Below are 54,247 nucleotides of genomic sequence, written 5' to 3'. Positions count from 1 at the left end.
GCCCAGTCGGGGGCCGAGCTCATGATGGTCAGCAGGACGATGCCGGCGACGATGCTCTGCCACAGGTAGAGGCCGAAGCGGGCGAGCAGCCGGTGGGCGATCGCGTAGAGGGCGCGGGAGAGCAGGGCAGTTGCGGTGAACACCGCGGCCAGCGCCAGGTGCCGGTGGTGGTGGAAGAACTTGGAGTACAGGACCCAGGTAGAAGCCGAAGAAGACGAGGACGAACGCGGTACAGGTCGCGAGGATCGCGGCGGGCGGCCGGTAGTCGGCGCGCCCGTCCCAGGTCCGGGGCGGGTCGAGGCGCCGCAGGAGCGCGGGTATCTGACGGCGCTCTGGGGGCCGGGCGCTGCCCGCGGGGTGGTTCACGTGCTCGTCCTGCCGTTCGTTCTTCGCGTGACCGCCGGTAAGGCGGCCTGGCTCGTGGTGGTGTTCAGCTGGCTCGTGAGTCTGCCGTACGGCCTCGACTCGTCGGGAGCGGCATCGCCGCGCGGCCGCGGCAGGCGAGTCGGCGGTGCCATCGGCCGCCGGCCAGGAGGGCGTCGGCGCAGGCCCGTTCCAGAGCGGTGAGGAAGGCCTCGGGGTGCTGGGTGGGCAGCCGGTGGCCGCCGCCGGGGATGACGTGGAGGGGTGCCATGCGCAAGTGCGCCAAGCTCGCCCTGCTGTCAGTGCGCGGCCTTCGGCCGCCCCTCCGCCTGCGGTTGCCGTGCCGGCGGCAACGGCAGGCGACACACGGCGCGCAACCGGTCCGTTCGGATCCGCGCGGTGATCTGGGCCTGGTGATAGCGGCTGGATGATGCTGACCAGAGTTCCGGCACCTTTGAGGTGCTGTCCCTCTGGCCGCCGAGTAGGTGGTCACGGCTGACGTCGCTTGGCCAGTGTCCTGCACTGGTCCCGGCAGATACCGGATGATGTTGACCAATACTTCCGGGGCTCCGGTGAATCGGGAAGGGGCAGTCGATGACGCAGGCCCGTGTGGCGAGCGAGCGGGTGACAGGACGGGTGTGGACCGTGCGCCTGGATGCTGCAGGGCGCAGCGTGCCGACGGTGAAGGTCAGCTGCAGCCGGGCTGCCTGCACACCTCAACGCCTGGGCTCCACCGCTCAGGGACGGGCCTTCGCCGTTGCCCATCTGAAGGCTCACCTGCGGGCGGCCGGGGGACCGCGGCCTGATGCGTCGTGTGCGTGCCGCGCGGAAGGGTGTCAGGCGCATGGCGAGAAGGCCGGTCATGGACCCGCCGGAGGGGCCTTGCGATGCGGAGGCGCCGTGGTGCTGGCCGTGGTCACTGATCCGACCGGGCGCTGGTGGAGGGCATGGGAGTGCTGTTCCCGCTGCGCGGCGGCCCACCCCGCAGCCCGCGTGGTGGCCACCGCTTCCGCCGTAGCCGTATCACCCGCCTCCGGCGTGAGCGAAACGCCCAGGCGTGCTGCCGGGAGTGATGCAGGAGCGCCGGTCTTCTCCGCTGCTTCTCCATCCGCCCCGAGGAGCACGGCGAGCAGCCGGGAGGGGCTGCCTGCGCCGCGATCGGCTGCGGCCGCGCCGAGGTCGCGTCGGGCCAAGCGGTGGGGGAAGATCGCTCAACGCCTGGTGCCGCATGATCTTCAGCCGGTAGTGCTGCGCGACGAGCTCATCGAGCTCGGTGACGCTTTTCGGGCCTACCAGAAGTCCAGCGAGCCGGACCTGGAGCTCCTGGCCAGCCTGCACGGCCGCAAAGCGCGCGCCTTCGCCGCCTGGGCGGACGTGACGGGTGACGGGAGCTTGCGTGCCGAGGCGCGGCGTGCCGAGCAGGCGGCGGCCAACGTCCGTCTTCAGCATGAGCAGCGCACCGGCCGGGACGCCGAGGGCGCCGTCGCACGTGTGCTGACGGGGCCGAACCAGTGGGAGCATGCGCGTGGCGTGCTTGCCTATGTCCGCGATCACGCGCCGGTTCCGGGGCCGGAGGGGCGTCTGCTGACGCTGCTGCTGACATTGCGCACCGCGAGCAGGGGCAGCGGCAACGTCACCGCCCTGGATGTGAACGGGTTGCCGCTGGGCGATGTCGAACAGCTCCTCCAGGGGATGGTCAACGCGGGCTGGCTGCGACTGCCCGGGACCGCGGCCGATCTGCTGGTCTCCACCTCCGAGAACCCCACTCACATCATCGTGCCCTCGCTCCTCCCTCATGACGGCGACCGCGGGCCGTTCGATTTTGGGAAGTCGATGCGGGCCAAGCTGTCGGGGTGGGCGCAGAAGGCTGTGGGCGAGCGCAAGCTGCGCAAGAAGAAGACGCCGGCCGCCGTGAGGCTGCTCGCTCTTGCCTGTGCCGCGCACAGCAGCGCCGATGGGCGGCTGGGGCCCTTCGGTCGGGGCCTTGCAGTCGAGGCGCTGGCCGCGCTGTGTGCTGTCGATTCCACCGAACTCGGTGGGTTGGCCGAGCAGTTGGTTGCTGCCGAGTGGCTCACAGACGTATCGGTGACCAGCACGCACGTCACGGGTCGGCTGTGCGAGCGTGTCCTCGAGCTCAGCTGCCCGGTACCGGCCCGATGAGTGCCCCGTACTCGTCGGTTGAGGCCGCTGGAGTCGTACGCCTTCACAAGCTCACCAGGCTGGGCTTGAGTCCGACCGAACTGCGCAGGGTTGTGCGGCCGTAGTCTCAGCGGGCGGGAACGAGCTGGTCGGCCGGCGCGATGCCGTCCCAGAATCCCGCGCGTAGGTGCACCCGGTGTTCTTCGCTGATCTCCTCGTTGCCGATCATGCCGAAGCGGGCGGCGTAGCGCAGGAGCTCGCCGTCGAGGGAACGGGGGATGCGGGGGTTGGCCTCGGCGAGTCTGGCGATGATCTCTGTGGCTTGGTCGTGCGGCAGGCGCTGGGTCCAGCGGGTGGCGAAGGTTCGGCCCACCTCTCTGGGTTCACCGGTGACCTGGGTCATGTCGTGCTCGCGGTCCACCCACTCCTGTTCGGGGGTGGTGAGATCGCGCAGGAGCGGGAGCCCGTCGTCGGGGTCGACCCATCCGGTGTCCGATGACCAGCGCAAGGTTGCGGCCGGTGCGGGGCGCTGGGCCAGGGCGCTCGGGGTGGGGATCCGGGGACGAGTCAGGAGGGGACGCTCGGGCTCACCGCCCGGCTCGGCATGCTCGAGCGCGGGCTGGGCTGGAGCCTCTGCCCCCTGCTCCGCCGTGGGCGGTTCGACGGCCTTGATGGCCTGCGTCAGCCAGGCGCGGTCCAGCAGGTGCCGCTCGTCTGCCTCCGCCACCAGGTCCTCGGACTGGTTGTACTCGCCGTCGGCGGCCTGTACGGCCCACAGGTGGATGGCCACGCCGTGGTCCTTGGCCGCCATCACTCCGGGCAGCAGGTCTCCGTCGCCGGTGATCAGCACGATGTCGCTGCAGGCGTGGTTGCGGGCGAGCTCGGTCAGCTGGGCGTGCATGGCCGCATCCACGCCCTTCTGCTGGGGCCTTCCGTCGGCCCGGGTCAGCAGGCCCAGGCGCACGGTGACCCGGGGCATCACCCGAAGGCGCCGGTGCTCGGGCTGGGGCACCCGCTCAGGAGCGCCGTCGAACCAGTAGATACGCAGGAGCGGCTGCCCGGTATCGGCCTCGGCGCGCTGGCGTATCTGTTGGATCAGCTGTCCGTGGTCGACAGTCAGCCGGGACCGTGTCGCCTCACCCGTCAGCAAAGTCGCAGCTGCGCCCAGGAGATATCCGGCGTCCACCAGGACGATGCATCGGTCCATGTGCCCCCCTCGACCGTGAGCAGTCCCTACTCAGTCGGTAGTCCATCACATGCCGCTCTCGCGGACTTGTCGTTCGCGCAGTTCCCGGGGGAGCTTCCTCTCCCTAGGGTTCCTAGGTGGCGGGGGTGCTCGCTTCCGGCCCGGCCGGTGCGGAGATTCCCCATACCGAGCGTGTCGCTGCGGTGAGAGCCGGCGGCAGCGGCTCGCGCTGGGGCGGGTCCGGTATCTCGTTCAGGCGGTAGACCTGCCATCGCCATCCGCTGGTCTCACTGTGCTCGGCGGTGACGACTCGGTCGTATCCGTCCCCGCATGCGCGGTTGGCCGTCTCCACGGCCTGGGCCAGGGCGATCAGGAACTGCGGTGGGAGGTCGTCTGGCCGTACCGGAGGGCTGAGTGGGTTCCAGACGGTGTCGATTCCGTTGACCAGCATGGCGGAGGGGCCCATCTGGACGATCTCGTGGGCCTCTGCCGCGCGGAGCAGACGCGCGGCGCCATCCTTGTACCCCTGGGTGAAGATCCAGACGGTGCCGTGCGTCACGGGTTCTCCTCCTGGTGGTCCTGGTAGCCGGTGCGGGCCCCGGGTCTGCGAGGCGCGGCCCAACGATCGCGCAGGGCCTGCACAGGCAGCAGGTTCGCTCCCGCCGGGCGGGCCGCCGTCCATCCGGTCTCCCGCCGGGCGGGCGGAATCGCCTGGCGGCGCCCGTCGTGCTGTGCGATGCCCGTCGGCTGTCGTTGTCGGTGGCTGTGTCCCTGGGTGTCCCTGTGGGCGGTGCAGGCCTCACTACGGACGCAGCGCGCTGTGGCTACCGGTGGTTGTGTCCCTGTGTGCCCCTCCGTCTGCTGCACGCTGGACTCGCTCCACGATGCCGTTGCCCGCGTGGCTCGGGGCTTTGCGCGAGGTCGGCCCTGCTTAGGTCGGCCTGCCTCTGCCGGGCTGGGCGTACTGGTGGGCTCGAAGGTGTTGCTGGTGAGAAACGGCTCGGCCGGGGTCCCGGGCGGGCGGGCCGGCGGAGGTGCGGTCGGGGGCGGCGTCGGCTTGAGACGGACGAGAACGCCGAGCGGGCCGAGGCGGCGCTACCGGACTGGCGGGCCGTCTTCGCGGCCGGTCGGGGAGCCGGTGACAGTCACGGACGCGGCGAACCGGTCTGCCGACTTGGTCGTGCAGTTCATAGGGCTCGCGCTGGCGCTGGGTGAGGTCAGCCCGTGGCGGCTGCGGCCGGTGTATCTCGGAACTCAAGAGGCCTGCGGGCTACGGTGGTTGCCCTCTATTCGAGGCGCAAAGTCCGGAATGTTGCCGGGAAATGTGTCCCTGGGTGTCCCTGTGTCCCTGAGGCGGCGCGGGGCCGGCATTCAGCTCGCCTTAGCCTGGGCGCGGCCGGAGGCTGTCCAGGAGTCGGTGGTGGCTTCGAATTCCGCTGCGGCCTGGGATCTCGCACTCTTCCTCGGACCACTGGGCCCAGTAGGCGCGTTCGCGGTCTTCCTCGGCCGCGGCCTGGGCGGCGGCATCGGCCATGCACGGCGGGCAGTTGTGCAGGTGGCGGAGGTCGGACCGGGAGGCGTTGGCCATCGTCCTCAGCACCGGGTTGGTGATCACCCCGATGCGGTCGCCATCGATCCAGGCGACCTGTTCTGGGAAGTAGTCGGGGGGCAGTGGGCTCTGTCTCCGACCTGGAAGTGGCCAGGCCTCTCCCAGTGCGCAGGCGCAGACGGCGCTGGAGCCGCCGACTGCCGCGGCGTCGCCCGGCGGCGGAGCAGGCGGAAGATGTTCACGGGGTCTCCAGGAAGGGGGCGGGGTGGGCTGGTCCGTGTCTGGCGTCCCGTCGCGCGGTGCTGGCCGGCCCGTGGGGCGGGCGACAGCCGGTGGGAGTTGTCCGTCGGGCACACCGGGCGGGGATGGATGCCCGTGGGGCGGGAGCGGGCGGTGCCGGCCGCGGCCGCCGCCCTACGGTCGCGGCCATGTCAGACGACGAACTGAGCACCAGCGCCCTTCACCAGCGGATCATCGACACCGGCCACTTCGGCCGTGGGGACGTGGTCCATGCCATCGGCTCGCTGCTCGAGGCCCAGCACATCGGCCGTCCGCTGATGCTGTACCGAGTCACGGGGCGGATGGGGTGGCATCTCAGCGGGGAGCAGGCCCATGTGCTGGAGGCGGAGCAGCGGCCGGGCCGGGCCGAGGTGCGCGCTCCGGCCCGGTACCTGATCCATCTGGAGAACTGCCCGCCGTGCGCGAAGTTCGAGGGCCAGCTGCGGGAGGAGATCACCTCTGCCGACTTCGGGGATGCCGAACCGCACGAGGTGATGTTGATCGCGCGGACGGAAGACGGGCAGCTCGTGCACATCCTGGATGTGCTGCGGTTGCAGGAGGAACAGGGCGGCGCCTGAGCCGCCGGGCGGCGCGGGCCGGGCGATGCCGGCCCGCGCTCGGGTCATGCGGCGGGGGTCTGCTCCAGGCCCCCGGTCGCGGGGCCGCCGAGGAACTGCTGCGTCAGCTCCTCCATGGTGACCTCGGTGGCCTGGAACGGGGCCGGGGCCGTCTCGCCCTTGCCCAGACGTACGACGAGGCCGAACTTCTTGACCTTGGCGTTCTCGGCGAGTTCGGCCAGGTTGACGGTGACCTCGGTCAGCTCGCCGTTCTTCAGGGCGAAGTCGGCGGTGGCCTTCTCGTCGGGCACGTCCTTGAGGTCCTTGGCCGAGGGCAGCACGGCGCCCGGGGGGAGGCCCTTGGCGAACGGGCGGATTTCGTCGACGAGCTCGGTGAGCACCGTCTTCAGCGAGGCGGTGGCGGTGATGTGGTCGGCGCCGCCCCGCTCGCCGGCGTCCTTCAGGTCGACCTCGCGGGTCAGCACGGTACGCAGCGCCTCGGTGAGCTTGCGCTGGGTGCTGGCGTCGGGGCTGGGGGCGCCGCTGGCACTGGCGCCCGTGCTGTCCTTGAGGTGGGCCGTGGAGATCTTGATCCACTGTCCGCTGAGGAGGGGCTTAAGGGCGGTGGCGGTCTCGGGCAGGTCCTCGGCGGCCGGCAGGGGGGTGCCGGTCTTTGCGGCGATCGCCTTCACATCGGCGCGCAGGTAGGCGTAGTCGCCGGCGATGCGGTACTCAATCAGGTCCGAATCGGCGCTGGAGAACTTCACGGCCATGCCGATGAGGTCCTTCTCCCCGGAGTCCTTCAGCGGCTTCTTCGACTGGACGGACAGCGAGACGCGGGCGTCGGCGAGCAGTTGGGCGGCCTCGGTGGGCATCGGGTTGCCGGGGTCGTCCTTGGCATCCAGGGCCTTGAGCGTGGCGGCGTCGGTGTCGAGGTCGAGCTCGATGGAGAGCGAGCGCTGCTCACCGAGCTTGCCGAAGGCCCGGTCGATCTTCTGTGCCGCTGAGAGCTCCTCGGCGGTCCCGCAAGCTGCGGCGCCGGCCAGGACAGCGCCGACCAGAGCTGTGGCGGTGAGGGTCTTGCGTATGGCGGGAATGACGGTCTCCTCCGGGATACGGCCCAGCGCCGATCATGTGCCGGCGGCCTCGGCGTCCACCGTGCCTACTGCCATCCGGGCGCAGCCAGGCCTCACCGCGGTGAACCCGGCGGTCTCCCGCCGCGCGGGCTGCCGAGGGCGCCCTTTCCCGCCGGGCGGGCGCATTGGAGGCGTTGGTGTCCCGCTGGTGCGGCCTCGACGGCGGGCGTTCTCCCACATCCCAGTCGCTTCGGTCGCTGCCGGCCACGGCTTGGCGGGAGCGTGAGCGGGGTCAGGCCGAACGGAGCGGGATGACGATGCGCTCCCCCGTGGCCTTCTGGCCCAGGCGGAAGATGGGGCTGTTGGAGATGCGATCAACTTCCTCGAGCCAGCCGTCCTTGGCGAGTTCGCCCCGCACCCGGCTGAAGAGGGTCGGCGTCATGCCGAGCTCGCCGGCCAAGTTGGTGGCGGTCTGCTTGACGGCGCCGCTGAATTCCTTGGGCATGACGGCGTAGAGCTGCATGATGAGCCGCTGGTTGGGCTTGAGGCCCTTGGTGCGCCGCAGGACTTCGAGGGCTACCGGGTCACCGCTGGTCATCAATCCCCCTTACAGACGTGGGCCGCTGCCATTCCCGGAGCCCTGGAATGTCCGGCGGGTTGTAGGCCCGGATTGCCTCACGCTGCTGCGCGGAGGTCAGTTGGCTGGCGAAATACGGGCTGACCTTGTAGAACCGCTGACGTCCGAACTCGTCCGCGAGAAAGAGGAGGCGTCGGCTGGTCAGCTTGCGGACGATGCGGCCCAGGGCGTCGGGGGACGTGCCCGTCCGATCGGCGATGTACGCAGTGGTCTTCATGACCGCCTCCCCCGGGCGGGGTGTGGCCCCGACGAACCACATGAAGATGCGGAACTCGCGGTCGGTCAGTCCTCCGTCCTCCTTGGGGACGGCTGCCAGTGCTTCCAGGCGTTCATTGTCGACCGTGCTGTAGCCGCCGATGTAGCCGAAGCGCGTGCGCGGTTCCGAGCCGTGGGCACTGCTCTCCCCCGGTTGCTGCGCAGAGCGCGCCATCCGTTTCTCCGGTCGTCGTGCGACATGAACTATGAGTACATGGACACCCTAACCCGCGTCCGGATCCCTGAACTACCACAACATGTACTCATGGTTCATCTTGTCCGCTCCTGGGAGCCGGATATCCAGACTCCAGGAGCGGCATAACACGACCTCAGGAGCGGCATAACACGGTTGCGGAAGCGGCATATCCGATCTTGGGAGCGGCATCGATCCGCGAAACCCGCAGGTCAAACGGGGTTGCGAGCAGGTTCTCTCTACATGCTGTACCGGAGCTGGAGGGCCGTGGGCGCTGATCGGTCAATCCGGTCAGCATTTCCATCACGCGTCCCGGCGCGTCGCGCGTGTCGACCGCCTACCCCAGCCCTGTGATGCCTCAGCCGACGAACGTCAGCCCCGGTGCTGCCGCAGGGGCGCGGCGGCGTGCGGAGGTACGGAGCCGGGCGGCCGGCCACGGCCGAACGGCGGCCCCCTTCCCGGCACCAGCCACGCTTCCATGTCTTTGTCCGTCACGGCCTGTGCCACCCGGGACGCAGCACCGCTGGTGCCGTCCACGGGCCGCACCCGACCGAGGTGCCGCACGCGAAGCCTGCTCAGCCACCTCGCCCTGCCCACCGGCGCCGGCCCCGGCAAGACGCGCGAGTCCCGGGTCGGAGGTTTCAGCACAGGAGGTGCCGGCCGTAGGGGATGAGGACAGGGTCGAGGGGGCCGTCGCAGCCTTCACACCGCGGCGTGGGCAGCTTGGGCGCCTTGGGAGTGGGGACTGTGCCCGCTGTGGGCCTCGGACTGCGCTGGGGTACCGGCTGGCCCGGGAGACGTGGTGCCAGACGGCGGCGGGATCGGCCTTGGCGGGCGAAGCGCTCAAGAGCAGCACGGCCTGCTTCGTTGGCGCGCTGCCGGGCGAACTCCCGAACCTTGCGGTGGTCCTCGCGTAGCTTCTCTCGCAGCGCGAGAGGCAGCAAAGCCCCGTGCGCGTCAAGGCCGAGGTCGTTCAGAGGAAAGCTGGTTCTCTCGGTGGTGTCCAGGGCGCAGGGCGGGTGGTGCGGAGCGAATACGGCGAGGTCAGGCACCTGCCACCACTGGTAAGGGCGGACATGGGGGCGGGCGACGAGGGTGGTGACCTGGTGGGCGGCGGGGTCCAGGAACCAGACGGGCAGCCCTTCGGCGAGAACTGCGTGCGGCACCTGCAGGCCGGGCCGCCAGAACCAGACATCGCGGATGTTCTGAGCAGCGTAGTCGTGGTGTCGTGCCTGGAACCGGAGATCGGTGAGCAGATCCTTCTGCACTTCGAGGGCCAGGCGGGTGCCGTGCGTGAGGGTGACCAGGACGTCGGCGCGCCGTTCGCGCTGCGGTGTCCACTGCTCGATGTGGACGGCCGCGACGCCGGGCTGCGTGCGGGCCCACTGTGCCATGGTGTGCTTGGAGTTCAGGTGCCAAACGCTCTCGGGATGGTGACCCGCAGGGGGTGCCTGCCCGGGTGGGTGGGCGAAGTGTGTGCGTATCTCTCCTCCGAGGCGGCCCCGGACGACGAGCGGCACCCGAGTGCCCGGGGGCGCGTCGATACCGTGGAAGCAGTAGCAGCAGATGAGGGTGCCGTCGCCGTGTGGGTAGCCGCGGGCGCGCCAGTACTGCGCTGGCTGCTCTGAGACGTGGACCTCGCGGTTGGTGCGCAGGTCGAAGCCGACCACCAGCAGATCCGTGTTGCCGTCCACCCGCCCTCCCCGTGGGATGCCCGAAGTCTTTGCCGAGCATGAGAGGTCTGGACACGACGCCGCTGTGGCCTCCCGTCTCGTGGTCGGCTATCTGCCGTCCTTCCTGCCCAGCGGGCTGTCCCGGGCTGGCGGGCCCGGGCAGCGGGCCGCGCCCGCGCAGCAGCGCCCTGCCATGGCAGCGTGCCTCCATGTCAGAGGATCTCCAGGCCCGCGAAGAGGAGCTTGTCCGGCTCCTGGCGGCCACGCGCCGTGCGGTGGCCGACGGCGCTGAGCAGAAAGAAATCCAGGCGTTGCGGGGCGAGGCCGAGCGGGCCTTCAGCCAGTGGAGGATCGAGACGTCCCTCGCGTTGCACAGGGCTGTTGAGCGACCGGTGCCCTTCACTGAACGGACCGTCGAGTCCAGCCAGCCGGCCCCGCGCACGGCGCGGGAGAAGGCCCATGTCGCCCTGCTCGTTCTCGGCACTCCGGCCGGCCCTACCTTGCTCTCGCAGGTCTACGGGGCGTTCCATGATGACGCCCTGGCCGTGAGCGCTCTGCGGTCGCTGCGCGAGGGCGAGCGCAACTCCCACCAGGTCTCGCAACGGCCGTACTTCGTGTGTCCCGTGCTAAACAGCGACCTGCAGGCCGCGAAGGGGTACTACGCCTTGAGCACTTGGCCGTTGGAGCAGCGGATCATGACCCCTCACAGTGCGCAGCTGTGGCAGTTGCAAGCAGTAGCGCACCTCGCGGCCAGGGTGCAGTCGGACCTCGATTCAGGTCAGGGTGTCCCGCAGGCCGCGCTGCAACTGCTCCACACGACGGCGGCCTCCGCCGGGCTGTACAGCGGCAGGCCTGAGACGATTGAAGCCCAGGCGCACCGGCGCATGGCGCCACTGCTCGCCGAGCACCAGGCCTACAGCACCGAGGTGGCGGGGCGGGCCGAGGCCCTGCCCGACGCGGGTCAGCTCTTCGGCAAGGGGGCGGTGCGTCTGAACCATGCCCAGACCGCAGCCCTGTGGGGGCTGGCCCGCGAATCGGCTGACCGCGTGAAAGCGATGGAAGCTGCCCGGCCGACACCGGCCGCCGCAACGCCGTCCCCCGCAACCAGTCCCGCCGTCCCGACACAAGCCTCCGCCCACCACAGCGCGGATCCTTCCCCCCAGCGCGAACGAGCGGCCACTGCCACCAGGTAACCGACAGCCCGCAGAGACGTGGCCGTGCCTACCGGTTCCAGTCAGGCAGCCGTCACGGCCGGAGCGCGCAGAGCCTGGCGGAGTTCGCCCGCCAACTGGGCGGCAGCGGCAATCCCCGCGCGTCCCGGGGTGTCCCGAACGGCCCGGATGAAGGCCGAGCCCACGATCGCCGCGTCCGCGAACTGTCGGATGTGAGCGGCTTGTTCGGGCCGGGAGACACCGATCCCGGCGCCAACCGGCAGGCTGGTCAGTGCCCGCAGCCGGCGCACGAAGGGGAGCAGCGACACGCTCAAGGTGCCGGTCGTACCAGTGACCCCGGCAGTGGCCGGGGCGTAGAGCATGCCGCCCCCAGCCGCCGCGATGCGACGCAGTCGCTCGTCGCTGGCCGTGGGGGCGACGACGAAGACCGTGTGCAGTCCGACCCGTCTCGCTTCGGCGAGCCAGGGGGCGGCCTCGTCGATGTTCAGGTCGGGCAGGATCACCCCGGCCGCCCCGGCTGCCGCGAGTTCTTCTGCCGTACGCCGCAGGCCGTAGCGGTACAGAGGCTGGTAGTAGCCCATCACCAGCACGTGCGTGACGGACGCGAGGGAGCGCACGGTCTCCATGAGATAGCGGACGGTAAATCCGGCGGCCAGTGCCTGGGCTCCGGCCTGCTGAATGACGGGGCCGTCCATCATCGGTTCGGTGTACGGCCAGCCCACTTCCAGGATGTCGGCGCTGGCGGCGAGTTGGTGCAGCAGGTCCAGGCTGGTCGCAGGGTCGGGGTATCCGGCGGGAAGGTAGGCGGCCAGCAGCGGGCTGCGAGCGCTGAAGGTTGCATCGAGGGCGTGGGCCGCCCCGCCATGCTCGCCGCGATGGCCGAGGGGCGCCGGGCCGCCCGCCGCCGGCGCTCCTGCGGTGACGGGGACGGGAGCGAGCGGCTGGTAGGCGGTCATCAGGCGGCAGCCGCCTGCTCGTCGGCCTGGTCGCCGGGGCGAGCCGGGTCGATGGTGGCATGAACGGCGCCGAGCGCCCGGTCCAGGTACCTGCGGCACAGAGCTGGCGTGTCGGCCGTCACCACCAGGTGGGCGAGGCGCGCGGTGTGGCCATCGGCGGGTGGGGCGAGGCGGGTGCCGGGCTGCTGCTCAAGCACGGCCCGGTCGCACCAGGTGCGGGCGGCCAGGGAGCGATCCACGGTCAACGACCGCAGTTCTCCGGCCGTATGCGGGTGGACGAAGCCGATCGCGGCTGCGCGCAGGTGGCTGGGGCGCAGGTCGGGCAGGAGGCCCATGGCCAGGTCGGCGGCGGCTGCCACCAGGTCGATGCCGGTGGCGAGGCGGACCAGGTGCGGGATCAGGTCGTCGGCCAGGCACGGCGTGACGGCGGTGACCTGCGGCCCGGTGGAGGTCAGCCGTACCGTGACGTGGGAGACGCCGTGGGTGATGTCGAGCACCTCGAGGGCCTCGACGGCGGTCTGCTCGGCCGCGTCCGTGACCGGTGAGCGCAAGGCGGGTGCGACGAGACGGTCGGTCGCCTCAAATGCCTCGCCGCGCTGGGTGTGGGTGATCGCGGCCACGACGTGGCGGCCGGGGATGGAGACTACTTCGACGCCGACCTCGGGCCCGTCCTGGTACTCCTCGGCGAGTAGGCCCGCGCTCGCGGTGCCGTGCCGGGCGGCGGCCTGCGCGGTGAACATATAGGCGGCATTGAGCTGTTCGCTCCCGTCCACCCGGGCTGCACCCGCGGTGCCCGCGATGACGGGCTTGAGGACGAGGGGGTAGCCCAGGTGCTCGGCGGCGATGCGGAGCTGGCCGACGTCGCCGACCGGGACCCAGCGGGGCGCGGCCACCCCGTGTGCGTCGAGCACGGCATGGGCCGCCTGCTGGTGACGGCTGGCGCGTACGGCCGCCGGGTTCAGTCCCGCAGTACCGAGCATCTGGGCGATGGCCGCGGCGGGGGCGGTGGCGGCCGGGATCCAGGTGAGCACTCCCCCGATGTCGTGGGCGGTCGCGAGGCTGGTGGCGGCGGCGTGCAGCGCGGCCGCGTCGCCGAGGTCGGTTACCTGGTGGTCAGTCAGGAAGGGCTGCTGCCAGGTCGGGGCGGTGTCATCCAGGAGGAGGATGCGATAGCGGGCGGCCAGGGACTCGAGGGCGTCCTGCTGGTAGTGCCTCTGCCCTGTGCCGATCAGGAGCAGGGCGGGGGCGCCCTCAGGGGTGGCCTCTCGTGCGGTCATGTCCACTTCCTCTGGGTCAGGGGCGGCTGAAGGCGTCCAGGGCGGTGTCCAGTTCCCGCAGGCTGCTGATGACCCGGGGGTGGGGGGCGGTGAGGTAGACGGCCGTGGTCAGCGGGACGGGGGTGAAGCCCATCCGTCGCTTGAACTGGTAGTGGCCGCGTCCGGCGTCCAGGACGCGGGCGCCGGTGGCGGCGGCGTGGCGGATGCTCTCGGCCAGCAGCCACCCCAGGGTGTGGTCACCGTGTCGGCTGTGCGCGACGGTCTCGGCCCACAGATAGAGGGTGGTCCCGTGGCGGAAGCCCAGGAAGGCCCCGGCGAGGGTGCCGTCGGTCTCCTCTGCCAGCAGGGCGAGGGCGCCGGGGATGCGGGGCAGGACGGTGAGCATCGGCAGGTTGTAGAAGGCGGGGCGGCCCTGCCTGCGGGCCTCGTCCTGGTGCAGGGCGTGGACGGCGGGCAGGACCGGCGGCAGAGCGGCACCGGTCACGGCGCGCAGGCGCAGCCCGGCAGCGGCGCCGTCGCGGTGCTGTCGCTGGAATTCCGAACGTGCCTGGCTGCTGGGGATGCGGGCGGTGAACTCCGCGAGGCCGGCGCCGACCGGGGTTCGGTGGGCGTAGAAGAGGCGGGCCTGGGCGTCGGGGGGCCTGATCCGGGTCCACTGCGCCAGCTCGATGGGCGCCAGGTTGGGCACCAGGAGGGCCTGGGCGTCGCATTCCTCGGCGAGTTGGCGGCCCCGGTCGACGGCCTCGGCCAGGACCAGGGCGGAGGCGCCGGGCAGCCCGCCGTACTGGCTGTAGAGGCTGGGCGCGTACACCACGGGACCGGAGAAGACGGGGTTGCGGCGGTGGGTGTCGCTCTCCAGGGCCTTCCACAGCGGGCTGGTGTCGGAGAGTTGGTAGGAGAGCCGGTGGCTGTGCTGGCCGTCGGTGAGCAGCAAGTGCCGGTGCGCCAGGGCCGATTCGACCTGCGGGCTCTGCCAGGCCGCGGCCCACTGCCGGGTGTGGAAGGGGGTCGCAGCGGGCCGGTCCTCGGGCAGCGAGGCGATGGTGCGGTGCCAGCGGGCGCGGACGGCGGAAGACAGTGAGGTGACGGTCATCGGGGCTCTCTCGGGCGATGGGCATGAGGCGGTGGACGGAGCAGGTGCCCGTCTCCTCCGTCCACTCGCCTGCGCGCCTCGGGTCAGGGCGGGGCGCGCAGTCAGTCTGGGCACCGGGTGCAGGCGGGGGCGAGGCATCTCTCCGCGGGAGGCTGTCTGCTCCCGCCTGGCGGTCGACTTGTCTGGCTGCGTCCCGCAGGGCGGGCCGCCATCGCCGGTTGTGCCGGAGGCAGCCGGTCACGGTTCAGCCTGCTGTGCCGTGGCCTGGGGTGGTCTGGTGTGCTGGCGCAGACTCGGCCCTGGACGGCATCTATCCGGTCCGGCTGCTCAGGCGGCGGGCCGTGCGGCAGCAATATGCAGTGCCGGATGGTCCTCCAGGCGTGCGCGCAGCTGACGGCCGCTGTGCCAGGCGAATTTTCTGACTGCCCCCCAAACGATCATGGTCATGGGAACGGGTCATCTGTTCCTCGTGCTGGCGGTAGTGGTAGGTCACCACGGGCAGCAGGGCCCCGGCGCTGAGCGCGGTCAGGGACAGTTCTCGAGACGGGGTCAGCAGGGCAGTCTCCAGGAGTGGTCGGGGCGCGCCGGGACGGGTGGACCAGTCGCCGATGAGGGCGGAGGGACGTAGGGCGATCACCCGCAGGTGGGCGGGGAGTTGGTCTACGAACGCGGCGAGCTGCTCCTCGGTGACTTCCGGTGGACAGTCGAGAGCTGCGGCAGCCAGGTGGTGCGGGGCCATGTCCTCCTCGTCGGCCGGGCCGCACCAGCGCAGGGCGAGCATCTCGCCCGCGTCGCGGGTGCGGCGCGGCAGGCCGGGTCCGGGGTCGTGCCAGCCGTCGGGGCGAGCACAAGGACCGGGAAGATCGCCCCGAGTCCGTAGTAGGCAGCCTGGACCGGCCTGTGCAGGAGGGGCATGAGGGGATGGTTCTTTCGCATTGGTACCCGGCCGGGCACAAGCCGTGCGGCGCTGGGCAGGTACGGGTAGACGCCGGGCGACCGACCTGGCATGGGGCTTGAGCGGCTGGGGCGGCAGCCAGGCGGAGATGCAGCACCGGCAGCCGCCCGAGGAGTCACACTGCAGAGGGAGTGAACTGCGCGGTTGCCTGCGGCAGCCGACTGGCCAGCTCGGCGGCGTCCCCCTCGAAGTGCAGCGTGCTCATCCCCAGCCGCGCTGCTGCCTCGATGTTGTCGGCCCGGTCGTCGACGAACAGTGTCTGGCGGGGGGTGGGCCATCCAGCCGCCATAAAGGCGGCTTCGTACGCTCTGGTGTCGGGCTTGTTCACCCCGATCCGGGCGGAGTACACCGTGCGGGACATCAAGGTGGCGCACCACGCGGCTTCGTCGAGGGCCGAGGCCAGCGGGAGCGGCGCGTTGGACAGCAGCACCATGGGGACCCCGGCTGCGTGCGCGTGGTGCAGGACCTCAAGGACCGCCGGGTCGGTGCGGGTCCACATCTGAGTGTCGGCCCTGCGCAGAGCGGCCAGGAGCTCGCTGCCGGGGCCTGCTTCCTGCCCGCCGCGCACGAGGTCCTGCCAGAACGCGTGGTCGCTGATCTCGCCGGCGTCGTAGGCGGGACGTCTGCCCCAGAAGGCCCGCATGAAGATCTCGATGCGCGCGGCGGGCCATCCGGCCGTGACCGCCAGACGCGACCACATCTCGGGCGTGGGCTGCCGGCCGATGACCCCGTTGTAGTCGATGATCACCGCCTCCAGTTGGTCGACGGGAAGGGGCTGGGATGCGGTGATGGGTGTGCTGGCCATCAGGACTCCAGTGCTCGGCGGGCGGTGACTGCGACTACGGCAGCCAGGGCGACGGGAAGAACGAGAGCTGCGGGAAGCGTGAGGAACGAGGCGAGCCCGCCGATCGCGGCGGGGCCGGCCAGCAGACCGATGTAACCGGTCGCAGCGACGGTGCCCACAGCTCGCGGGCCACCGCGTCCAGCAGCCGAAATCAGGGACGGGACGGCCGTGGACAGGCCCAGGCCGAGTGCCATCCACCCGGCCAATGCCGCGGGAGCAGAGTCCGCGATCAGCCCTGCGCCCAGACCGGCGGAGGCGAGAAGAGCGCCTGCGCGTACGACGGCGACCGCGCCGAAGCGTGCGGTGACCCGGTCGCCGAGCAATCGGCCCGCGGCCATGGCGGCGCTGTAGAGGGCGTAGGCGGATGCCGCCACGCTTTCGGACGCGCCCAGGTGGCGCAGGTGGACGGCGGCCCAGTCTGTGGCAGCCCCTTCTGCGAGCAGGCAGGCTGCGGCGAGCGATCCCAGCAGCCACATTGTCGAGCGGCCAAGTCCCTTGGGTTCGGGGGACTTGCCGGCGTGCTCTGCGCTGGAGGGGCCCTGATCGAGCGCCTGAATGTGCCGCACCTTCGGCCCCGCTGCTGCGGCCGCCAGGGCGACTCCCGCTCCAACGGCGGCAAATACGACCTGGTGGGGCACCCACGTGGTGACCGCGGCAAGGCCGGCACCGGCCAGCGCGCCCAGGCTGTAAGCGGCGTGGAGCCCGGACATAATGCTGCGGCCGTACCCGCGCTGGCACTGCACTGCTGCTGCGTTGACGCCGACGTCGAGAAGGCCGTGTGCCAGTCCGAAGGCCACTGCGACGACGCTGAGACTCGTCAGTGTGCGGCACTGTCCCAGGGCTGCGAGGGACAGCCCGAAGACGATGGCGGGCCCCACGAGCAGCCGGGCGGGGCCGTGCCGCTGAGCCAGGCGGCCGCCGATCTGCAGGCCGACGACCATGCCGGCCGCTGCGGCCAGCAGCACCACCGCCAGTCGGCCGGGGCCGAGGTGGGACGCGGCCTGAACGGCAGGCATCCGCGCCCCCCATACCGCCATGACCACACCCAGAGCGGCGAAGAAGCCGATGAGCAGGCGCCGTGCGGCTCGCGGCGGAGTCGCAGCATCGACCGCGATCGTCGAGGTCATCGTCCTGCCGCCGTCGCGGGTGCGGCGGAGCCGGGTGTCCGCAGGCCGTACTCCGGTGCGGCGGTGGCATGGAACAGCACCGCGGAGATGGCTCTGGGCGCGGTCAGGGGGGTGTCGGGTGTCATCGTGACCTTCACTCGCCAAGGGATGTCTGGTCTTCGGGCCGTGGCTGGACCGCCGGGGAGCGCAGGCGGGCAGGGGCCGGGGAAACAGCCATCAGCGTTGTCACCGACGCGGTGCTCCAGCAATGTCCGTCGGGCAGGGGCCTCTCGTGCTCCCGCCCGGCGGGCTACTAAGTGCTCAATGGGCCCATGAGACGGGCGTCTTGCGGATGCTCTCCCAGATGGCACGCTGGCGGGCCACCTGGGGGCGCTGGTGGCGCAGGGCAGGAGGCCGGGTTACAGGATGAGGATCTGGGCGCCCTCGGGTGCGGTGCGCCGGAGAGTGAAGTACTCCTCGGGCGAGCCGAGCAGCACCGGGACGGTGCTCAGCGCGCTGTTCCAGTCGATCTTGTGGGGCAGGGGGCGCACCACGGCGGTGACCTCGGGCAGTGTGCGGCTGGGCGGGCGGCGGCTGGGGGTGACCACGAGACCGCCGGCCATCCAGTCGGCGCTCGCCGTCTCGATGTGGCAGACCTCTCCGGTGTTCTGGTGGCCCCAGTGACGGGCGGCCTCGAGCAGCCGTCCCAGAGGGGCGGCGGGCCGTCCGTCCGGGCTAGGGAGGTAAGGGGTCGAGGCGCGGGCGGCCTCAGTGATGGCGCCGTCGGTGGCGGCCAGTGTCCGCAGGTGTTCCGCCTCGGCGCGCACGTCCTGGCCGCGGGCCCAGCCGGTGAATCGGCGGCCCGGCAGCTCGGCCTGGACGGTGGCGTGGACCAGGCGCCGGGTCAGCAGGTCCTCCAGCAGGGCGGGCACCGGGACCGGTTGGGGCGGCGCCCAGGTGCGGTGGACGCCATGATCCCAGGCCGGTCCGCAGGGGCACGCCTCGCGTGTCAGCGCCTGCACGGCGGCGGGTGCGGTCCACGGGGCGCCAGGATGGGCGGGGGGCGCAACGCGTACGGCGGGCACCGTCGTCAGCCACGGCGGATCGTGCGCGTCCGGAGTGAACCACACGATGTTCAGGCCGCGTTGGTGTGCGTGCGCGGTCCGCTCGCGGATCTCCTGGCTGCGGGCCGCGAGCGGGGGGATCTGCAGGACGGTGCGGCGCCCGCCCGGGGAGGTCACCAGGACGTCTGCGGCCCAGCTCATCCCGGGAAGGGGGGCGTCGAGCTCGGCTCGGTGTCCGGTGTCGCGGGCAGCGTCGGCAAGGGATTCGGCCAGGGTGTGGTGATGGTGTGCGAGGGCGGGGGCAGTCATCGAGATCGTCTCCGATCAGTGGGCGCCGGTGACCGTGTAGGCGAAGCCAAGGACCCGGGCGCTGCCCTGGGCCAGCAGGTACGCGGCGGCCTGCCCGTGGAACTCGTCGGTGATGACGGGGCCGGCCTTGGCGCCGTAGAGGGATTCCACCGGGCTGGGGTCGACCTGCAGGCCCGGCCGGGTCACCATCACCTCCATCGTGTGGGCGAGCGGCACCAGGGCGAGCACGCCATCGCGGGTCTTGAGCGCGTAGATGGTGTGGGAGGTCTTGGCGGGGAAGAACTTCTTGGCTCCGCCCTTGGACCCCAGTTCCTTGTCGCGTTCGGCGTGGATCTTCAGGGCGGTCTTGGCGGATTCGGTGGTGCGGTCCAGGCCGGTGCTCTTGTCTCGGCCGCCGGTGGCGTACAGGTCCTCGAAGGCTGCCGTGACGTCGGCGGGTGCCAGGGGGCCGCGCTCTTGGCCGTCGGGTCGGCGACGATGGCCAGCCCGTCAGGGCTGGTCTGCGGGAGGGGCTGCTCGGTGTCCAGGCCGTGGACGGAGGCGGTGACCTTGAAGCCCGCGCCATCGGGGTTGTCGAAGACCACCAGCGAAGGCTCCTTGCTGGTTGCGGCGGCCGCCGTCCCGATGCGCAGACGTCGGGAGGGAGAAGGGCGCGCTGGCATGATCGGGTCTCCTTGGTCCATGGTCCGGAAGCGGCTCGCTCCAACCCTGATCACGCACGTTCGGCCTGCGACAATGCCCGCCGACCGGGTGCTTTGCGCGCTCCCGCCCGGCGGGAAAAAACCCCTGCACAGGGCCCGTCGTACGGGCCCGCTGCCGCCGGCCTCCCATGGCCGTGCCGTCCTTCGGTGCGGCTGCGGGGCCCCTTCCTCTGCCGAAGACCGGCCCCGCTGTGGAGGGGGCTGGGCGAGGTCCGCGGCGGCTGGGCGCACCGTGGGGCGGGACGGAAAACAGATGGTGTTGCGTGGGGCGGGAGCGGCGCACAAAGTTCGCGGCTGGCGCCCCTTTCTCCGCGCTGGCGAAGGCACGCTGAGCCCTTCGAGCAGCAGACGGAGGAGGCGCCATGACGGATGACCCCAGCTACTTCGTGACCACCACCACCCCGGGTGGGGAGAGCACGGAGTACGTCAGCGGTCATCCGCTGGACACCGCCCTCTACATCATGCGGGCCGACCAGCGGGGGCTTTCTTACCGGGTCTTCGCGGTCGACGACACGAGGGCCCGCGACATCTCGCTGGCCGAGCTCGCCGCTACCGAGCCCGCCCCCGGCTTGGTGGCGGAGATGTGGCTCAACGCCCGAGCAGCCTGGCTGCGCCATCACCTGCATGTCCCGGCCGACCCCGGCGGCGCTCCCTGGGGACCGGATTGGGAGGGGGCCGCGGCCCGGTGGGCTGCAGCCTTCCGGGCGCCGCTCCCCGAGGGGATCGAGGAGGCGGTTGCCCTGCCCGACCCTGCGGGCAGAGGCTGGAACCTAGTGCATCAGCGGGTCGGCCAGCTGCTGGAACTGCTCGAGCACGAGAGTCAGTGGCGTGACCCTGGCCGTGCTTCCTACCCCGAGTGGTCCGCTCGTGAGTACCAGCAGGCCTGGAGGCAGTTGCGGGCCCACACGGACAGTGCGCCCGCCCTGAAAACGACGGCGGACTTCTTCCTGAGAATGGCCCTGGAGCGCGACCTGCTGGCCGGAGCTGTCGAGGGCTTCCTCGGGGTCGGGCATCCCGGACTTGAGCAGTGGGCGCGGGTGGCTTATCGCTACGGCGACGAGGAGGAGCTGATCCGCCCCGATGGAGAGGACCGAGACTTCTCGGACAGCCGGGAGGAAGCAGCCCGACTGTATGCCGCCTTTACCGCCGACGGGGCCCCGTTGACGGAGGAGGAGCGGTCATGGGCGGCCCGCTGGCCGCGCGATCCGAATCCGGACCTACGCCGTGACTGGGAACCGGACGGTGAGGAGGCCGAGCGCGAGTTCTGGCAGCGCAGCCGTGCCCAGCGAATGGCGGCAGAAGAGCGGGAGACGGCGAGCTACGCCGCGTTCGCCTTCCTCGCCGAGCACCACGAGGAGATCGTTGCCCGGGCGCCGGCGGGAACGAGTGAAGGTGTGGTGGCGCAGGCCCGCCGTCTGCTGCGGGCCGCGTTCCCCGATGAGCAGCAGGCGCGGGTGGACGTGGCGCGCCAGTTGAGCGCGCTCGATGCGGTGCTCGACGTGCGGGACGCACCCGATCAGACGTACCAGCTGGGCCAGCACGGGCAGGTCTGGATGGCGTTGGGCCGGGTGGAGGAGGCGCTGAGGGCCCTGACCTGGAACCAGCCCGCACTGCCCGACGAGCAGGCCGCCAGCCCGGCGTTGGCACCACCGCTGCTGCGGATCGGGCCCGAGGGCGGACCGTACCGGGTAACTGCGGATCCCCGGCAGGCCCTGTCGGCGTGGACGCAGCAGGACCGTCCTGGTCCGGACACTCTGTTCCCCGCGAATCCGGTCCGGATCGAGGAGTGCGAGGCAGGCGGGCGGTGGCGTCAGCGCAGCCCGCGCAGTCTGGTCGAGCAGGTCCGCGCGTCCATAACGGAGCCCCGTGAGCACTGGGAAGTGGACCGTGAACTGGCTCAGTGGCTTCTGGCCGACGAGCCGGAAGGTCTTCATCCGGAGGAGATGGGGGCACGCTGGAGCCGCTACCTGGGCGAGGTGCCGCCTCGGGGACCGGTCCTGGCTTGGGTGACGCGCCTGGCCTTCCACGGTGTGGAAACGTCGGACATGCTGGCGCGGATCCAGCGAGGTGCTGCCGCAGAGCGGGACGAGTTCGACTGGGCACTCGGCTTCACCCGTCAGCGCAGGGCGATCTACCGGCCCGACAGGGAACTGGCGGAGGCCACCGAGCTCGCGGCGATGGACGACATCGCCATCGATGAGATCTATCCCGGGCCGGCTGCCGATGAACTCGGGGCGCGTCCGGCACTCGCGCCTCGGGCCACCATCCTGGCCTCAGCCACGGTCGGCGATACCCGGTACGCGCACGCGGAATTCACCCGGCCTCCGCGCCGCGCGGTCATCGTCCATACCGACGACGGCTTCCCCGCCCCCTACCGGCTCACCGACAGTCAGCTCACCGACACGGACGTCCTGTTCGCGCAGCTCACATCGCCCGAAGGGCGAGCGCTGGCCGCCGCCGAAGGCACCGGCACTGCGCAACGGGCCGCCATGGCCGCAGCGGACCGGGCGTGGGAGGCGGCACGGCGGGCCGAGCAGAGCACCGATCTGCAGCTGGAGCTGTACGAGCTGGCTGAACAGGCGCAGAGGGGCGAGCTGGATGCGGCCGCGTACGCGCAGCGGGCCGGGCAGGTGTGGGACGAGCTGTTCCCCCTGCTGGAGGGACGCGGCCCCCGGGAGAGAGGCGAGTCACGCCGGTGGTACGCGGTCCGGGTCGCCGGGGACGACACCGCCTGGGAAACGCTGACCGCCGACCCGCTCGAGGCGGTGGTGCACTGGGCCCAGCATGACCGGCCGCTACAGCAGTACGTGATCCTCACCGGGACCGCAGGCTCTGTCGAGAGCACGGAGATACCGGTCGGCGGCCTGCTGGCGCATGCCTGGCAGGAGACAGCAAACGGTCCGTCCGAGCAGGAGGAGCGTCTGGGTCAGGCCCTGGCCGACTGGCTGGACCGGGTGCGACAGTCCATGGCCGTGCAGACCCAGGACGGGCAGGACCCGGCGGCCTGGCGGCAGGCAGGATGGGCGTGGCGCGGCCGGGTCGGTGAGAGCCTGCCCCTGCAGGTGTCCAGTCGCCTGGATCCGCTGGAGGCGCGCGAAGTGGCCCGTGGCGACCAGGAGCTCGGGGAAGCTGTCGACGCGATCAACCCCGACTACGTCACCACCGCTGAGACGGTGCGGAGTTTGCACCAGCACTGGAAAATCCTGTCGGCGGCAGCGGTGAACGTCGAGCAGGTCCGCCCGCACGCCCGGGAGGCACTGGACACCCTGATCTTTTCCGACCAGCAGGCGCTGTGGTCGGCGCTTGGGGACGATCAAGGGCCTCGGCAGGCGTGTGCCCGGTTGTGGTACCTGTCCCGGGAACTGGGGCGGCAGAAGCTCTTGCCCGCGTTCATGCAGGTAGCTGCACCAGATCGCGTTGTCGAGCCAGAGCTTCCCGCCACTTTGGGGGCGCTGCCGCAGCGGTTGCGTGACGCACCCGAGGCGGCTCAGGCCCTTCTTACGACTGCGGAGCGGGCCGTGGGCCACCAGGTGCTCGAGTCCCTGTACGTCGACTACCCCTACGCCGTACGAGAGGAGAAGGGAACTGCTGCCCAGGACGCCTCTGCGGCCGTCTTCCTCCAGGCCGCGGCAGAAGCCACCCGGGGGCAGACGACGTCCCGGGCGCACGAGCTGCAGGCCCGGCACGCACCGGGCCCGGCGGCGCTGGCCGGGCGAGCGGGGCAGAACCTGGACGCAGCCCAGCAGGCTGCGGTCCGCCCGGTCTCTTCGCCGCAGCCCCCCACCGTCCGCTGACCGCGTCGACACAGGGATAGATTTCGTACGCAGGACCGAGAAATCCGTCCCTGTGTGTCCCTGCACGCCCCTTCCCCTATCGACAAAACGGTGTGTACCTAGACATAGCACCTTGCGAGGCGAGGGCGGACGAGGGACACAGGCTCGGATGTGTCCCTGTCCTGGTCAGGCCGGGCGGGGTCTGCGTCGCCAGCTCATGGGGTGCCTGTCGGGCTTGGGGGTCCGCTGCGTGCGGCGGCCGGCGAGAAAGCCTGCGGCCGGGAGGTCGACCAGGCCCGTCTTGCCCCACCTGGTGGTCAGCCCGCGTCGGGCGGGCATGACGACGCGCGGGGCGAGCAGGCGCTCGGCCGACCGCTCGGCGCCCTGGATCTTTGAGAAGAACGGGGCGAGATCACTGGACATGCCCAGCCGCAGGGCGCTCAGCCCTCGGCGGCGCATGCGGTCCATCTCGGCGGCGGCATCAGCCCGCAGGACGGGCACGGCTCCGAGCTGCGTGAGGATCTCGTCCCGGAGGGCACCCCACTGCAGCTCGTTGGCGATGAGTGCCGCGACGGCCGCGCGGGTCAAGCGGCGGCGGGCCAGGCGGCGGCTGATGAGTCTCACGCGGTCACTTCCTTGTTCTGCTTGTGGGCGCGGCTGCTGGCGGTGAGGGCCCGCGCGGCGGCTCGTGCGGTGCAACCGCAGGCCGAGCAAGGCATCAGCAGGTGCCAGTGTTCGGTGTAGGTGCCGTCGCCACGTTCGGTGAAGGCGCCCGTGGTCCGCAGGCGACCAGCGGCTCGCAGAGGGCTGAAGGGCTCGGTGTCGAGAGCCTCTCGGAGAAACGTGGCGCTGCGCGCTCCTGCAGGCAGGGGTGCATGGCCGTGGCCGCAGGTGAACCGGATCTGTACCCGGGTGGGATGCGGGAGGGGGAACTCCCAGATCGTACGTCCGAAGTCTTCGCGGAAGGCCGGGTGGTCGCTGAACATCCGGGCCAGGTCGGCCAGGTGGCGCCAGGACAGCCATGCTTCGTGCAAGCTGACGGCGCGCGCGTTGAGGCGGGCGTGCATGGCGTGCAGGAGTACGCCATGCACGAGATAAGAGGCCATGCGCTCGATGTCGGTGGAGGGCTCGGAGCCGGCGGACGCGTGGGGAGCCAGCCGGGCCAGTACGAACGCCTCGGTGGCGTCGACCAGCTTCACCGAGAAGGGCTCCCTCGCCATGTTCTCCGGGTCGGGGACCCTCGTCGCGGCGCTGCTCGTCATCTTGTCACCGCTGCGTCGGCCCGCTGTGCTGTGGGATCCGGGCAGTTCCCGGGACTGAGGTCACGGGCAGACTGGACGGTGGGACAGGGCCTGTCCAGTTCAGCCATCGCGACGGCGAAGGCTGCCATGGTGATCGCACAGGTGATCTGTCCCTGCCGGATCCCGTCCAGCAAGCGGTCCTGCGGCAGCCAGATCGGGGCAGCCACCGACTCGGTCTCCTCGGGGCGGGCCTGGGCGGTCTCGGGTGACTGCACCACGGCGAGGCAGACGTGCGCGGTGGTCTCGATGAGGCCGGTGTCGGTGTGGATCTGGCCTATCGTGCGCACTGAGATCGCCGTCAGGCCCGATTCCTCCTTCAGCTCCCGCGCGGCCGCCATCTGTACGTCTTCATCCGGCTCGCAGCCGCCGCGCGGGAACTCCAGCGAGGGGGCCCCCACCGGATAGCGGTAGCTGGGAACCAGGGCCAGCCCGGACGGCCCGACGGGGACAACCACGACACCCTGCTGGTTCCACTGCCACCGCAGGTAGCGGCCTTCGGCTCCACTGGGGAAGACCACCTCGTCGTTGTACAGCCGGCCGAACCGGTTGCCGAAGACCTCTACCTCCTGGCGCCGTCGGATCGGCGCCGGCGGCACGTACCCTTCGCCGTGCTGTGGCATGGGACTCCTGTTCAGTGCGGGCGGTCGGGCGGGGACAGCAAGGCGTGCCAGGGCAGCGCTGGATCAGGAAGCCGACGCGCCGGTGTTCCTGCGGCGGCGGGCGACCCATACCGTCATTCCTCCGCCAGTCAGCAGAACGGCTCCGGCGCCCAGGGCCCAGGTGATGTTGCCGCCGCCGGTATGGGCCAGCTGCGCTGAGGGGGCGGGCGGCTGCGCCGCGGGTGGCCTCGGCTGATCCGGCGTGGCGGGCGGGGTGGACGGCGGCGTGGCAGGCGGGGTGGACGGCGGCGTCGAGGGGGTCTTGACGTCGGCGATGGTGACCTCGACCCGGGCGGCGGGCTTGGCGGTGAACTGCTGCGGGATGGCGTTCAGTTCGTAGCCGGCGGGCGCCTTGACCTCGGTAGCCCAGTAGGTGGTGCCCGCCTTGAACAGGACGTCCAGCTTCGCGGTGGCGGTCCCGTCCGCTCCGGTGGTGACGGTGGCGATCTTCTTGCCGGGGGCATGCTTGCCGTCCGCCCCCACGGTGTCGGCGGCGATGTTGATGACCGCACCAGGCAGGGTTTTGCCGCTGTCCTTGTCGATCTTCTTGAGAGTGAGGTCGGCGGGCTTGAACGGGTCGATGATCACGACCGGGTTGGCCGCTGCTGTCTTGCCCTCGGTGATGACGATCTTCTGGTCGGGTACCAGGGCGTGCAGCGGGCTGTTGCTGCTGATCTCGCGCAGCAGGTAGGTGCCCGCGGGCAGGTCGTCGAAGGCGAGGATGCCCTCCTGGTCGGTGGTGCCCCGGGCGGCCGTCTTGCCGGCGGCGTCGAGGAGCTCAAAGGCGACCCCGGACATCTTGGTGCCCTCGGGGTCCTTCTTGCGGATCTCGACGCCGCCGGGCGGGGCGGTGACCTCCACCGTGGCGGCGGCCTTGGCGGTGACGGTGTCGCCGGCCAGCAGCATTCGCTGGGCCTTGGTGTCCCGGGGGGTGAGGACCTTCAGCTGGGAGCCGGGCAGCTGGTCGGCGCGCGCCTCGATACTGGCCTCGCCCTTGGTTTCGGCGGTGAAACTCCAGCGGGCCGTGCCGTCCGCTCCGGTGGTGACCTGACCGCTCTCGCCCTTCTCCCCCGCCTCGGTGAGCTTGACCTTGACCCCGGGCACCTTCGTGCCGGAGAGGGTGGCCGTGACCGCAACACTGACCTCGACCTTCTGCCCGGCCGGGGTCTGTTTCGTCTTCGGGGTGAGGGTCAGGGTGTAGGGGCCGGCGTACTTCTTGGCCTCGGCGATGTAGTCGAGGGCCAGCGTCCGCGAACTGGTGGAGACGTTCGGATAGGCCAGGCGCTGCTTTCCGCGGGCTCCGTCGATGCTGTACGCGCCACCCGCCAGCATGTCGTACACGACGGCGTCCACGGCAGCAGCCTGTGCCGCGTTCTGGGTCTGCCCGTACCGGCCGATCACATAACTGGCGTACGCGACATGGGCGTCGGGCACCTGCTTGCCAGTCACCGAGGAAGTCCAGTGGCTGGTGGCCGCGGGTGCGCCGTAGCCGCCAGCCGCGTCCGGGCCCTTCTTCTCCGGGTCGGCGCAGTAGGTCTCCCAGTCGCCGTGGACTCGCATCCCCGGCGGCCCGTACGCGCCGATGTGGCTGGTCGCGGCGTTGCCGTCACTGTCAGGGATGGCATAGCCGGGGCCGAAGCGATCAGCCTGGGGCGCGGCCGACGCCGATGGGGCCCAGGCGAGGGTGCCGGAGATGGCGGCCGCGACCACGATGGACGCCGGACGCGAGAAGACGCGAGCTGGGCGAGGGCGCATGTGCAGGGGGCTCCTTGGTTCGGCAGCCGCCTGTAGCAGTGCGGCGGGCGGCCTGGCGGTGGTCAGGCGCGAAGCTAGTGCGGCCGCCAGCGGCTAGATCCCTGCTTCCTATCCGGCGGTCACCGCGCCGTGACTCCTCCCGCCTGGTGGGAGGCCACGGCCTTCGCCGGCCCGCCTCGCGGACCGGTGGTTGCTGGGGGCGGGCGGCATCGGCCCGCGCGCCGTCGGTGGCCTGCCCGCTCCAGGTGCGGCCCGGCTAATGAGATGCCCGTCAGGCGGGAGAGCGTGCATTTCCCCGTGCACCCTCCGGGATCGCCTGCTGGCTGAGGAGCGCGGCCCGCGAGCGTGAGGGCTCTACCCGGATCAGCGAGAGGGCCCAGCATGCGACGTGAGCGGTTCGACGAGCGCGACCTGGAGGCGTGGATAGAGGCGCTGGACGACCACGCCCGCATGGTGCGCGTCCACTCCGCCGATGAGGGGCTGCGGCGTGTAGCCCGTCTGCGTACGCATGCCCGCCAGGCTCCGAGCGGGTGGCTGCCGTGGCAGCATCTGTCCTGGGCCATCAACGATTTGCTCCAGTGGGACCTGCTCAACCACAAGTTCGCCGGTGTCAGCGGCGTCGCGAAGGCCGAAGGGCTCGATGAGGAGGAGCGCGCGGCGTTGCTCAGCGAGCAGACCCGGGCTCTGAGCCATGCCGGGATCATGCCGGAGGAGCTGGCGCTGGCCTTGTGGCGGGGTGGGGACACCGAGGGGGCGCGCAAGGAGCTGGAACACGCGCTGCGCTGGGCTTCCGAGGATGCCGGGCTGCTGGCTCTGTGGGGCACTTTTCTGTGCGACCAGGGCGATCGCGGCGCCGGGCTGGAACAGCTGCGCGCCGCCGTCCGGTTGGCTCCGGACGTCGCCCCCTACCAGGTACGGCTGGGGCTGTTCACGCAAGGGCAGGAGCGTCTGGGCGCCTTCCGCGCGGCAGAACGTCTGGAGCCGGGGCACGACTGCCTGCGTGAGCAGGTTGCCTTCGCCTTGCGGGAGCAGGGCGAAGACGATCTGGCTGACGCGGCGCTTGCCGCTGAGGGGGGCCACCGAAGCGGGCACCGGCACTTCCTCTGGTGGCAGCAGGATCCGCTTCGGCTGGCTGAGCACGAGGCGGTGTTGCGGGCCTGGCTGGAGCTCGCGCCCACGGACCAGGAATGTGCCAGGAACCTGTACCGGGAGCTGAGCTACCAGTTGCAGTGGATGGGCGACTACTTCGGCGTGGCCGAGTGGTGGGACCGGCCGCTGTGGCTGGAACCCGAGGGGCACGACGGCTGTGTGCCTTCGCAGCCCTATGTCGATCTCGGGCGTTCCCTGGTGCGCCGCGGCCGCGCGGGCCAGGCCGAGCATGCGCTGGGCCGGGGGCTCATCGTGCATCCGGACGATCCGGCGGTGCTGACCGAACTGGCCAGCGCGGCCATGGCACAGGGCCGCCATGGGGAGGCGGAGCAGCGCCTGCGCGCCGCGCTCGACCATAGTCAGCTTGATGACCCGCACGTCAGCCACCGCCACCGGATGCTGGGCGAGGTGCTGCTGTGCCTGGCCCGGCCGGCGGCGGCCGCCGTCGTCCTGCGCCGCGCTGTCACAGCGGACCCGCTGAACGCCGCCGCGCACACCGCGCTGGCCGAGGCTCTGGAGGCGCTGCGATGTTTCGACGAGGCCATCGCCGTTGCCCGCCGGGCGGTGGTTCTAGCACCGGAACAGGGCTGGATGGCTGGGGTTCTGGGGCGGATCCTGCTGGGACGTGCCGATGTCGTGGGCGCACGGGAGGCGCTGGAGGGCGCGGCACGGCTGGATCCGGACAGCGCGGTGATCCAGGAGGACCTGGCCGAGCTGTGGCGCGTCGCGGGCCCGGATGCCCCGGCCGGGGCGGGGCTGGCCGCCGCCCGGCGCTGCCTCGAACTGGGCCCCGAGCGACTGGGCGGGTACGAGGCGCTCGCTGCCGCACTGCATGATCTGGGTCGCGGGGCCGAGGCGTTGCAGGTCGCAGCAGAAGCGGTGCGGCGCTGGCCTGCCTCCGGACGCGCCCACCACCTGCACGCCCTGACCCTGTGGGGTACGGGGGACCAGGTCGGGGCTCTCGCGGCGGCTGGCGAGGCCGCGCATCTGGAGTGCAGTGCCCATCATCTACACAACTGGGCCTGGCTCCTGGTCCGCACCGGCCGCCCGGAGCAGGCCCTGGCCCTGTACGAGGCCGCCCAGGACAAGGACCCCTACGACCCCCAGGTCAGCCACGGGTTCGCCCTCGCCCATCTGTTGGCCGGCCGCCCTGGAGCGGCAGTGGTGCACTTCGAGCGCAGTCTCTCCCAGCGGGCGGACCCGGAGACGGCTGGCCGGGCCCACCTGTATCTGGCCGCGCTGAGCGGATGGGACAGCGGCAGGCTTGTCCATCTGGTCTCGGCACGCTGGGCACGCAGCCATCCTGGTCAGCGGGGGGTCTGGTCTGGGCCTGCGGACCGGGTCCGCGTTCAGGCGGTCACCACGGAGATCGCCAACCTCTGCCTGAGTGGCCTGGAGGGTGTCTCGAGGGAACTGGCGAAGAGGATCGCCGCCGATCCCGAGCAGCCCGCCCTGCAATGGGCCGTGAAGCGGCTCGGCCTGACCTCGCGGACCTTGCTGCCGTCTGCTGCATAATCGCCTGTTCACAGACCTGCTGTCAGGGCATGATGGCCGAAATTGATCAACGGAAGGACGAGTGAGGTCTATGGCGCTCCCTGCGCTGAGTCCCGAGGCGCGTGCCGAGGCGTTGCAGAAGGCTGTACGGACGCGACGCGAACGCGCCAATATGTTGGCCGAGTTGAAGTCCGGTGAGCTGGCCCTTGCTGCGGTGCTGGAGCGTACGGACGATGTGGCCGGCAAGACGCCGGTGCAGCAGTTGCTGCGCGCACTGCCGGGTATCGGCACGGTGCGCGCGCAGCAGCTGATGACCGAGCTGAAGGTCCCGGCCCGGCGCAAGGTCCGGGGGCTGGGGCCGAGGCAGCGCGAGCGGCTGATCGGGCTGTTTGCCGCCCAGGGCTGACTGCGCCTGGGGTCAGTCCTGGAGGTCGCCGTCGAGCCAGTCGTGGTAGCGCGGGTCGTCCAGGTCTGTGCGCCAGGCGGTGAACGCGGCGGTCGCCGCGGCCTGCTGGTACAAGGCGGCGCTGTGCTGGGCGAGTTCGTCGAGTTCTGCGGCGAGGTAGCGGTCCTCGTCGGGCAGGGTGCGGGCGAGGTCCGTGCAGATCGTCGCTTCGGCGCGTACACAGGCCACGGCGTGTGCCCAGGTCCGTCGTCCCAGGCGGTCGGGGATCTCGCGGCTGCCGCGGCGCGGCCTGCGTTCTTCGCGGCCCGCCCGCTGTGCCGCGCGGTCGATGGCGCACGCGAGCACGGTGGCCGCCTGGCGGGCGCCGGAGCCGACCGGCTTGAGGAGGCGCAGGAGCTGCTCGTCGTGCAGGCGGGGGCGGCGGTCGCTGATGGTCTCCAGCCGGCGCCGGGGGGCGGCGGCCTGCCGGGCCAGGACGCGCAGTTCGTAGAGCCATCCCAGTGCTTCGCCGGGGGTGGGTCCGTCAGGGATGTCGGCGGGGAATCCCCCGTGCTCGCGTTGCAGGCAGGCGGGCAGCAGGCGGGCCAGCGCGGGTTCCTTGACCCGGTAGGGCTGGCGGGCGGCGAGCCGGTCTACCTGGAAGGGGAAGGTGGCTTGGGGTTCTGTCCGTACCAGCAGTTCCAGCCTGCATCCCATGCCGGCGATCAGTCGCTGCAGGTCGGCGAAGGTGGGTTCACGCTCTCCGGTGAGATAGCGGTGCACCGAGGGCTGGGTCACGCCGAGGAACCGGGCCAGTGCCATCTGCGTGTCAGGTTCCGAGCGTGCCCGCTGCAGCAGCCATGCGGCTGGGACGGCTGTCATCGGATCTTGGACGGGCATAACCCTCTCCCCCTCATCAAGGCCATACCGGTACGGTATACCCGCAGGACACGGAGGAATCTCTTCCACCGGACGCCGCACTGGCAGTGGCGGGCATTTCCGCGGCGCGGCTGGGGTTGTGTGGGTTGGAGGGGGTGCCCTCCAGGAGACAACCGAAGACCGAGGGGCGGCCGCGCAGGGATCTTCGTGTTGCGCAGGCACTGCCCGGGTGAGTGACACGCCCGGGATTGCGGGCCTTTGCGAGCTGTTCGGGCCACGGGCGGGCCAGCGCGCAGGCGCCACACCACCCACGGAAGCGAAAATCAGTTCGCATTCCGCACCCTGCCGGACCGTAGGATTCCGCGCATTCGGCCTGATCAACACCGGTGAGAGGGGCAGCAGTGACAGGGGGCATAGCGCCGCACCAGCACCCCGAGAACGAAGACGTCTGTGCAGTCGGAGCCGAGATCTACGAGCGCGCGCTGCGGTCGGGGGGATCCGTTGCCCGGGCCGAGGCCGAGCGGGCGCCGTGCCTGATCGATCTCGGTCTGGTGCACCCCGATCCCGACCGCGAGGACGTCTTCCTGGCTGTGGAGGCCGCCGTGGTCCTGCCCCGGCTGCTGGACACTCTGGAGCGCCGGGTGGCGGTCGAGCGCGAGCGCGGCGCCCGGCTGGCGGACCTCCTCAACCCGATGATGCACCTGCAGGTGGAGCGGCCCGAGCAGGGCGGGCCGTTCACGATCCTGGAGGGCCTGCCGCGGATCAAGGCCGCCATCGAAGAGGCCACGGACAGCGCGCAGGAGCGGATGCTGGCCATCCAGCCCGGCGGGATCCGCTCCGAGTCTGCGCTCGCCGACGCGCTCCCCCGCGCCCTTAGGCTGGCGGAGCGGAAGGTGCAGATGCGCACCCTCTACCAGCCCTCCGCCCGCTACGGCCGGGGCCTGCTGGAGTACTACACAGCCCTCAAGGAAACAGCCGAGGCGAGGATCCTGGACGAGCTGCCCGAGCGGCTGCTGCTGTTCGACCGGAGCGTGGTGATCATCGCTGCCCAGGAGGACCGCCAAGTGGCGCTCGAGGTCCGTCAGCCGGCGCTCATCGACTACCTGGCCGGGGTCTTCGACCAGCTGTGGTTCACCGCCACCCCGTTGTACGCGCCGCCCGAACCCAGCGTCGACGGGGTCACCGACCGACAGCGCGCCATCGCCGAGCTGCTGGTCGACGGACACACCGACGCAATCATCGCCAAGCGTTTCGGCATTAATGAACGGACGGTGCGCAACCACATCGCCAAGCTGAGCGATGCGGTCGGTGGCAGCAACAGCCGTCTCCAGCTGGGCTGGAAGCTGGCCCAGTCGGGGCTGCTCGACGTCTCCGACGCCGACTGCCGCGTCCCGCCGATGCGGGCCCGCCCCGCATGCGAAGCGACGGCGGGCCCCGGCGGGACGCTCTCGGGGGTGCATCCCACCTCACGGTAGGCAGCCACGGCCCTGTGGTCCCGTCGTCCGCTCCGGACAAGGCACAGACGTGCTCGTTCGGCCGAGAGATGACGCCCCGACACGTTAGTGACAGACCGTTACTTTAAGCGTGGATCACTTTTCGTCTGGGCAGGCACTAAGGTCCGGACCAGGGCGGGGCGTGACCACTTTTCTACCGCAGCACCCCTGACCCTGGTGACTGAGCGTGGCATAGGCGCTTATGGTGGTGCGCCATCAGGCCCCGGGCGGGGGGCGGCACCCGGAAAAGGGACTACAGGGCATGTTCAGTGCGACGGTCGGGCAGACCCTGCGTACCTATCGCACCCGGTCAGGCAGGTCCACCGGGGACATCGCGCAGGCAGCGGGGATCAGCGCACAGCAGTACGAAGCCCTCGAATCCGGGGCCGGCTGGCCGGGCAGCCAGGCCTTCACCGCCGCCGTCGACGCCCTGCAGATCCCCACCGAGGCCCGCAGCCGCACCGGCCTGGACTTCTGCGGACGGCCTCTGGGCACAGCCATCACCGCCACGCTCAAGGGCTTCACGGTGCCGGCCATCGTGGTGGACCACGCCTGGCGCATCGTGGGGGCCAACCACGAAGCGACGGGGCTGCTGCCCGAACTGGGGCGGCCGGGCTGGAGCCTGCTGCGCTGGATCCTGTGCTCGCCCGAAGCCCACCGGCGATTGGTCAACGCGGCCGATGTCGCCGGGACCTTCGCCGCGGTGCTGCGCGAGGCGCTCGCGCTGACCCCCTTCGACCCGGGCCTGCGGGCCCTGTACGAGGAGATCACGCCCGACCTGTGGGCGCGCGGCGCGACCGAGGTCGCGGACGTGGACGGCCTGGACTTGGTGTGGCGCACCGACAACGGGCCTTATCAGATGGTCTCCCTGTTCGTATCCGTACCGGCCCGGCGCCCGGACCTGCGGCAGATCGCCCTGCACATCGAACCGCTGCTGCTGCCCGGCCAGGACCTGGACTCCACGCAGTGGCCGGAGGCCGTGCTGGCGGGCATCGCTCACTGTGCGGTCTGCCAGTCGGCCATGGTCTACGAGTGGGGCCCGGTCTACCGGTGTCCCCAGGACTGCTTCACGCCGGTGGCCGCGTCGGTCTTGGAGGATGAGGTCGCGCAACTGCTGCTGCCGCGCGTGTACACGGACGGCGCGTTGGCCGGGCTGGCCCGGCTGCAGGAGATCCTGGTGGCCTGCGGCAGCGAGCCAGCCCTGTCCTCGCCGGTATCCCTGCGGCACGCCCTGTACCAGTGGCGCCATCAGATGCCTGTGTCCGCCCGCCGGGAGCTTGTGGCCAGCTGGGTGGCCCGTGTCGCGGTCGGTGGCGGCGGCGCGGCCACGGAGGCCGGGCTCGTACTGGACATCTGCTGGCTTCCTGGGCCGTGAACGGCTGCTGCCGTCATCGGTGCGGCGTTGCGGTACCGGGTGTCGGTCCCCCCGGCTGCTGGTGCTGGTGCTGGTGCCGGGCCTGGTCGGTCTGTTCTGCGGCAGCGGGGGGCGCGCTGGCCGGCGGTGGCCCGGCGGCGAGGTCCTTTTGTCGTGCCGCTGATTCGGCGATGACCGCCGAGGCGGCATCGCGGAGCCGGTCGGCTCTGCCCGTGTCAGGCACCTGGGCGAACAGGCGGGTCAGGACGGCCTCCGCCCGGTGCAGTGCGGCCGCCTCGCGCGTCGACGCCGACGGTGTGGCTTGGCCGGCCTGGTCACGGAGGAAGGCCAGCGCCTGGTCGGCGGAGCCGAAAACCGCCTCGATCCGCTCGCGCCGGGGCGCGGCCCGGTCGGGCCGGGCGGAGGCGTTGGCGAGCTGCCGGCGCAGCCAGAACGCCTGCGCCTGCTCCTCGCGCGCTGTCCGGTCAGTAGCCATCGGCCAGTCGTACTCGTTCCACGCGTCGTCATGGTGGAGCTCAAGGTGCGCGGCCTGGGCCAGGGCGGACAGCCCGACCGTGACCCGGCGGCCGTCGGCGAGGTCAGCGGTGATCTCGACGGGCCGCTGCGGGCTGTCGTGCTGCAGGAACTCCATCCACGCCACGGCCGCGTTGGGGCAGGGCTGTTCGTAGGCCGGGATCGACGTGAGGGCGGGCCCGGACAGCATGTAGCGCACGGGGCTTCGTGGGTCCCGGATGCCACTGCGGCTCTGCTCGGCACGGTGGTCGTGCTCGGCGCTCCAGTGGGTGTCGTAGGTGACCTGGGCTTGCTGGAGGACGGCAGCGAAGGGCACCTCGGTGCCGCGCATCCGCTCTTCGAGCAGGGCCGCCATCTGCCCGGCCAGCCCAGTCTGCTCGGGCCAGGCGGGCGCGGTGGTGTCTGTTGGCTTCAAGAGCAGGCGGCCGGGGAGCCCCTGGGTGTCGAGGATCTGCGCGAGGTGGGCCAGGAGCGCGGCGGCCGTCTCCGGGTCGTCGGGCGCGTACGGCAAGCCGGTCCGCCTAAGGAATCGCCGCAGCGCCTCGTCCAGGGCCTGGGCGGGGGAGCGTTCGTACTCCTCCTGCTGGAACTCGAACTCGTCTCTCGCCTTCAGCGCCGCCAGGAGACTGAAGATCATCACCGGCGAGTGGTTGCTCTCCTCGCTTACCTCCCGGGAGACCGGCTCGAGATAGTTAGGATCGGCGCGATGCGCCGCCTCCTTCCACGTCAGGTAGGCCTGCTCGAACCGCGCGGCGCGGATGTAGAGCCACTCCCCTGGCGTTCCGGCCTCCTCCAGGACGTCCTGCCACAACGCCGCCTGGTCGACCGGCCGATGACTGCCGTCGGCCAGCAGTTGGGTGATCTGTGTCGGGTGGCCGGGGCGGTCGTGGGCGAGGAAGGCGCCGAGCGCGGCCATCGCGGTGGGCAGGTAGAGGTCCTCGGCCGCTTGGTCGGAGGGCTGTGAGGCTGCGGGGTGAAGGGAGTACCGCAGGCCTGTTGTCTGCGGGGCGCTGCCCTGAGCGGCGTGCTGTTTCCAGTGGCTCTCGGTGTCCAGCCACTCCTCGGTGTAGGTCGCCAGCGCTCTGTCGGCTGCGTCGCGCAGGGAGACGCTGTGCTCGGCGGCGAAGGAGATGAGTGCGGCGGCGAGATGCCGGCCTGGTCCGTCGAGTTCTTTGTAGGGGTGCCGGTTCCACCGGGCGCGCACCTGGCGCAGCATCTCCTGGCCGCCGTGCCCGTGGACGTCTTCCCACAGCGCCAGGTCGGTCAGCAGGTCGCGCAGCACGACGGCGGCGTAGTCGCGGCGCACCTCGCCCCGGCGGGTGCGTCCCTCGGCATCGAGGCCGGGGTAGCGGCGTACCGCTCGGGCCACGGCCTCGAAGTCATCCATTCGGGAGCGAGCTTGCAGAAACGCGTTGACGGCCGCCTCGGCTCGTTCGATCTTGCCTGCGAGGTCGGGGGAAGGTCGCACGCCAGAGCTCCTTTGGCAGACGGTGCCGTGGAGCCTGGCTGGCGCCGGTGATGTGCGGCAAGAGGCGGCGGGAGTTTGGTCGCCCGTGGCCCGGCACGCGGGCTGCGGATGCGCTGGGATCCCGTCTGGCCGGCAGTGGGAAGCCTGCCGGGCCCGCCGTGTGCGGACGCGAGCGCGCCCGCCCGGGCTGGTGGCACCGGGCGGGCGCATCGTCGGCCGGGGGCCGGCGGCCATTACGGCCGGGCGTCGAGCTCCGCCCCCGGGCGGAACGGGCGCTCCGCGAGACGCGGACGCTCGGACATCAGGGCCGGACGGACGGACTTGCACGGGCGGGTCATGAGGACTCCTCGTGGGTTCAGTGGTGCAGCGGGCTGTTACGGGGTTGATCTCAGCAGCAGGCCGGGCTGGTGCCAAGGCGGTCTGACGGGGTGGCCGTCTCACTCCCGCCCGGCGGGCAGCCAGTGTGCTGAGAGGGTCGGCGGGCGGGCCGGGGTGGGCCGTCTCGTCCCGCCTGGCCATCACCGGACGAGGCGAGGGCGGCGGTAGTTCAGTGGCTCGATCCCTTGCGGAAGCATCTGCGCGAGACGGAGCGGCGCTACACGGTCGGGGATGCGGAGAACTGAATGGGGGCCTTGTAGTCGCGGCCGTCGCCCGACCAGTCCAGCTGTATGTAGCCGTCGGCGAGGTAGCGGGCCGATGTGGCCTTGTACTTGAGCGTCCCTGTCTGGTACGAGCCGTTGCCCGTGGCGCTGCTGTTTTCGAGCGCACCCTCGAGTCCGGTGTAGCTGGCGGACTTCACGACCGGGTCCGTGCCGCTCGTGCTCTTCTTGGTCTGGAGGACGAAGCGTGCCTTGTTGAAGGTGAAGTGGTTGTTCGTGCCGGAGGAGTAGGGGCCGTCCCAGTAGACCGTGGCCGTGGTGTAGATGTAGCCGCCGGACCGCTTGGCGCACAGCTTGACGTCGAACTCCCAGTTGTCCGAGTCGGGCCCGTTGTACGACGGATCGTCAAAGGACTTGCTGCTGCTGGTCGTGCAGTTGTAGCTGGCCGCGGAGGCCGTTCCGGCGGTGGCGAGGGTGGTGCCGGTGACAGCGGCGGCGGCGAGCAGGGTGACAGCGGTGCGCTTGAGCGCGAGCATGGTGGCTTCCTCCAGGAAACGAGTGGGTTGGCGGCCTGTTCATGGCCGGGCCGTTGATAGGGGGTGGTGGGCGCGTGTAGGTCCCGCGTCGGGCTGTCCACTGAAATCGCTCTGACCAGCGGTTTCGTGGTCGTCCCGCTCGCTGGCCACTTCCTCTGCCGCGGTGCCGCCCCTGGCTCGGCAGGGGCGCTTCATCTGCGGATTCCCATCCCCGCGTCTTACTGGCCACGCGGTGGCCATCACTGATGGAAAGTGGCCACGGGATCTGGAAACCTGCAGCGCGGCGGCGGGGGTGGGGCGTCAGCCGGCCAGGTTGATCAGACCGTCGTTGCGTACCCATCCCTTGGTGTACTTGGGGATCCCGGACTTGGAGCGGGCGGTGAGCTGGCTGTAGTTCCAGCTGCCCTTGCTGCAGAACACCTTGAGCTTGTCGCCACGGTTCAGGTAGCCCAGGCTCTTGTAGCCGGTGGACGGGCCGGAGCGGAAGTTCCAGGCGTTCTTGCCTACGGTGGCGCCGAAGTCGGGCTCCCAGTCCACGCTGCACTGGCGGTTCTCGCCGACGGCGTGGGCTGCCGGGGCGGTGGTCACGGTCAGGGCCGCGGCGGCGGCCATCGCCAGGACGGCGGGGACTGCGGCGCGGGTCGTGATGCGACGGATCATGAAGATGCCTTTCGCGGGACGTGGGATGGGAAATGACGGGTGCTGCGGGCGGTTGGTGAAGGGCTAGCCCTGCCCGGGCCGAATCGGTGCGTGGGCGGAGATGCCGCTCTACTTCGGGATCGGCGGGGTGGGTGCGGGCCAACCGCCGTACGGATTGGCGCACTTGTAGACGACGTAGCCGCGGACCTTCTTGCCGTCCGACTTCCGGGTCACCGTGCCGCGGGTGTACCAGGTCTTCTCGGCCTTCTTGTAGGCCCACTGGTCGTAGGCGATCCTGTCGCCCCGGTAGCCGATGCCCAGGACCGTGGCGGTCTTCGAGGGGGCTTTGCGGATCTTGACCGCGCTGCAGCTGATCTTCGTGTGCCCGGTGTCGGCGGCCTGTGCCGTCGATGCGGTGGCCAGGCCGCCGGCCGCGACGGACAGGCCGATCGTGGTGGCCAGGAGGGCGCGTTTGGCGCGCTGGACTGTCACGCAGTTGCTCCTTCAGGTGGGGGGACTGGGCCTGCCCGCGTCTGCCGCCGAGTCGGGGCCCGACGGCAGACGCGGGGCTGTCAGGTCGTGGCGGCGCGGTGCGATGGTGCTGGCAGGGCCTGCGGACCTGTGCGCGGTGCGCTGCCGGGCCGCGGCGGTCAGTCGAGCTGCATGGGCACGCAGTCCCAGGCGTACTTCGCGGCGACCCAGCCGGTGCTGTTCTTGGCCAGCCCGGTCTTGGACTTCTGGCCGAGCTGGAGCTTGATCCAGGAGCCCTTGGTGGCGATCTTCTTGCCCCAGTCGCCCTTGTAGAGCAGGCCCTTGGACGCGTAGCCGGTCGACGGCCCCGTCCTGAAGTTCACGCCGTTGGTGTTGATCTCGTAGTAGACGCGCGGCTTGCACGGCATCTCGGCCGCGCTGGCGGCCGGGGCGGTGGTCACGGCCAGGCCGGCGGTCACCGACAGGGCGAGCATGGCCGAAGCGGCCAGGCGGGCGGGAGCGCGAAGCTGCATGAGGTTCCCCTTCGTCGCGGCTGGGTGGGCGCGCTGTGCGACCGGCGCCCTGGGAACTGGCGCCACCGGCGTCAGCGGCCAGGGCGGGGTACAGCCTGGGATGAGCAGTGGGGGCGCCGTGGCCGTGTGCCCGGCAGGCGGGCAGTCGGGTTGCCTGTTCCCGTCCGGCGCCGCGGATTCCGCCGGGCCGCTCCCGCCGGGCGGGCACTCAGGCGCTGCGCAGGCGCCGGAGGGGGTGGTGGTGCGGTTGGGTCCGCGGGAGTCCGCACAGCTTCTCGAGCACGGCGAGGACCTGGGCTGGCTGTTCGCTGGGCAAACCATGGCGGCCAGCGGGGACCACATGGAGGTGGGCGTGCGGAAGTTGGGCGACCAGGCGCAGCGCGTGGACGGCCGGAACGAGGCGGTCGCGTTCTCCCGCCATGACGTGGACGCGGACGGCGGACAGGGAGGCGAGGGATCCGGGCTCAATGTGGTGCTCGGTGACCGCGCGGTACCAGTCGGCCGCGACGTCGATCGGCGGCCTGGGGTCGCTGGCGGGCGACAGCAGGTCGCGAACGGTCTGCGTGGGACCGGGCAGCCGCAGGCACATCGCTGCGATGATGTGGCGCGCCCTGCCCACGAGACGTTCCAGCGGGGGGTGTTGGGTTCCGGTCAGGTCCATCTGGCCGGAGCTGGTGGCGATCAGTAGGACTCCTGACAGGCCGGCCGCGACGGCAGGGTGGTGGGCCGCGAGCTGCAGGACCCCCATGCCGCCCATGCTGTGCCCGGCCACCACGACCCGGGAGCGGCGGCGGGTGTGGCGCAGCACTGCCGCCAGGTCGTCGGCGAGCAGCCGGGTGGAGGCGGTGCTGGTGCCGGTCAGGGAGGCGCCGTGGCCGCGCTGGTCGTAGCGGATGACGCGGATGCCGCGGGCGGCGAGGTGGCGGGCGTGGTCGTGCCAGATGCTCGCGGTGGCGCACCAGCCGTGGGCGAGAACCACGGTCACTGGGGCGGCGTCGGGCCCGTCGGTGTAGAGGGCCAGTCGGGCGCCGTCGGGGCGCGGCAGGTAGTGGTGGACGGGTGGCGGAGGCAGGCTGCCTGGGCGGGCGGGGGCGTGGTGCATGGCTCATCCCGTGACCGGGATGTCGAGGTCGATGGTGGACGAGGTGGGCGGTGGGAGAACCGCTCCCCGGTTGCGGGCGATGGCGAGCATGGCCCGGTTGTCGGCGCCTGTCATGACCGCGACGGTGTGGCAGCCGAGGGCGGCCGCGTGGGCGATGGCGTGGCCGGTGAGCTGGGTGCCCAGGTGCTGGCGCTGCCAGTTGTCCTCGATGAGCAGGCCCAGTTCGCGTACGCCGTCGCGGTCGGTGCGCATCAAGTGAGCGACGGCGATGGCCTGTTCGGGCTCGTCGGCGAGGGCCGTGATCCAGGTTGTGCCGCGGACCGGGTCGGTCATCTGGCGCCACTCGGCGGGCCGCAGATCTCGGCGGGCGGCCTGGTAGCGGCTGAAGCGGGTGGCCAGGGTGCAGCGCGCGTGCAGGGCGTTGACCTGGTCGAGGTCGTCGGCCCGGGCCAGGCGGGTCAGCGTGAGCTCGCCGGAGGCGAGCAGGTAGGCGGTGGCGTCGTCGAGGACGGCGGCGGGCATGGCAGCTCCGGGGAGGCGGGGGCAAGGGGGCGTCGCCCGTCGAGGTTGGGTGAGGCGATGCCGGAGCCACAAGGCCGTGGGAGGGCTGCGGGCGGCCGTGTCCCGGCTGGAGGGCAGCGGGTTTCGTTACCCGCCCGTACGGCGGGCACCCGCTGCTCCCGCTGCGACTGGCGGGTGGGGCCCGGCGCTATCGCCTGCCGTGGTCCAGGATGCTGGCTGTGATCCAGAACGGGGCGGTCAGCAGCAGTGCCGCGCCGCCCAGCCAGGCGGCTGCGGCGAGGACGCTGCCGCCCAGGCCGGCCAGCAGGACCAGCGGTGCCGGGAGCAGGTTGGCCGAGGCGAGCTGCAGCAACAGGAAGGAGACCGCGCCGGCGAGAGCCACCAGTACCAGGGCCACGGCGGCCGCTGCGGGGATGCGCAGGCCGCGGCGCAGAAGGGGGTTGGCCACCCAGCCCAGCGGCCCGGTCAGCAGCCGGGGGGTGCGCAGAGCGGGGCGGCCGCGGTCGGCGTGGCCGCGCATGGTCAGTGCCTCCGGGGACGGGGTGGGTGAGAGGTGGGCGCGCCGCATCAGGCCGCGGCGAAGCCTCCGGGAACCGGACGGGGGGCGCGAGCGGTGGCGGCCGAGGCGGGAGTGGTGCGGGCCGGACGCTTCGCGGTGCGCACGATGCGTCCCCCAGGGATGTGGCGGACGCAGGAGGTGCAGACTTCGGCCAGGTGCCAGACCCGGCCCGGCATCGAGCACACCAGGATCAAGGCGATCTCTCCGGCGCAGCTGCCGGTCTTGACGTCCCGGTGCCAGGTGGCGCACTGGCAGGCGCAGTAGCGGGCCGGCTGCGGAGCGCGGGCCGTGTTCGCGTGGTGCGCCAGGTGGTTGATAGCGGCCTGGGCCAGGTGACGCAGGTCGCGGGAGCGCTCGGGCAGGTCGCAGGTGTCGCTGCAGGACAGTTGTGCCTGGCGGTCGGCCCTCCCGGTGACGCGGACGGTCCACTGGCGGCCGGGGGTGCGCTGGGGGGTGCTCATGGGCGCCGTCCCTTTCGTGTGAGGTGGGGCGCGGCCGCGACCGGCGGCGCCGGTGATCACTATGGGCGGGGCTCGGGGCTGGGGGGCAAGCGCGCAGCGGGCCGCTTCCCGTGTGGCGGCCCACTTCTTCGCCACCGGTCCGCAGGGCGGGCAGCGGCGCGGGTCGTGTGGCGGTCACCGAAGCAGGCTTCTTGGCCCGTGAGCCGGGAGCGCGCGGGGTGTGCTGCCCTCCAGGCGGTTTCCCGGCCGGACCGGACCGGTGGCCCGGCACAGACTTCAGCTCTTGTTCGCCCTCGCCCTCCGGGAGGTCTCTGTGACGGACGCACCGATACCGGCTGCCCGGGAGCATCCGGCACCACCCGCCAGGCCCCGGTTCCTGCTGACCGTGATGCGCTCTGGCTGCGCGTCCGAGCGCATCTACCGATGGACGCTGCCCGCCCACGAAGGCCGCCTGCCCGACGGCCGCGAGTACAACGCCTGCCCAACGGCTGGAGTCTGCGAAGACCTTTGCTACGCGAAGGCGGGGACCTACCGATTCCGCAACGTACTCGCCGCGCACCAGCGCAACATGCAGTACGTCATGGACGATCTGCCGGGCTGGGAAGCACAGATGACCGCCGAGCTGCAGCACCGCCGCTACCGCTCCGCCGACGGCCAGCCCGTCCACGTGAGGGTCCATGACGCAGGCGATTACTGGTCGCTGCCGTACCTCAAGGCATGGCTGCGGATTTTCCGGTCCGCCGAGCACGTGATCTTCTACAGCTACACCAAGCAGGTCGCGCTGTTCGAGAAGTGGGTGCGGCCCGATCCGCCCGCCAACTTCCGCTGGCGTTACAGCTACGGCGGCACGCAGGACGACCTGATCGACCCGCTGCTGCACCATCACGCCGACGTCTTCCCCGACGAGGACTCGCTCGAGGAAGCCGGTTACACCTCGCAGACCCCCTCGGATCTGCGCGCGGTATACGGGCCGGAGACGCTCGGTCTGGCCGCCAACAACATCCCCCATCTCAGGGCCCGCCAGGGAGGGCGTACCTTCCGGTCGCTGCAGCGGGCCGCCAACACCGAGAAGGCGGCGCGGCGCGCCAAGCGACGCGGTCCGTCCGGCCGTTCGGCATAACCCCCTTTGACCCCGCGGGCCGCCGCCCCTCCCCCTGCCCGGCGGCCCGCGGCCTGCCCGTACCGCGCGCCGCGCGGCAGCAGATCCGTGTGAGCCGCCCGGCGCGAGGCGGTGTCGACCATCAGGAGGCAGCGTGCACAGCGACCAGGATGCGGCCACAGCCTGGCCCGGAGCCGGCAGGGGCTGGGCCGGGGCCAGCGGCGATGCCGACTTCCCCTATACCTCCCCAGGAGGCTGGTACACCCAGCCACTCGCGGGTCCTGCGGCGGTGCCCTCCCCGCGGGCCACCGCCGCAGTGGCCGCGCCACAGCCGGTCCCCGCGCCCGCGCCCGCCGTGGTCGTGCAGGGCCAGGGCGGCGGGGAATTCCCGGCGCCGCCCGCGTTGTTCGCCGACCCGGAAAACGCCGTTGCGCAGGCGGCTCCCACGCCCGGCCCAGCCCCCGCAGCCGCCGCTCCGCCCGCCGCCGCGCCCTTCCCGGCCGCGCAGGTCCCGGCGCCCGAGGGGTACGCCGCATTGCCGGAGCCCGGGCCGCACGTCGGCGCGCCGCACGTCCCGTCCGGTCCGGCAGCGCCCGCGTACGGGTATCCGCCCGCCGCGCCTGCCGGGTCAGGCCCAAGCTACGGGTATCCCCCGCCGGTGGCGCCGGCTGCCTTGCCCGGGTACCCGGCTGCGGGTGCCGGCCCGGCTGATCCGGCGTATCCGGGGCAGGTCACGGCGCCGGGCTATGACGCTGCGGCGCCGGTGGCTCCGGGCTCTGTTCCCGCGGCGCCCCTCCCCTACCCTGCCGCTCCCCCGGCCGGGCACGCCCCTGCCCCGGCAGCACCGCTGGGGCACAGCGCGGCGACCGAACTGTCCTCCGACCGGCTGCTGCGCGGCGGCAAGAGCAAGGCCCGCAGCAGCCGCCCGGGCGCCCGGCCCTCGCGGTTCCGGCTCGGTGGCGCGAAGGAGGAAGCCGCGCTGCAGCACAAACTCGAGGTGATCCGCACTCCAGTGCGCGGCTGCTACCGGATCGCCGTGATCAGTCTCAAGGGCGGCGTCGGCAAGACCACCGTGACCACCGCGCTGGGCTCCACGCTGGCCAGCGAACGGCAGGACCGGGTCTTGGCGATCGACGCGAACCCGGACGCCGGAACGCTCGGGCGGCGCGTACGCCGCGAGACCGGCGCCACCATCCGCGACTTGGTGCAGGCGATCCCCTCCCTGCGCACGTACCACGACGTCCGCGCCTTCACCTCGCAGGCTCCCTCCGGCCTGGAGATCGTCGCCAACAACGTCGACCCGGCCATCTCCACCACCTTCAACGACGACGACTACCGGCGGGCCATCGCCGTCCTGGGGGCCCAGTACCCGATCATCCTGACGGACTCGGGCACCGGTCTGCTCTACAGCGCGATGCGCGGCGTCCTGGACCTGGCCGACCAACTGATCGTCGTCGCCACGCCCTCGGTGGACGGCGCGTCCAGCGCGAGCACCACGCTGGATTGGCTCAACGCCCACGGCTACAACGACCTGGTTCGGCGCAGCCTCACGGTGGTCTCCGGGGTGCGGGAGAAGGGCCGGATGATCAAGGTAGAGGACATCGTCGCGCACTTCAGCGAGCGCTGCCGCGGGGTGGTCTCGGTCCCCTTCGACGAGCATCTGTCGGCTGGCGCCGAGGTGGATCTGGACCTGATGCGGCCCAAGGTCCGCGAGGCGTACCTGACTCTTTGCGCGCTGGTCGCCGAGGGGTTTTCCCAGCCCCGGCAGCCCGCCTCAGGCGGCGGAGGAGGGCCGGGCGGCTATCCGCCCCACCCTCAGGAAGCGTGGCCCGGTGGTCCGGCCAGCGGGTACCCGGTGCAGCCTGGCTATCCCGGAGAGCTCCAGTAGCGCAGCGCCTGGCGTCGGTTTGCCCAGCCCGAGTTTGTCGTGCGGCAACCTTCCCAAGCCGGTCGACTGGCCAGCCCACCACGGGAGTGCGAGCGGCGACCGAAGGCGGTCGGACATCCGGCATCGGGGTTACGGCCGAGGGGTGGCGGGCTTCTTCGCGGACGCGCATAGGAGGCACTGGAGGCCACCGGAGAGCCGTCCTCACAGGGCGAGCGGCTTCTCATCGTGGGTGATTCGGCTAGTCTCCTCGCGTGTCCGAGCCCAGCCCCACACCGCCCGCCGCCTGTACGGCGCGGCTCATCATTCAGGCCGCCCCGCTACGTGGCGCGCTCCACGCCCACGAGCAACGCACAGCTAGCGGCCCTGGGCCGACGCTGCGGACGGAGCAGGGATCATGAGTGCCACCGACGACGTGTTCCCAGCCGATGCGGACGTCGACCTGCCCCTGCCCACCGCAGACGAGATCGCGGAGGTCGCCGCATACCTGCGTCAGCGCCTGACAGCCGCAGCAGCGGAGCAAACCGAGTCCCTGGCAACCGGGGTGCTGCTGCGCGCTGTCGGCACGTTCGTGACGTCCCGTATGGGCTACGCGCACGGACTGGGCCGCAGTCCGCTGGTCCACACGGCGGCGGCTCCCTTGTACGAACTCGCGGCCCAGTTCCCCGACTGCCCCCTGCACTGGCGGCGCCGGGCCGAGGAATGGATGGACGGGCGCGGGTGATCCGCATGCGCATCGGCGACGGTCCCACTGGTTGGGGAAGTCACGCAGCGAGGTGCCGACCGAGGTGGAGAGCGCTGTCGTACTACCACCAGTGAGCCGTGGCGCAGGGTCCGACACAACCGAGGGCAGGGGTACGACCCGGGCCAAGAAGGTGGAGCGTCCAGCGTCCGGACACTGACATGTTTTCCCGTCGGCTCCATGGACTGGACTGCCTGAGAGGGCGAAGCCACAGACCAGCGGTATCGGTCCCCGAAGGCAACGGGGGCGTGCGCCGATCCGGCGGAGCTGTGGCCTCATCCCTCGGCCGTGCCCGTTCACCGCCGTGCCCATCGGAAGCTGTGGCCCTGTGGGCGGAATGGCAAGAGCCGGATGCGGCCGACTGCGTGTGGTGTCAAAGCGAGTGCGACGGGGCTCGCCCGATGGCTGGAGCGGGCCGAACCAGGGCGGGCGGGTGGTCCGGATCGGGGATGAATCCATAGCGCCGGTAGGTGCTCTGTAGAGCTGGTGTGCGGGCGGCGGCGACGGCTCCAACGTTGTGGGCGTCGGCGTAGGCGAGGGCTGTGCGGACTAGGTGGGCGGCGGAGGCGGGGTCATCTTCGCGGCAGGCCAGGTTGCCCACGGTCCACCAGGTTCCGCCGGTGCGGAGTCGCGCACGGCGGCAGGATTCCACCGCACGGGCGGGCCAGGCGGCGGCAAGTTGGCGGGCGAGCCTGGCCAGCAACAGGGTGGTGATCAGCGTGGCGATGGCCGTCGTGCTCCACCGCGTCCAGGGGGCCGGGACTCCGGCGGCCGTGGCCGCTGCGCCGAGGGCGGTCGGCAGCAGCAGGGCCGTGGTGAGGACCAGTTCGGCCAAGAACAGGGCGCAGGCTGCGGCCAGGGCGCGGGGCAGTGCGATGACCGGGCCGCGGACGGTCAGGAGCGCTCCCCCGTGGGCGAGGAGGCGTCCTTGGGCGTGGGCGTAGGTGAGTTGGAGCAGCCACAGCGTGGTGCCGGCGGCGCGGGAGATGCGGGTGCGGGCGGGCGGTCCCAGGCGGCGCTGCAGCAGGGCTGCGTGGCGTGGCAGATCGCGCCAGCGGGCCCGCAGACTGGCTGGTGCGCGCGCCGCGGTGGGCTGGCGGTGGTTCACCGGACGGGCCGTCTCGGCGCGGGTGGGGCGGGGGCGACGGGCTGCTGTGCGGGCGGAGCAGTGGTGGTCAGGGCATCCAGTTCGGTGCGCAGTTGCCGCCAGGTGTGGGCGTCGGCAGGGTCGTCGGGCGGCGGGCCGAGCAGCTGCCCGCCGAGATCGGGGCGGTGCTGGTGCCAGGCGGCGAGGCGTGTGTACAGGGCGCACCAGCGGGCGCGGTGGGCAGGGTCGTCGGGCCGTGGCGGGGGCATCTGTCCCATCCAGGCGGCGGGCGGTGGGGTGCCGTCGAGGGCGGTCTGCCAGGCGGTGGTGGCGGTGGGCCAGGTGGTGGTGGCGTCGTGGACGGCGGGGCGGGTGAGGGTGCGGATGCGGGTGGTGAGGTCGTTGTAGGCGGGCACGTCGTGGCCGCTGGTGGGGCGTGGCAGCGGGCCGGTGCCGTCGGTGTCGGGCAGGGAGGCGGTGCGGTTTCGCCAGGTCTCGACGAGTGCGGCGGTGGTCTGCCAGGCGTGGCGGTGCCAGGTGCCCTGGGGTGGTACGGGGCCGAGAGCGGTGGCCCAGGGCGGGGGTTGCTGGGCCAGCTGCAGGCCTCGGGCGGCCAGTAGCTGGCCCAGGACGCGGCGGCGTTCGGCGAGGTGGCCGCGCCAGTCGGCCGGGGTGTCCGGATCGTGTTCGAGGCGGGCGTCGGCGATCCAATCGGGGACCGGTCCGCTGTGGCGGGCGGGGTGGGAAGCGCGGTCGGGCAGGCGCGCACGCAGGTCGCGTTCGGCGTTGATGAGTTCGACGAAGCGGCTGGCGCGGGCGCGGGAGCGGGCGTTGCGGTAGCGCTCCTTGGCGCTGGGGGCGCGGCGCTGGAGGTGGGCGCGGTGGGTGAGGGCGAGAGTGGTCAGGCGGGCGAGCTGGGTGTCGCTGTAAGCGGCCAGCGGCCTGTCGGGGGCGGGGCGCGGGGTGGTGGCGACGAGCTGGTAGGTGCGGTCGGCCAGGACGGTGGCGGTGTCGTCCTCGCCGCTGTCGTCGACCGGTTCGGTGCCTATCCGGGCCAGGATGCGGCGGGTGCTGTGGCCGGCCAGCTCGGCGGCGGTGAGGGCGGCCAGCAGCTTGGGCCAGCCTTCGTCGGTGTAAGCCTGAGCGGCCAGGGCGGGCAGGATCTCGTGCAGCAGCGCCCGGGCGCGGGCGGTGGCGGCGCGGGCGGCGGTGTCGGCGTACTGGGCGGCGTGGACGGCCGGGCTGGTGGCATCGTCCTGCAGGTCGCGCAGGAGCTGGTGGGCGGAGGTCGCGGCACGGCGGGCGTGGGCGATCTGGTGCAGGGCGGCGGCCTCGTCGGCCACCGGGTCGTCGCTGGGTTCGGTGATGCCTAGGTAGAGCCGGTTGGTGCGCCGTCCGCGGGTGAGCTGGACGTAGACGCTCTCGCGGGAGGAGGAGACGGTGGCGTATGCGTGGGCCGTGTCGCACGTCATGCCCTGCGCGCGGTGGACGGTGGCCGCGTAGCCCAGCTCGACGTGGGCGGCGGTGTAGTCGGCGGGCAGGGTGATCGTGGCGTGGTGGACGGTGTTCTTTACCGTCAGGGAGCCGTCTGGGTGGACGGCCAGGACCCGCCAGGCGTCGCCGTTCTTGACGAAGTCTCGCCCGTTCTGGACAGGCAGGGCACGGTTGTTGCGGCGGGTGACGATGGTGTCGCCGGCGTGGGCGCGGGTGCCGTCGCGCAGTTGGCGGTGGGCGGTGACGTCGAGCAGTCCTCGGGCGGCGGCGGCCGTCTGGGCGCGGGCGTTGAGCTCGCGCACGGTGGCCGCGTCGGGGGCTGTCATGACGCTGCTCAGCCCGGCGGCGACATCCGCGCTCCAGGCCGCGTAGACCGCGTCGAGCATGGCGGCCGGGTCTCCGGAGCGGATGCGCCGGTGGTGGCGGTGGAAGGTGAAGGCATCAGCCGGATCGCCGTCGCGCAGGACGAGGGTGGCCGCGCCTTCCCCTGGGGTGGTGAAGCGGTGCAGCTCGTCCAGGCGCACCGTGTCGGGGTGGCGGTCAAGCAGGCGCGGCAGGCCTCCGGCGTCGACGGCTGACAGCTGTAGCGGGTCGCCCAGGAGGCGGACGTGGGCGCCTGCGGCCCGTGCTTGGGACAGGATCCGCTGCAGGTTGAGGGTGCCGGCCATGCCCATCTCGTCGACGACGATCACGTCGCCGCGGGCGAGGGGGAAGCGTTCCTCGGCCAGTCCCTTGGCATGCTGGTCACGGTGGTGCAGCCAGGCGTGCAGCGTGGTGGCGGGCGCGCCGAGGTCGTCGGTGAGGGCCTGGGCGGCTCGGGAGGAGGGTGCCAGGGCGATCAGGCGGCGCCCGGAGGCGGCCAGGGTGTCGGCCACCAACTTCATCGCGGACGTCTTGCCGGAGCCGGCCGGGCCGATACCGCACAGCAGCAGTTTGTCGCCGCAGGCGAAGGAACGGGCCAGGGCCGTTTGGGCGGCGCCCAGGTGCGGATGGCGGCGTTGGGCGCGTGCGAAGTCGGCTGCGTCGGCGGCGGGGATGACCAGGGTGTCGGCCGCCGCCAGGAGGTCCTCCTCGGCGGCTATGAGCCGTCGGGTGGTGTAGGCGGGGGCCTCGGCGCGCAGGAAGACACTGCTGCCGTCGGGTCGTTGCTGCTCCGGGTGCAGGTCGACCAGGGACGGCGGGCGCAGGTCGACGACCGGGTCCTCGAGGGTGGGGTCGGACAGTGCGCGGGCGGTGATGCGCTCGGTCGCCTCGGTCAGGGCCAGTCCCTGCGGCAGGGGGCTGCGGGCGAGGTGGTAGCCGAGCTGGCGCAGCACTTCGGCGCGCACGTGCTGGGCGGCGAATACGCTGCGGCGTTCGGTGACTTCGGCCAGCGCGGCGGTGGCGATCTGCTGCTCGAAGGTGTCCGGGTCGGCCTCGTCCGGGGCCGGTTCGGCGTCGGCGGCGGCCTGCCGTACGGCGTCCAGCAGGGCTTGGGTGACGGCCTCGTCGGGGCGGGCTTCGACGTCGCCGAGGGCGGCGCGGGCGGCGGTGAACCAGATTTTCTGCAGGGTGCGCAGCGGCCGCGCGGCGCTGAGTTCGGGCCGGTTGGTGACCGCGGCCTGCTGCGCGAGCGCGTACCAGACGGCCGGGGGTGGGGTGCGCTGGTGGCGGGCGTAGTAGTCGGCGACCAGGCGTTCCAGCTCTGCCCTCACGGTCTTGCCGCGGGTGCTGAACGCGTCGATGAGCTCGTCGGGAAGGCCCGCGATCTCGAGTACCGGCCGCCGGCCGGGAGCTGTGATCCGCTCGCGGACCGCGAGCCCCAGGCGCTCGGACACCAGCCGCATGACGGTGGAGTTGTAGAGCTCGCTGATGGTCACTCCGTGAGCGAGCAGCGGCCGCGCGTCGATCGTGCGCCACTTCCCGTCCGGGCCTTGGACCCGGTTGGCGACGATGATGTGATCGTGCAGGTTGGGGTCGCCCGGATCCCCGCGCGCGGTGTAGTGCCGCCACCGGGCGGCGACCAGGCCGGAGGTCACCTGTTCCTGGGCGATGCTGCCCTTGCTGGAGGCCCGGGTTGCCAGCACGTGGTTCTCGATCCAGGACAGGGCCGTCTCGAGCGCCTCGGTGTGGGCTGCGTCGATGACCTCACGTATCTCCTCGCCTCCCAGGATCCGCAAGGCCTGCAGCGAGCCTTGCGGGGCGGCCACGAAGCTCCAGCCCAGGCAGGGCTGGCGCACTGGTTGGGTGTGCATCCGCAGGTAGCCGTCGAGCTCCTCCACGGAGGCCGGGCCACGGTGAAACTCTGCGCGGAAGTACTGGGCCGCGACGTGCCGGCGTATCGCGCGGCGCTGGGCGTCGGTGAGCGGTCCTCCGTTGCGCTCGGCGGCTTCCTCGAGGGCGTGCGCGATGCGCTCCAGCAGCGGGTCGGTGGCGGTGGAGTCGTTGAACTGGGAGTAGGCGGCGCCCAGTTTCCCCGCCCGCCATGCCTGCTTCTCGCTGCCCCCGGCGGCGATCCGCTCAGCCGCGATCTCGGCCGCCCGCGGATGGCGGCCGAGACCGAACAGGGATTCCGCTTGTGCCCGCAGCACCTCCTGTCCGGCCACCCCGAGGGTCTCGGCGGCGCGTCCCATCCACACCCCCGGCGGGGCGCCGGCGTTCAGGGAGCCGTCGGCGGCAGGCAAAGACTCCGCGCGGACCGTCTGCGCGAGCAGGTACCGGTACCCCGCGGCCGCCGTCAGCTTGCGGATGTCGACCACCACGCCGTCGAAGCTACGAGGCGATCAGAGTTGCAAGAGGTGTCATGCCGTTGTCCTGTCCTGCCCCTCTTCCAACCCAGGACAAGCCGGTGACCTGCACAGACATCAGCAGCAATGAGCAGCGGGGTACGGAGAGCGCCCCGGAGAACGGCGCTGGGTCGACTTTGCCCCCTCCCGCTGGGTGGGCAGAAATCATGGTCATGGCCCGTGAGGCGGGAGCACGGGCAACTGGCCGGGGTAAGCGCTTCGATCAGGCGGGAGTGTCGGGTGAGGCTGCCTGTGCGGGTTCCCGGCGAGGGCGGCAGGGTGCCGTCCGGGCGCAGCCCACGGTTCGGGGCCGGATGGGGAGTGGACATGGCGAGGAAGCCCAAGACGAAGGCGTCGGCTGCGGCGAACGTGGTGGCGGCGCGGGAGCGGGCGCAGCAGTTGGCGATGGCTCCGATGGCTCGGCAGCAGCGGCTGTTGGATCGGGCGACGGACTTCTTTTTGGCGAGCGAGCGTCAGGACCTGGCGCGGGAGGAGGGGGAGCGGGAGATCCGGGCGATCCGTGAGCGGGTGGTGGAGCAGGTGGAGGCGGCGCGGGTGGAGGCCGGGGCGGCGGTGGTGGCGATGCTGGGTGAGGACGAGCCGGTGGGGGCGGTGGCGGAGCGGCTGGGGCTGCGGCGGGCGGATGTGCAGGAGCTGCGGCGGCTGGTCCAGGCGCAGCCGGTGCAGGGGCGGGAGCATGGCGCTCGGGGCGCGGCGGCGCGGTCGGCGTCGGGCGGCGGTGTTGAGGCGCCGGTGGACGCCTCCGGTGCTGGGGACGGGGGCGCGGCGGGCGGGGCGCGGCCGGTGGCGCCCGATGGCGCGGGCGGGGCGCGGCCGGCCGGGGTGGTGATGGCCGGGGAGGGGGGTGCGGAGGACCCGAGGGGGTCGGGGGCCGGGGCGGTGTAGGGCGTAGCGGGATGCGGAAGGTGTGTCCCTTCGTGTCCCTGGGCGGGCGCGGGGGCGCGGCGTGGGGAATGCCGGGAAGTGTGTCCCTGGGTGTCCCTGTGTCCCTGGGTGGCGGTCAGCGGACGCCGGGAGCGGCGCCGCCTTGCTGGGGCTGCTGGTGGTAGTGGCCCTGGGCGGGGTAGCCGGGCGCGGCGGGCTGCTGGGGAGCGGCGGGCGGCTGGGGCTGCTGGGGAGCAGCGGGGGTCGGGGGCTGGGTCATCCAGGGCGCGGCGGCGCGTTCGCCCGGGGCCTGGGGGGCGGCCGGCTGGGGGGCGTACTGGGGCTGCTGCTGGGCGGCGGGCGGCTGGACGGCCGGGGCGGGCACCGCGGGCGGGACGTACTGCTGCTGGGGTGCGGCGGCGTACTGCTGGACGGCCGGGGCGGGGATGGCGTAGGGCGTCGGGGCGGGGGTGGGCGCGGGGGCGAGCCAGACGTCGACGGTGTGGTCGCCCGGGAGGCGCGGGAGGGAGAAGCCGGAGTTGGCGATCTCGTACCTGGTCCCGTCGCGGGTGGGAATCTCGGTGACGCGGTTGACGCCGGTGAGCCAGTGGGTGGTGGTGTCTGCTGGACGTCCTGAGCGGTCGGGTTCGGTGATGCGGATGAGGGCGACGGTGTCGAGGATGGTGGCGAGTTCGGCGACGGTGGCGCTGGTGTCGGCGGGCCGGTTGGGCTGCGGTGCGGTGGTCACTGGCGTTTCCCCTCCCCCAGGGTGCGGGTGGTCTGTGAGGGGTGACGGTACCTGCGGGGTGGGAGGTGCGGGGGGTGCGTCCCGTGGGGCGGGAAGCGAGTGTGCGCGGGGGCGTGAAAAGCCCCGGCACGTGTGGTGCCGGGGCCCGTGGGGCGGGTTCGCGGAGAAGGGTCAGTAGCGGACTGGCTGGGTGAGGTAGACGGTGTAGTGGCCGGGCTGGCTGGGGCGGGTGGCGGTGGCGGTCGCGCCGTTGAGGTCGTCCTGGTAGGTGTGGCTGATCCAGGCGAGCAGTCGGCGTTCCGCTTCGTCGGCGGTGGGCGCGTCGAGGGTGTAGACGGTGGTGGCGAGCTGGCCGTCGTCGTCCACGGTGGTGTCGGAGACCTTCTCGGCGTTCCAGCGGTCGGCGGGGACGGCGGGCAGGAGGTCGGCGGGGAACCTGGTGCCAGGGCGCAGGGTGCTCTGTTGGTCGTGTTCGAGGTGCGTCGCCTGGTGGTTGAGGTTGGTCTCCTCGCGCTGGGCGTCTGCGATCTGCTCGGCCAGGCCGTGAGGGGTGAAGGAGACACCGCCGAGGCGTTCGGGGAGCAGCGCGGCGAGGGCCTGGCCTATCTCGGGGTCCTCGGCCGCGATGCGCAGGGTGGCGAGGGCGTCGATGTGGCGGGAGAGGGCCTGGGCGCGGGTGCGGAGCTGGTCAGGGGTGGCGGGTGGGTGGATCGAGTGAGCGTTGGGGTTGTCGGTCATCGCAGGGTCTTCTCCGGGTGGGTGGTTGGGGGTCAGGCGTCGTCGGCGCGGAAGGCGGCGACGGCTTCGGGTGAGGCTGCGGAGGCGTGCGCGAGGCGCAGCGCGGTGTCGGCGTCGGGGGCGCGCAGGTGGCGCACCCATCCGCTCAGTTCGTCGGAGACTCTGTGGCTGGCGGGCTCGTGTGTGCCGGGGAGTGCGGTCAGCGCGACGACGTCCTCGGGGGCCTCGTTCCAGCGGACACCGGTGACGGTCCATTCGGGGGTGTCGGCCTCGTCGGGGTGGTGGGCGGGGGTGTTGTCTCGCTCGACTTCGCCGGCGTCGGCGAAAGCGACCTCGGTGATCTCGATGCCGAGGTGGTGCAGTGCTGCGGGGTCGTGGACTTGGTCGCCGAGGGAGCAGGCCGCGGTGTCGGCGGCGGCTTCGCTGTCGGCGCGGACGGTGAAGCGTACGTAGGTGGCGGGCAGGGTGAAGCTGTAGCCGGGGCGGTGCGGGAGTCCGGGCCTGGGCCTGGGGCTGGTGTTGGGGTCAGGGCTCACGGGATCTGTCCTGTCTCGGGTGAGGGCGGGTTCGGTCAGCGCCAGCTACGCGGGTCCGCGCCGAGGGCGAGCGCGGCCGGGGTGATTCCGTCCCGGTGGCCGACGAACTGAACGTCCGGGTGGTCGGCGAGCAGCTCCTCGCAGGGGTCCCCCTGCTCGCCGCCCCGTCTGACAACGACGGTCAGGGTCACGAACTCGTCTGCGGGGGTGCGGGTGTGGAGGGTGGTGGAGGCGTCGCGAAGTTCGACGGCGAGGTGGCCTTCGGGGGTGGTGCGCGGGATGGGGTGGAGGTCGGCCGGGGTGTGGCCGGGGTCGTCGGCGGTCTCGTCGGTGGCCGGGCACAGGTCGCGGTCCTCTGTGTCGAACCAGTGCCCGTAGGGGGTGCCTGCGTCGGGGTCGTCGTAGTACCAGACGATGGCGGTGCCGCAGGCGGTGCAGTGGGTGGTCTGGCCGTGCGTGAGGGCTTGTTCGGCGGGCGGGGACGCGTCGGGGGTGGTCATGGGTCGGGGTCCTGTCGTAGGTGGGTCAGGCGGTGGCGTACAGGCGGTCGTCCCAGCAGTCGGGGCAGACGTACCGTCCGGCGTGGGGGTAGGCGGTGGCGAGGGGCGTGGTGCGGCGACAGAACCGGCACCGCACAAGCTCGGTGTAGGCGCGCAGGGCGGCGCGGACGCGGGTGCCGAGGAGGCCCGGGGCGGTGGTGGCGAGCCACATCTCGACCGAGGTCCGGGGGGCGTCGGCGAGGGACTGTGCGAGGTCGTCGGCCGGTACCAGGGGGACGCCGTCGGCGTTGCACTGGGCGCGGAAGGTGCCGGTGTTGGGTACGTGGCCGATGTAGGTGCCTTCCTGGGTTTCGTGTGGATCGTTGACGAGTTCGAAGACCGTGTGGGGGGCGGTGGTGATGAGGGTGGTGGCGAGGTGTTCGGCGGTGTCGGCGCCGGCGCGGGTGACGTAGGTGTGGCCGGCCTGGAGGTCGGTGAGGGGGTGGGTGTCGTCGGCGGTGAAGTCGGTCGTGAGGTGGTGGGTGTTGAGGGTGTGGAGGACGGTGGGCAGGTCGCTGCTGGTGGTGTCGTGGATGGTGATCTGGAGGGCGGGAAGGTTGTCGTCCATCTCGGTCCTTCTCGTTCGGGGCGGGGGGGGGGGGGGGGGGGGGGGGGGGGGGGGGGGGGGGGGGGGGGGGGGGGGGGGGGGGGGGGGGGGGGGGGGGGGGGGGGGGGGGGG

General features: G+C 71.8%; 51 protein-coding genes. 13 read left to right on the top strand and 38 right to left on the bottom strand.

The annotated features are described in order from the left end of the window. Positions 1–430: 430 nt before the first annotated feature. Positions 431–640, bottom strand: a complete 210-nt coding sequence (locus tag ACFYOJ_RS34795; protein ID WP_356557837.1) for a hypothetical protein — start codon at positions 638–640, stop codon at positions 431–433. Between the two features lie 944 nt (positions 641–1,584). On the opposite strand from ACFYOJ_RS34795, the gene ACFYOJ_RS34790 reads away from it, so the two are divergent. After that, complete coding sequence (locus ACFYOJ_RS34790) at positions 1,585–2,523, top strand: hypothetical protein (protein ID WP_356557835.1); 939 nt, start codon at positions 1,585–1,587, stop codon at positions 2,521–2,523. A 106-nt stretch (positions 2,524–2,629) separates the two neighbouring features. On the opposite strand, the gene ACFYOJ_RS34785 is transcribed toward ACFYOJ_RS34790, so the two are convergent. The 3 genes from ACFYOJ_RS34785 to ACFYOJ_RS34775 form a co-directional block, all read right to left on the bottom strand. Beyond that, on the bottom strand, positions 2,630–3,709 hold the full coding sequence (locus ACFYOJ_RS34785; RefSeq protein ID WP_356557834.1) for an NYN domain-containing protein: 1,080 nt from the start codon (positions 3,707–3,709) through the stop codon (positions 2,630–2,632). A gap of 112 nt (positions 3,710–3,821) precedes the next feature. Further along, positions 3,822–4,247: a hypothetical protein gene (locus ACFYOJ_RS34780; RefSeq protein ID WP_356557832.1), complete on the bottom strand. Its 426-nt coding sequence runs from the start codon at positions 4,245–4,247 to the stop codon at positions 3,822–3,824. An 822-nt stretch (positions 4,248–5,069) separates the two neighbouring features. Continuing rightward, positions 5,070–5,303, bottom strand: coding sequence for a hypothetical protein (locus tag ACFYOJ_RS34775; RefSeq protein ID WP_388598546.1), 234 nt, complete (start codon positions 5,301–5,303; stop codon positions 5,070–5,072). A gap of 362 nt (positions 5,304–5,665) precedes the next feature. Here ACFYOJ_RS34775 and ACFYOJ_RS34770 point away from each other — a divergent pair, with 362 nt between their 5' ends. Next, positions 5,666–6,094, top strand: coding sequence for a hypothetical protein (locus ACFYOJ_RS34770; RefSeq protein WP_356557831.1), 429 nt, complete (start codon positions 5,666–5,668; stop codon positions 6,092–6,094). 44 nt (positions 6,095–6,138) lie between these two features. Here the strand turns inward: ACFYOJ_RS34770 and ACFYOJ_RS34765 are convergent, their stop codons facing one another. The 4 genes from ACFYOJ_RS34765 to ACFYOJ_RS34750 all read right to left on the bottom strand — a co-directional run bounded on the left by ACFYOJ_RS34765 (position 6,139) and on the right by ACFYOJ_RS34750 (position 9,928). Next, positions 6,139–6,948 carry a hypothetical protein gene (locus ACFYOJ_RS34765; protein ID WP_356557830.1) on the bottom strand — a complete coding sequence of 270 codons (810 nt, stop codon included), beginning with the start codon at positions 6,946–6,948 and terminating at the stop codon, positions 6,139–6,141. Positions 6,949–7,441: 493 nt separating this feature from the next. After that, complete coding sequence (locus tag ACFYOJ_RS34760; protein WP_356557829.1) at positions 7,442–7,747, bottom strand: replication initiation protein, RepL2; 306 nt, start codon at positions 7,745–7,747, stop codon at positions 7,442–7,444. Then, positions 7,734–8,216, bottom strand: coding sequence for a MarR family transcriptional regulator (locus tag ACFYOJ_RS34755; protein WP_356557827.1), 483 nt, complete (start codon positions 8,214–8,216; stop codon positions 7,734–7,736). The genes ACFYOJ_RS34760 and ACFYOJ_RS34755 overlap by 14 nt, the downstream gene beginning before the upstream one ends. 659 nt (positions 8,217–8,875) lie before the next feature. After that, a complete protein-coding gene (locus ACFYOJ_RS34750; RefSeq protein ID WP_356557826.1) occupies positions 8,876–9,928 on the bottom strand; it encodes a competence protein CoiA family protein in 1,053 nt (350 codons plus the stop codon). 188 nt (positions 9,929–10,116) lie between these two features. Here ACFYOJ_RS34750 and ACFYOJ_RS34745 point away from each other — a divergent pair, with 188 nt between their 5' ends. After that, positions 10,117–11,100, top strand: a complete 984-nt coding sequence (locus ACFYOJ_RS34745) for a hypothetical protein (protein WP_356557825.1) — start codon at positions 10,117–10,119, stop codon at positions 11,098–11,100. Between the two features lie 41 nt (positions 11,101–11,141). On the opposite strand, the gene trpA is transcribed toward ACFYOJ_RS34745, so the two are convergent. The 3 genes from trpA to ACFYOJ_RS34730 are packed head-to-tail and all read right to left on the bottom strand — an operon-like array spanning position 11,142 to position 14,405. Beyond that, positions 11,142–12,035: a tryptophan synthase subunit alpha gene (gene trpA / locus ACFYOJ_RS34740; protein ID WP_356557824.1), complete on the bottom strand. Its 894-nt coding sequence runs from the start codon at positions 12,033–12,035 to the stop codon at positions 11,142–11,144. Then, the gene (locus ACFYOJ_RS34735) at positions 12,035–13,312 is read right to left on the bottom strand and encodes an ATP-grasp domain-containing protein (protein ID WP_356557823.1); all 1,278 of its coding nucleotides are present in this window, start codon (positions 13,310–13,312) and stop codon (positions 12,035–12,037) included. The genes trpA and ACFYOJ_RS34735 overlap by 1 nt, the downstream gene beginning before the upstream one ends. Positions 13,313–13,328: 16 nt before the next feature. Further along, positions 13,329–14,405 carry a GNAT family N-acetyltransferase gene (locus tag ACFYOJ_RS34730; RefSeq protein ID WP_356557821.1) on the bottom strand — a complete coding sequence of 359 codons (1,077 nt, stop codon included), beginning with the start codon at positions 14,403–14,405 and terminating at the stop codon, positions 13,329–13,331. 655 nt (positions 14,406–15,060) lie between these two features. Between ACFYOJ_RS34730 and ACFYOJ_RS34725 the strand changes: the two genes are divergently transcribed. Then, a complete protein-coding gene (locus ACFYOJ_RS34725) occupies positions 15,061–15,285 on the top strand; it encodes a hypothetical protein (protein ID WP_388598542.1) in 225 nt (74 codons plus the stop codon). 190 nt (positions 15,286–15,475) lie between these two features. On the opposite strand, the gene ACFYOJ_RS34720 is transcribed toward ACFYOJ_RS34725, so the two are convergent. The 6 genes from ACFYOJ_RS34720 to ACFYOJ_RS34695 all read right to left on the bottom strand — a co-directional run bounded on the left by ACFYOJ_RS34720 (position 15,476) and on the right by ACFYOJ_RS34695 (position 19,345). Beyond that, positions 15,476–16,165, bottom strand: a complete 690-nt coding sequence (locus ACFYOJ_RS34720; RefSeq protein WP_356557818.1) for an HAD family phosphatase — start codon at positions 16,163–16,165, stop codon at positions 15,476–15,478. Next, positions 16,165–17,331: an MFS transporter gene (locus ACFYOJ_RS34715; protein ID WP_356557816.1), complete on the bottom strand. Its 1,167-nt coding sequence runs from the start codon at positions 17,329–17,331 to the stop codon at positions 16,165–16,167. Before ACFYOJ_RS34715 ends, ACFYOJ_RS34720 begins: the two co-directional genes overlap by 1 nt. Further along, on the bottom strand, positions 17,328–17,456 hold the full coding sequence (locus tag ACFYOJ_RS34710; protein WP_388598540.1) for a hypothetical protein: 129 nt from the start codon (positions 17,454–17,456) through the stop codon (positions 17,328–17,330). Before ACFYOJ_RS34710 ends, ACFYOJ_RS34715 begins: the two co-directional genes overlap by 4 nt. Positions 17,457–17,729: 273 nt before the next feature. Beyond that, positions 17,730–18,683, bottom strand: a complete 954-nt coding sequence (locus ACFYOJ_RS34705) for a hypothetical protein (protein ID WP_356557815.1) — start codon at positions 18,681–18,683, stop codon at positions 17,730–17,732. A 15-nt stretch (positions 18,684–18,698) separates the two neighbouring features. Beyond that, positions 18,699–18,911, bottom strand: a complete 213-nt coding sequence (locus tag ACFYOJ_RS34700) for a hypothetical protein (RefSeq protein WP_356557814.1) — start codon at positions 18,909–18,911, stop codon at positions 18,699–18,701. 107 nt (positions 18,912–19,018) lie between these two features. Further along, complete coding sequence (locus tag ACFYOJ_RS34695; protein ID WP_356557812.1) at positions 19,019–19,345, bottom strand: hypothetical protein; 327 nt, start codon at positions 19,343–19,345, stop codon at positions 19,019–19,021. 401 nt (positions 19,346–19,746) lie between these two features. Between ACFYOJ_RS34695 and ACFYOJ_RS34690 the strand changes: the two genes are divergently transcribed. Beyond that, entirely contained in the window at positions 19,747–23,178 is a 3,432-nt protein-coding gene (locus ACFYOJ_RS34690) for a hypothetical protein (RefSeq protein WP_356557810.1), read from the top strand. A gap of 165 nt (positions 23,179–23,343) precedes the next feature. Here ACFYOJ_RS34690 and ACFYOJ_RS34685 read toward each other — a convergent pair whose 3' ends face one another. From ACFYOJ_RS34685 to ACFYOJ_RS34670, 4 genes are all read right to left on the bottom strand, one after another. Next, positions 23,344–23,781, bottom strand: a complete 438-nt coding sequence (locus ACFYOJ_RS34685; protein ID WP_356557808.1) for a hypothetical protein — start codon at positions 23,779–23,781, stop codon at positions 23,344–23,346. After that, entirely contained in the window at positions 23,778–24,419 is a 642-nt protein-coding gene (locus tag ACFYOJ_RS34680; RefSeq protein WP_356557807.1) for a hypothetical protein, read from the bottom strand. Before ACFYOJ_RS34680 ends, ACFYOJ_RS34685 begins: the two co-directional genes overlap by 4 nt. Beyond that, a complete protein-coding gene (locus ACFYOJ_RS34675) occupies positions 24,416–25,078 on the bottom strand; it encodes an NUDIX hydrolase (RefSeq protein ID WP_356557806.1) in 663 nt (220 codons plus the stop codon). Before ACFYOJ_RS34675 ends, ACFYOJ_RS34680 begins: the two co-directional genes overlap by 4 nt. 63 nt (positions 25,079–25,141) lie before the next feature. Beyond that, positions 25,142–26,872: a SpaA isopeptide-forming pilin-related protein gene (locus ACFYOJ_RS34670; RefSeq protein ID WP_356557804.1), complete on the bottom strand. Its 1,731-nt coding sequence runs from the start codon at positions 26,870–26,872 to the stop codon at positions 25,142–25,144. Positions 26,873–27,253: 381 nt separating this feature from the next. Between ACFYOJ_RS34670 and ACFYOJ_RS34665 the strand changes: the two genes are divergently transcribed. Next, positions 27,254–29,536, top strand: coding sequence for a tetratricopeptide repeat protein (locus ACFYOJ_RS34665; protein ID WP_356557803.1), 2,283 nt, complete (start codon positions 27,254–27,256; stop codon positions 29,534–29,536). A 70-nt stretch (positions 29,537–29,606) separates the two neighbouring features. Then, positions 29,607–29,921: an integration host factor, actinobacterial type gene (gene mihF, locus ACFYOJ_RS34660; protein WP_356557802.1), complete on the top strand. Its 315-nt coding sequence runs from the start codon at positions 29,607–29,609 to the stop codon at positions 29,919–29,921. A 12-nt stretch (positions 29,922–29,933) separates the two neighbouring features. Here the strand turns inward: mihF and ACFYOJ_RS34655 are convergent, their stop codons facing one another. Further along, positions 29,934–30,782: a helix-turn-helix transcriptional regulator gene (locus tag ACFYOJ_RS34655; protein WP_356557800.1), complete on the bottom strand. Its 849-nt coding sequence runs from the start codon at positions 30,780–30,782 to the stop codon at positions 29,934–29,936. Between the two features lie 398 nt (positions 30,783–31,180). On the opposite strand from ACFYOJ_RS34655, the gene ACFYOJ_RS34650 reads away from it, so the two are divergent. Together ACFYOJ_RS34650 and ACFYOJ_RS34645 are read left to right on the top strand one after the other, a co-directional pair. Then, positions 31,181–32,254, top strand: a complete 1,074-nt coding sequence (locus ACFYOJ_RS34650) for a LuxR C-terminal-related transcriptional regulator (RefSeq protein ID WP_356557799.1) — start codon at positions 31,181–31,183, stop codon at positions 32,252–32,254. Positions 32,255–32,534: 280 nt separating this feature from the next. Continuing rightward, positions 32,535–33,647, top strand: a complete 1,113-nt coding sequence (locus ACFYOJ_RS34645) for a helix-turn-helix transcriptional regulator (protein ID WP_356557797.1) — start codon at positions 32,535–32,537, stop codon at positions 33,645–33,647. Positions 33,648–33,660: 13 nt separating this feature from the next. Here ACFYOJ_RS34645 and ACFYOJ_RS34640 read toward each other — a convergent pair whose 3' ends face one another. The 9 genes from ACFYOJ_RS34640 to ACFYOJ_RS34600 all read right to left on the bottom strand — a co-directional run bounded on the left by ACFYOJ_RS34640 (position 33,661) and on the right by ACFYOJ_RS34600 (position 41,050). After that, positions 33,661–35,628 (bottom strand): hypothetical protein, encoded by a 1,968-nt coding sequence (locus tag ACFYOJ_RS34640; RefSeq protein ID WP_356557796.1) that lies wholly within the window; start codon positions 35,626–35,628, stop codon positions 33,661–33,663. A gap of 595 nt (positions 35,629–36,223) precedes the next feature. Continuing rightward, positions 36,224–36,763, bottom strand: coding sequence for a hypothetical protein (locus ACFYOJ_RS34635; RefSeq protein ID WP_356557795.1), 540 nt, complete (start codon positions 36,761–36,763; stop codon positions 36,224–36,226). A 300-nt stretch (positions 36,764–37,063) separates the two neighbouring features. Then, positions 37,064–37,423, bottom strand: a complete 360-nt coding sequence (locus ACFYOJ_RS34630) for an SH3 domain-containing protein (RefSeq protein WP_356557794.1) — start codon at positions 37,421–37,423, stop codon at positions 37,064–37,066. 108 nt (positions 37,424–37,531) lie between these two features. Then, a complete protein-coding gene (locus ACFYOJ_RS34625) occupies positions 37,532–37,894 on the bottom strand; it encodes a hypothetical protein (RefSeq protein ID WP_356557793.1) in 363 nt (120 codons plus the stop codon). A gap of 158 nt (positions 37,895–38,052) precedes the next feature. Next, positions 38,053–38,406 carry a cell wall hydrolase gene (locus tag ACFYOJ_RS34620; protein ID WP_356557792.1) on the bottom strand — a complete coding sequence of 118 codons (354 nt, stop codon included), beginning with the start codon at positions 38,404–38,406 and terminating at the stop codon, positions 38,053–38,055. A gap of 208 nt (positions 38,407–38,614) precedes the next feature. Beyond that, entirely contained in the window at positions 38,615–39,508 is an 894-nt protein-coding gene (locus tag ACFYOJ_RS34615; RefSeq protein WP_356557790.1) for an alpha/beta hydrolase, read from the bottom strand. 3 nt (positions 39,509–39,511) lie between these two features. Beyond that, positions 39,512–40,030, bottom strand: a complete 519-nt coding sequence (locus ACFYOJ_RS34610; RefSeq protein ID WP_356557788.1) for a GNAT family N-acetyltransferase — start codon at positions 40,028–40,030, stop codon at positions 39,512–39,514. A gap of 187 nt (positions 40,031–40,217) precedes the next feature. After that, on the bottom strand, positions 40,218–40,598 hold the full coding sequence (locus ACFYOJ_RS34605; RefSeq protein ID WP_388598533.1) for a hypothetical protein: 381 nt from the start codon (positions 40,596–40,598) through the stop codon (positions 40,218–40,220). Further along, complete coding sequence (locus tag ACFYOJ_RS34600; RefSeq protein WP_356557786.1) at positions 40,598–41,050, bottom strand: hypothetical protein; 453 nt, start codon at positions 41,048–41,050, stop codon at positions 40,598–40,600. Before ACFYOJ_RS34600 ends, ACFYOJ_RS34605 begins: the two co-directional genes overlap by 1 nt. 313 nt (positions 41,051–41,363) lie before the next feature. Here ACFYOJ_RS34600 and ACFYOJ_RS34595 point away from each other — a divergent pair, with 313 nt between their 5' ends. The 3 genes from ACFYOJ_RS34595 to ACFYOJ_RS34585 all read left to right on the top strand — a co-directional run bounded on the left by ACFYOJ_RS34595 (position 41,364) and on the right by ACFYOJ_RS34585 (position 44,758). Next, on the top strand, positions 41,364–42,170 hold the full coding sequence (locus ACFYOJ_RS34595) for a hypothetical protein (protein WP_356557785.1): 807 nt from the start codon (positions 41,364–41,366) through the stop codon (positions 42,168–42,170). Between the two features lie 742 nt (positions 42,171–42,912). Beyond that, positions 42,913–44,037: a MinD/ParA family protein gene (locus tag ACFYOJ_RS34590; RefSeq protein ID WP_356557783.1), complete on the top strand. Its 1,125-nt coding sequence runs from the start codon at positions 42,913–42,915 to the stop codon at positions 44,035–44,037. Positions 44,038–44,431: 394 nt separating this feature from the next. Then, entirely contained in the window at positions 44,432–44,758 is a 327-nt protein-coding gene (locus ACFYOJ_RS34585; RefSeq protein WP_356557782.1) for a hypothetical protein, read from the top strand. Between the two features lie 391 nt (positions 44,759–45,149). Here the strand turns inward: ACFYOJ_RS34585 and ACFYOJ_RS34580 are convergent, their stop codons facing one another. Together ACFYOJ_RS34580 and mobF are read right to left on the bottom strand one after the other, a co-directional pair. Next, the gene (locus ACFYOJ_RS34580) at positions 45,150–45,884 is read right to left on the bottom strand and encodes a hypothetical protein (protein WP_356557780.1); all 735 of its coding nucleotides are present in this window, start codon (positions 45,882–45,884) and stop codon (positions 45,150–45,152) included. Continuing rightward, positions 45,881–50,098 (bottom strand): MobF family relaxase, encoded by a 4,218-nt coding sequence (mobF, locus tag ACFYOJ_RS34575; protein ID WP_356557779.1) that lies wholly within the window; start codon positions 50,096–50,098, stop codon positions 45,881–45,883. Before mobF ends, ACFYOJ_RS34580 begins: the two co-directional genes overlap by 4 nt. A 351-nt stretch (positions 50,099–50,449) precedes the next feature. On the opposite strand from mobF, the gene ACFYOJ_RS34570 reads away from it, so the two are divergent. After that, positions 50,450–51,028, top strand: coding sequence for a hypothetical protein (locus ACFYOJ_RS34570; RefSeq protein WP_356557778.1), 579 nt, complete (start codon positions 50,450–50,452; stop codon positions 51,026–51,028). Between the two features lie 115 nt (positions 51,029–51,143). Here the strand turns inward: ACFYOJ_RS34570 and ACFYOJ_RS34565 are convergent, their stop codons facing one another. The 5 genes from ACFYOJ_RS34565 to ACFYOJ_RS34545 form a co-directional block, all read right to left on the bottom strand. Continuing rightward, on the bottom strand, positions 51,144–51,755 hold the full coding sequence (locus ACFYOJ_RS34565; protein WP_356557777.1) for a hypothetical protein: 612 nt from the start codon (positions 51,753–51,755) through the stop codon (positions 51,144–51,146). A 171-nt stretch (positions 51,756–51,926) separates the two neighbouring features. After that, complete coding sequence (locus tag ACFYOJ_RS34560) at positions 51,927–52,493, bottom strand: hypothetical protein (RefSeq protein WP_356557776.1); 567 nt, start codon at positions 52,491–52,493, stop codon at positions 51,927–51,929. A gap of 32 nt (positions 52,494–52,525) precedes the next feature. Then, on the bottom strand, positions 52,526–53,029 hold the full coding sequence (locus ACFYOJ_RS34555; RefSeq protein WP_356557775.1) for a hypothetical protein: 504 nt from the start codon (positions 53,027–53,029) through the stop codon (positions 52,526–52,528). 35 nt (positions 53,030–53,064) lie between these two features. Further along, complete coding sequence (locus ACFYOJ_RS34550; protein WP_356557774.1) at positions 53,065–53,529, bottom strand: hypothetical protein; 465 nt, start codon at positions 53,527–53,529, stop codon at positions 53,065–53,067. 25 nt (positions 53,530–53,554) lie between these two features. Next, on the bottom strand, positions 53,555–54,136 hold the full coding sequence (locus ACFYOJ_RS34545) for a DUF3145 family protein (protein ID WP_356557772.1): 582 nt from the start codon (positions 54,134–54,136) through the stop codon (positions 53,555–53,557). Positions 54,137–54,247 lie beyond the last annotated feature (111 nt).

The organism is Streptomyces sp. NPDC006384, from assembly GCF_042870695.1.
GTDB lineage: Bacteria > Actinomycetota > Actinomycetes > Streptomycetales > Streptomycetaceae > Streptomyces.
Note: the sequence above shows the minus strand (reverse complement) of the source record. Positions and strands in the feature narration are given on the sequence as shown.

Excerpts from the sequence above, each read along its gene's own strand:
- mihF (WP_356557802.1), top strand. The coding sequence starts at position 29,607 with ATGGCGCTCCCTGCGCTGAGTCCCGAGGCGCGTGCCGAGGCGTTGCAG.
- ACFYOJ_RS34755 (WP_356557827.1), bottom strand. The coding sequence starts at position 8,216 with ATGGCGCGCTCTGCGCAGCAACCGGGGGAGAGCAGTGCCCACGGCTCG.
- ACFYOJ_RS34560 (WP_356557776.1), bottom strand. The coding sequence starts at position 52,493 with ATGACCGACAACCCCAACGCTCACTCGATCCACCCACCCGCCACCCCT.
- ACFYOJ_RS34570 (WP_356557778.1), top strand. The coding sequence starts at position 50,450 with ATGGCGAGGAAGCCCAAGACGAAGGCGTCGGCTGCGGCGAACGTGGTG.
- ACFYOJ_RS34745 (WP_356557825.1), top strand. The coding sequence starts at position 10,117 with ATGTCAGAGGATCTCCAGGCCCGCGAAGAGGAGCTTGTCCGGCTCCTG.
- ACFYOJ_RS34735 (WP_356557823.1), bottom strand. The coding sequence starts at position 13,312 with ATGACCGCACGAGAGGCCACCCCTGAGGGCGCCCCCGCCCTGCTCCTG.
- ACFYOJ_RS34585 (WP_356557782.1), top strand. The coding sequence starts at position 44,432 with ATGAGTGCCACCGACGACGTGTTCCCAGCCGATGCGGACGTCGACCTG.
- ACFYOJ_RS34615 (WP_356557790.1), bottom strand. The coding sequence starts at position 39,508 with ATGCACCACGCCCCCGCCCGCCCAGGCAGCCTGCCTCCGCCACCCGTC.
- ACFYOJ_RS34620 (WP_356557792.1), bottom strand. The coding sequence starts at position 38,406 with ATGCAGCTTCGCGCTCCCGCCCGCCTGGCCGCTTCGGCCATGCTCGCC.
- ACFYOJ_RS34705 (WP_356557815.1), bottom strand. The coding sequence starts at position 18,683 with ATGACTGCCCCCGCCCTCGCACACCATCACCACACCCTGGCCGAATCC.
- ACFYOJ_RS34600 (WP_356557786.1), bottom strand. The coding sequence starts at position 41,050 with ATGAGCACCCCCCAGCGCACCCCCGGCCGCCAGTGGACCGTCCGCGTC.
- ACFYOJ_RS34690 (WP_356557810.1), top strand. The coding sequence starts at position 19,747 with ATGACGGATGACCCCAGCTACTTCGTGACCACCACCACCCCGGGTGGG.
- ACFYOJ_RS34630 (WP_356557794.1), bottom strand. The coding sequence starts at position 37,423 with ATGATCCGTCGCATCACGACCCGCGCCGCAGTCCCCGCCGTCCTGGCG.
- ACFYOJ_RS34545 (WP_356557772.1), bottom strand. The coding sequence starts at position 54,136 with ATGGACGACAACCTTCCCGCCCTCCAGATCACCATCCACGACACCACC.
- ACFYOJ_RS34675 (WP_356557806.1), bottom strand. The coding sequence starts at position 25,078 with ATGCCACAGCACGGCGAAGGGTACGTGCCGCCGGCGCCGATCCGACGG.
- ACFYOJ_RS34550 (WP_356557774.1), bottom strand. The coding sequence starts at position 53,529 with ATGACCACCCCCGACGCGTCCCCGCCCGCCGAACAAGCCCTCACGCAC.
- ACFYOJ_RS34710 (WP_388598540.1), bottom strand. The coding sequence starts at position 17,456 with ATGACACCCGACACCCCCCTGACCGCGCCCAGAGCCATCTCCGCGGTG.
- ACFYOJ_RS34730 (WP_356557821.1), bottom strand. The coding sequence starts at position 14,405 with ATGACCGTCACCTCACTGTCTTCCGCCGTCCGCGCCCGCTGGCACCGC.
- ACFYOJ_RS34670 (WP_356557804.1), bottom strand. The coding sequence starts at position 26,872 with ATGCGCCCTCGCCCAGCTCGCGTCTTCTCGCGTCCGGCGTCCATCGTG.
- ACFYOJ_RS34770 (WP_356557831.1), top strand. The coding sequence starts at position 5,666 with ATGTCAGACGACGAACTGAGCACCAGCGCCCTTCACCAGCGGATCATC.
- trpA (WP_356557824.1), bottom strand. The coding sequence starts at position 12,035 with ATGACCGCCTACCAGCCGCTCGCTCCCGTCCCCGTCACCGCAGGAGCG.
- ACFYOJ_RS34720 (WP_356557818.1), bottom strand. The coding sequence starts at position 16,165 with ATGGCCAGCACACCCATCACCGCATCCCAGCCCCTTCCCGTCGACCAA.
- ACFYOJ_RS34785 (WP_356557834.1), bottom strand. The coding sequence starts at position 3,709 with ATGGACCGATGCATCGTCCTGGTGGACGCCGGATATCTCCTGGGCGCA.
- ACFYOJ_RS34765 (WP_356557830.1), bottom strand. The coding sequence starts at position 6,948 with ATGCCCACCGAGGCCGCCCAACTGCTCGCCGACGCCCGCGTCTCGCTG.
- ACFYOJ_RS34665 (WP_356557803.1), top strand. The coding sequence starts at position 27,254 with ATGCGACGTGAGCGGTTCGACGAGCGCGACCTGGAGGCGTGGATAGAG.
- ACFYOJ_RS34605 (WP_388598533.1), bottom strand. The coding sequence starts at position 40,598 with ATGCGGCGCGCCCACCTCTCACCCACCCCGTCCCCGGAGGCACTGACC.
- ACFYOJ_RS34635 (WP_356557795.1), bottom strand. The coding sequence starts at position 36,763 with ATGCTCGCGCTCAAGCGCACCGCTGTCACCCTGCTCGCCGCCGCCGCT.
- ACFYOJ_RS34715 (WP_356557816.1), bottom strand. The coding sequence starts at position 17,331 with ATGACCTCGACGATCGCGGTCGATGCTGCGACTCCGCCGCGAGCCGCA.
- ACFYOJ_RS34760 (WP_356557829.1), bottom strand. The coding sequence starts at position 7,747 with ATGACCAGCGGTGACCCGGTAGCCCTCGAAGTCCTGCGGCGCACCAAG.
- ACFYOJ_RS34680 (WP_356557807.1), bottom strand. The coding sequence starts at position 24,419 with ATGACGAGCAGCGCCGCGACGAGGGTCCCCGACCCGGAGAACATGGCG.
- ACFYOJ_RS34610 (WP_356557788.1), bottom strand. The coding sequence starts at position 40,030 with ATGCCCGCCGCCGTCCTCGACGACGCCACCGCCTACCTGCTCGCCTCC.
- ACFYOJ_RS34645 (WP_356557797.1), top strand. The coding sequence starts at position 32,535 with ATGTTCAGTGCGACGGTCGGGCAGACCCTGCGTACCTATCGCACCCGG.
- ACFYOJ_RS34655 (WP_356557800.1), bottom strand. The coding sequence starts at position 30,782 with ATGACAGCCGTCCCAGCCGCATGGCTGCTGCAGCGGGCACGCTCGGAA.
- ACFYOJ_RS34695 (WP_356557812.1), bottom strand. The coding sequence starts at position 19,345 with ATGCCAGCGCGCCCTTCTCCCTCCCGACGTCTGCGCATCGGGACGGCG.